The organism is Caulobacter sp. KR2-114 (assembly GCF_049446115.1).
GTDB lineage: Bacteria > Pseudomonadota > Alphaproteobacteria > Caulobacterales > Caulobacteraceae > Acaudatibacter.
In genome coordinates, this window is sequence record NZ_JBMSEC010000002.1 from 221019 (window position 1) to 274048 (window position 53030).

63 protein-coding genes and 4 tRNA genes (2 of these 67 cut by a window edge) are annotated in these 53030 nt (G+C 71.0%); 48 read left to right on the top strand and 19 right to left on the bottom strand.

Annotation, left to right across the window (positions count from 1 at the left end; genetic code table 11):
- Together ACO2Q3_RS07095 and ACO2Q3_RS07100 are read right to left on the bottom strand one after the other, a co-directional pair.
- On the bottom strand, positions 1–727 hold the 5' portion of the coding sequence (locus ACO2Q3_RS07095) for an arginyltransferase (RefSeq protein WP_423305860.1). 44 nt of this gene lie to the left of the window's left edge; the window shows 727 of its 771 coding nt (coding positions 1–727); the start codon lies at positions 725–727; its stop codon lies beyond the left edge, outside the window.
- A 101-nt stretch (positions 728–828) separates the two neighbouring features.
- Entirely contained in the window at positions 829–1722 is an 894-nt protein-coding gene (locus tag ACO2Q3_RS07100) for a flagellar motor protein MotB (protein WP_423305861.1), read from the bottom strand.
- Between the two features lie 97 nt (positions 1723–1819).
- Between ACO2Q3_RS07100 and ACO2Q3_RS07105 the strand changes: the two genes are divergently transcribed.
- Both ACO2Q3_RS07105 and ACO2Q3_RS07110 read left to right on the top strand, forming a co-directional pair.
- Complete coding sequence (locus tag ACO2Q3_RS07105; protein ID WP_423305862.1) at positions 1820–2677, top strand: NAD(P)-dependent oxidoreductase; 858 nt, start codon at positions 1820–1822, stop codon at positions 2675–2677.
- Entirely contained in the window at positions 2674–3234 is a 561-nt protein-coding gene (locus tag ACO2Q3_RS07110) for a hypothetical protein (RefSeq protein WP_423305863.1), read from the top strand. Before ACO2Q3_RS07105 ends, ACO2Q3_RS07110 begins: the two co-directional genes overlap by 4 nt.
- Before the next feature lie 14 nt (positions 3235–3248).
- Here ACO2Q3_RS07110 and ACO2Q3_RS07115 read toward each other — a convergent pair whose 3' ends face one another.
- The gene (locus ACO2Q3_RS07115; protein ID WP_423305864.1) at positions 3249–3767 is read right to left on the bottom strand and encodes an SRPBCC family protein; all 519 of its coding nucleotides are present in this window, start codon (positions 3765–3767) and stop codon (positions 3249–3251) included.
- Positions 3768–3877: 110 nt separating this feature from the next.
- Between ACO2Q3_RS07115 and ACO2Q3_RS07120 the strand changes: the two genes are divergently transcribed.
- Complete coding sequence (locus tag ACO2Q3_RS07120; protein ID WP_423305865.1) at positions 3878–4399, top strand: MarR family winged helix-turn-helix transcriptional regulator; 522 nt, start codon at positions 3878–3880, stop codon at positions 4397–4399.
- 13 nt (positions 4400–4412) lie between these two features.
- On the opposite strand, the gene hemB is transcribed toward ACO2Q3_RS07120, so the two are convergent.
- Both hemB and ACO2Q3_RS07130 read right to left on the bottom strand, forming a co-directional pair.
- Positions 4413–5429, bottom strand: coding sequence for a porphobilinogen synthase (gene hemB, locus ACO2Q3_RS07125; RefSeq protein WP_423305866.1), 1017 nt, complete (start codon positions 5427–5429; stop codon positions 4413–4415).
- Positions 5430–5461: 32 nt separating this feature from the next.
- Positions 5462–5971 carry a hypothetical protein gene (locus ACO2Q3_RS07130; RefSeq protein WP_423305867.1) on the bottom strand — a complete coding sequence of 170 codons (510 nt, stop codon included), beginning with the start codon at positions 5969–5971 and terminating at the stop codon, positions 5462–5464.
- A gap of 166 nt (positions 5972–6137) precedes the next feature.
- Between ACO2Q3_RS07130 and ACO2Q3_RS07135 the strand changes: the two genes are divergently transcribed.
- The gene (locus tag ACO2Q3_RS07135) at positions 6138–6914 is read left to right on the top strand and encodes a class I SAM-dependent methyltransferase (protein ID WP_423305868.1); all 777 of its coding nucleotides are present in this window, start codon (positions 6138–6140) and stop codon (positions 6912–6914) included.
- A 241-nt stretch (positions 6915–7155) separates the two neighbouring features.
- A complete protein-coding gene (gene hemA, locus ACO2Q3_RS07140) occupies positions 7156–8382 on the top strand; it encodes a 5-aminolevulinate synthase (protein ID WP_423306920.1) in 1227 nt (408 codons plus the stop codon).
- A gap of 236 nt (positions 8383–8618) precedes the next feature.
- Here the strand turns inward: hemA and ACO2Q3_RS07145 are convergent, their stop codons facing one another.
- Positions 8619–9062, bottom strand: coding sequence for a MucR family transcriptional regulator (locus tag ACO2Q3_RS07145; protein ID WP_423305869.1), 444 nt, complete (start codon positions 9060–9062; stop codon positions 8619–8621).
- Between the two features lie 156 nt (positions 9063–9218).
- On the opposite strand from ACO2Q3_RS07145, the gene glyA reads away from it, so the two are divergent.
- The 8 genes from glyA (at position 9219) to ACO2Q3_RS07185 (ending at position 16515) form a co-directional block, all read left to right on the top strand.
- Positions 9219–10535, top strand: coding sequence for a serine hydroxymethyltransferase (glyA, locus tag ACO2Q3_RS07150; protein WP_423305870.1), 1317 nt, complete (start codon positions 9219–9221; stop codon positions 10533–10535).
- Between the two features lie 32 nt (positions 10536–10567).
- Positions 10568–11044: a transcriptional regulator NrdR gene (gene nrdR / locus ACO2Q3_RS07155; protein ID WP_423305871.1), complete on the top strand. Its 477-nt coding sequence runs from the start codon at positions 10568–10570 to the stop codon at positions 11042–11044.
- Between the two features lie 99 nt (positions 11045–11143).
- Positions 11144–11608, top strand: coding sequence for a 6,7-dimethyl-8-ribityllumazine synthase (locus ACO2Q3_RS07160; RefSeq protein WP_423306921.1), 465 nt, complete (start codon positions 11144–11146; stop codon positions 11606–11608).
- Positions 11609–11621: 13 nt separating this feature from the next.
- Positions 11622–12071 carry a transcription antitermination factor NusB gene (gene nusB / locus ACO2Q3_RS07165; protein WP_423305872.1) on the top strand — a complete coding sequence of 150 codons (450 nt, stop codon included), beginning with the start codon at positions 11622–11624 and terminating at the stop codon, positions 12069–12071.
- Complete coding sequence (thiL, locus tag ACO2Q3_RS07170) at positions 11980–13032, top strand: thiamine-phosphate kinase (RefSeq protein ID WP_423305873.1); 1053 nt, start codon at positions 11980–11982, stop codon at positions 13030–13032. The genes nusB and thiL overlap by 92 nt, the downstream gene beginning before the upstream one ends.
- 12 nt (positions 13033–13044) lie before the next feature.
- A complete protein-coding gene (locus ACO2Q3_RS07175; RefSeq protein ID WP_423305874.1) occupies positions 13045–13716 on the top strand; it encodes an O-methyltransferase in 672 nt (223 codons plus the stop codon).
- 55 nt (positions 13717–13771) lie between these two features.
- Positions 13772–14215, top strand: coding sequence for a hypothetical protein (locus tag ACO2Q3_RS07180; RefSeq protein WP_423305875.1), 444 nt, complete (start codon positions 13772–13774; stop codon positions 14213–14215).
- Positions 14216–14388: 173 nt separating this feature from the next.
- On the top strand, positions 14389–16515 hold the full coding sequence (locus ACO2Q3_RS07185; RefSeq protein WP_423305876.1) for a sodium-translocating pyrophosphatase: 2127 nt from the start codon (positions 14389–14391) through the stop codon (positions 16513–16515).
- A 128-nt stretch (positions 16516–16643) separates the two neighbouring features.
- Here ACO2Q3_RS07185 and ACO2Q3_RS07190 read toward each other — a convergent pair whose 3' ends face one another.
- Positions 16644–17129, bottom strand: a complete 486-nt coding sequence (locus ACO2Q3_RS07190; protein ID WP_423305877.1) for an outer membrane protein assembly factor BamE — start codon at positions 17127–17129, stop codon at positions 16644–16646.
- A gap of 100 nt (positions 17130–17229) precedes the next feature.
- Here ACO2Q3_RS07190 and ACO2Q3_RS07195 point away from each other — a divergent pair, with 100 nt between their 5' ends.
- The 14 genes from ACO2Q3_RS07195 to ACO2Q3_RS07260 all read left to right on the top strand — a co-directional run bounded on the left by ACO2Q3_RS07195 (position 17230) and on the right by ACO2Q3_RS07260 (position 26511).
- Entirely contained in the window at positions 17230–17754 is a 525-nt protein-coding gene (locus ACO2Q3_RS07195; RefSeq protein ID WP_423305878.1) for a ubiquinol-cytochrome C chaperone family protein, read from the top strand.
- Positions 17751–18284: a YceD family protein gene (locus ACO2Q3_RS07200; protein ID WP_423305879.1), complete on the top strand. Its 534-nt coding sequence runs from the start codon at positions 17751–17753 to the stop codon at positions 18282–18284. Before ACO2Q3_RS07195 ends, ACO2Q3_RS07200 begins: the two co-directional genes overlap by 4 nt.
- Before the next feature lie 98 nt (positions 18285–18382).
- The gene (gene plsX / locus ACO2Q3_RS07205; RefSeq protein ID WP_423305880.1) at positions 18383–19486 is read left to right on the top strand and encodes a phosphate acyltransferase PlsX; all 1104 of its coding nucleotides are present in this window, start codon (positions 18383–18385) and stop codon (positions 19484–19486) included.
- 5 nt (positions 19487–19491) lie between these two features.
- On the top strand, positions 19492–20463 hold the full coding sequence (locus ACO2Q3_RS07210; protein WP_423305881.1) for a beta-ketoacyl-ACP synthase III: 972 nt from the start codon (positions 19492–19494) through the stop codon (positions 20461–20463).
- Between the two features lie 90 nt (positions 20464–20553).
- Positions 20554–20856, top strand: coding sequence for an integration host factor subunit alpha (locus tag ACO2Q3_RS07215; protein WP_423305882.1), 303 nt, complete (start codon positions 20554–20556; stop codon positions 20854–20856).
- A 12-nt stretch (positions 20857–20868) separates the two neighbouring features.
- Positions 20869–21303 (top strand): MerR family transcriptional regulator, encoded by a 435-nt coding sequence (locus ACO2Q3_RS07220; RefSeq protein WP_423305883.1) that lies wholly within the window; start codon positions 20869–20871, stop codon positions 21301–21303.
- A 94-nt stretch (positions 21304–21397) separates the two neighbouring features.
- Positions 21398–21474: transfer RNA gene (locus ACO2Q3_RS07225), tRNA-Pro, on the top strand.
- A gap of 93 nt (positions 21475–21567) precedes the next feature.
- Entirely contained in the window at positions 21568–22605 is a 1038-nt protein-coding gene (locus ACO2Q3_RS07230) for a COX15/CtaA family protein (RefSeq protein WP_423305884.1), read from the top strand.
- A 164-nt stretch (positions 22606–22769) separates the two neighbouring features.
- A complete protein-coding gene (rplM, locus tag ACO2Q3_RS07235; RefSeq protein WP_423305885.1) occupies positions 22770–23246 on the top strand; it encodes a 50S ribosomal protein L13 in 477 nt (158 codons plus the stop codon).
- Positions 23247–23249: 3 nt separating this feature from the next.
- Complete coding sequence (gene rpsI, locus ACO2Q3_RS07240; RefSeq protein ID WP_423305886.1) at positions 23250–23726, top strand: 30S ribosomal protein S9; 477 nt, start codon at positions 23250–23252, stop codon at positions 23724–23726.
- Between the two features lie 217 nt (positions 23727–23943).
- Positions 23944–24927 (top strand): N-acetyl-gamma-glutamyl-phosphate reductase, encoded by a 984-nt coding sequence (gene argC, locus ACO2Q3_RS07245; protein ID WP_423305887.1) that lies wholly within the window; start codon positions 23944–23946, stop codon positions 24925–24927.
- Positions 24924–25388, top strand: a complete 465-nt coding sequence (locus ACO2Q3_RS07250) for a GNAT family N-acetyltransferase (RefSeq protein ID WP_423305888.1) — start codon at positions 24924–24926, stop codon at positions 25386–25388. Before argC ends, ACO2Q3_RS07250 begins: the two co-directional genes overlap by 4 nt.
- Positions 25389–25427: 39 nt before the next feature.
- Positions 25428–25949 carry a peptide-methionine (R)-S-oxide reductase MsrB gene (gene msrB / locus ACO2Q3_RS07255; RefSeq protein WP_423305889.1) on the top strand — a complete coding sequence of 174 codons (522 nt, stop codon included), beginning with the start codon at positions 25428–25430 and terminating at the stop codon, positions 25947–25949.
- Between the two features lie 28 nt (positions 25950–25977).
- Positions 25978–26511: a hypothetical protein gene (locus ACO2Q3_RS07260; RefSeq protein WP_423305890.1), complete on the top strand. Its 534-nt coding sequence runs from the start codon at positions 25978–25980 to the stop codon at positions 26509–26511.
- Positions 26512–26527: 16 nt separating this feature from the next.
- Here the strand turns inward: ACO2Q3_RS07260 and phaC are convergent, their stop codons facing one another.
- Complete coding sequence (phaC, locus tag ACO2Q3_RS07265) at positions 26528–28282, bottom strand: class I poly(R)-hydroxyalkanoic acid synthase (protein WP_423306922.1); 1755 nt, start codon at positions 28280–28282, stop codon at positions 26528–26530.
- 595 nt (positions 28283–28877) lie between these two features.
- Here phaC and ACO2Q3_RS07270 point away from each other — a divergent pair.
- From ACO2Q3_RS07270 to ACO2Q3_RS07330, 13 genes are all read left to right on the top strand, one after another.
- A complete protein-coding gene (locus ACO2Q3_RS07270) occupies positions 28878–29309 on the top strand; it encodes a hypothetical protein (RefSeq protein ID WP_423305891.1) in 432 nt (143 codons plus the stop codon).
- A gap of 110 nt (positions 29310–29419) precedes the next feature.
- Positions 29420–30640: an LL-diaminopimelate aminotransferase gene (locus tag ACO2Q3_RS07275; protein WP_423305892.1), complete on the top strand. Its 1221-nt coding sequence runs from the start codon at positions 29420–29422 to the stop codon at positions 30638–30640.
- Positions 30641–30703: 63 nt separating this feature from the next.
- Positions 30704–32002, top strand: a complete 1299-nt coding sequence (locus tag ACO2Q3_RS07280) for a homoserine dehydrogenase (RefSeq protein ID WP_423305893.1) — start codon at positions 30704–30706, stop codon at positions 32000–32002.
- Between the two features lie 42 nt (positions 32003–32044).
- Complete coding sequence (gene glpX / locus ACO2Q3_RS07285) at positions 32045–32998, top strand: class II fructose-bisphosphatase (protein WP_423305894.1); 954 nt, start codon at positions 32045–32047, stop codon at positions 32996–32998.
- A gap of 121 nt (positions 32999–33119) precedes the next feature.
- The gene (recJ, locus tag ACO2Q3_RS07290) at positions 33120–34919 is read left to right on the top strand and encodes a single-stranded-DNA-specific exonuclease RecJ (RefSeq protein WP_423305895.1); all 1800 of its coding nucleotides are present in this window, start codon (positions 33120–33122) and stop codon (positions 34917–34919) included.
- A 63-nt stretch (positions 34920–34982) separates the two neighbouring features.
- Positions 34983–35057: transfer RNA gene (locus ACO2Q3_RS07295), tRNA-Glu, on the top strand.
- Between the two features lie 158 nt (positions 35058–35215).
- Entirely contained in the window at positions 35216–35830 is a 615-nt protein-coding gene (locus tag ACO2Q3_RS07300; RefSeq protein ID WP_423305896.1) for a cold-shock protein, read from the top strand.
- Between the two features lie 36 nt (positions 35831–35866).
- Positions 35867–36430 carry a DUF192 domain-containing protein gene (locus ACO2Q3_RS07305; protein WP_423305897.1) on the top strand — a complete coding sequence of 188 codons (564 nt, stop codon included), beginning with the start codon at positions 35867–35869 and terminating at the stop codon, positions 36428–36430.
- Complete coding sequence (locus ACO2Q3_RS07310; RefSeq protein WP_423305898.1) at positions 36427–36876, top strand: PaaI family thioesterase; 450 nt, start codon at positions 36427–36429, stop codon at positions 36874–36876. Before ACO2Q3_RS07305 ends, ACO2Q3_RS07310 begins: the two co-directional genes overlap by 4 nt.
- Positions 36877–36948: 72 nt before the next feature.
- Positions 36949–37025, top strand: a tRNA-Pro gene (locus ACO2Q3_RS07315).
- 30 nt (positions 37026–37055) lie between these two features.
- The gene (locus tag ACO2Q3_RS07320) at positions 37056–37361 is read left to right on the top strand and encodes an ETC complex I subunit (RefSeq protein ID WP_423305899.1); all 306 of its coding nucleotides are present in this window, start codon (positions 37056–37058) and stop codon (positions 37359–37361) included.
- 61 nt (positions 37362–37422) lie between these two features.
- A tRNA-Arg gene (locus ACO2Q3_RS07325) sits at positions 37423–37499 on the top strand.
- A gap of 130 nt (positions 37500–37629) precedes the next feature.
- A complete protein-coding gene (locus ACO2Q3_RS07330; RefSeq protein WP_423305900.1) occupies positions 37630–37911 on the top strand; it encodes a hypothetical protein in 282 nt (93 codons plus the stop codon).
- Positions 37912–37923: 12 nt separating this feature from the next.
- Here ACO2Q3_RS07330 and ligD read toward each other — a convergent pair whose 3' ends face one another.
- Positions 37924–40629 (bottom strand): DNA ligase D, encoded by a 2706-nt coding sequence (gene ligD / locus ACO2Q3_RS07335; RefSeq protein WP_423305901.1) that lies wholly within the window; start codon positions 40627–40629, stop codon positions 37924–37926.
- 87 nt (positions 40630–40716) lie between these two features.
- Between ligD and ACO2Q3_RS07340 the strand changes: the two genes are divergently transcribed.
- On the top strand, positions 40717–41247 hold the full coding sequence (locus ACO2Q3_RS07340; RefSeq protein WP_423305902.1) for a DUF6886 family protein: 531 nt from the start codon (positions 40717–40719) through the stop codon (positions 41245–41247).
- A complete protein-coding gene (locus tag ACO2Q3_RS07345) occupies positions 41244–41771 on the top strand; it encodes a 2'-5' RNA ligase family protein (protein ID WP_423305903.1) in 528 nt (175 codons plus the stop codon). The genes ACO2Q3_RS07340 and ACO2Q3_RS07345 overlap by 4 nt, the downstream gene beginning before the upstream one ends.
- Here ACO2Q3_RS07345 and ACO2Q3_RS07350 read toward each other — a convergent pair.
- Both ACO2Q3_RS07350 and ACO2Q3_RS07355 read right to left on the bottom strand, forming a co-directional pair.
- Positions 41746–42720, bottom strand: coding sequence for a D-2-hydroxyacid dehydrogenase family protein (locus ACO2Q3_RS07350; RefSeq protein ID WP_423305904.1), 975 nt, complete (start codon positions 42718–42720; stop codon positions 41746–41748). The two genes, ACO2Q3_RS07345 and ACO2Q3_RS07350, sit on opposite strands and share 26 nt — an antisense overlap.
- 3 nt (positions 42721–42723) lie before the next feature.
- The gene (locus ACO2Q3_RS07355; RefSeq protein ID WP_423305905.1) at positions 42724–42969 is read right to left on the bottom strand and encodes a hypothetical protein; all 246 of its coding nucleotides are present in this window, start codon (positions 42967–42969) and stop codon (positions 42724–42726) included.
- Positions 42970–43056: 87 nt separating this feature from the next.
- Between ACO2Q3_RS07355 and ACO2Q3_RS07360 the strand changes: the two genes are divergently transcribed.
- The 5 genes from ACO2Q3_RS07360 (at position 43057) to ACO2Q3_RS07380 (ending at position 46109) form a co-directional block, all read left to right on the top strand.
- Positions 43057–43968 carry a LysR family transcriptional regulator gene (locus tag ACO2Q3_RS07360; RefSeq protein ID WP_423305906.1) on the top strand — a complete coding sequence of 304 codons (912 nt, stop codon included), beginning with the start codon at positions 43057–43059 and terminating at the stop codon, positions 43966–43968.
- 85 nt (positions 43969–44053) lie between these two features.
- On the top strand, positions 44054–44716 hold the full coding sequence (locus tag ACO2Q3_RS07365; RefSeq protein WP_423305907.1) for a leucine-rich repeat domain-containing protein: 663 nt from the start codon (positions 44054–44056) through the stop codon (positions 44714–44716).
- A 38-nt stretch (positions 44717–44754) separates the two neighbouring features.
- Positions 44755–45240: a VOC family protein gene (locus ACO2Q3_RS07370; protein ID WP_423305908.1), complete on the top strand. Its 486-nt coding sequence runs from the start codon at positions 44755–44757 to the stop codon at positions 45238–45240.
- Positions 45241–45277: 37 nt separating this feature from the next.
- Positions 45278–45634, top strand: coding sequence for a VOC family protein (locus ACO2Q3_RS07375; protein ID WP_423305909.1), 357 nt, complete (start codon positions 45278–45280; stop codon positions 45632–45634).
- A gap of 4 nt (positions 45635–45638) precedes the next feature.
- A complete protein-coding gene (locus ACO2Q3_RS07380) occupies positions 45639–46109 on the top strand; it encodes a hypothetical protein (RefSeq protein ID WP_423305910.1) in 471 nt (156 codons plus the stop codon).
- Positions 46110–46242: 133 nt separating this feature from the next.
- Here the strand turns inward: ACO2Q3_RS07380 and ACO2Q3_RS07385 are convergent, their stop codons facing one another.
- The 8 genes from ACO2Q3_RS07385 to ACO2Q3_RS07420 form a co-directional block, all read right to left on the bottom strand.
- Positions 46243–46740, bottom strand: coding sequence for a GNAT family N-acetyltransferase (locus ACO2Q3_RS07385; protein WP_423305911.1), 498 nt, complete (start codon positions 46738–46740; stop codon positions 46243–46245).
- Between the two features lie 49 nt (positions 46741–46789).
- Entirely contained in the window at positions 46790–47512 is a 723-nt protein-coding gene (locus tag ACO2Q3_RS07390) for a hypothetical protein (RefSeq protein WP_423305912.1), read from the bottom strand.
- A complete protein-coding gene (gene purN / locus ACO2Q3_RS07395) occupies positions 47509–48120 on the bottom strand; it encodes a phosphoribosylglycinamide formyltransferase (RefSeq protein WP_423305913.1) in 612 nt (203 codons plus the stop codon). Before purN ends, ACO2Q3_RS07390 begins: the two co-directional genes overlap by 4 nt.
- Positions 48117–48974 (bottom strand): MBL fold metallo-hydrolase, encoded by an 858-nt coding sequence (locus ACO2Q3_RS07400; protein WP_423305914.1) that lies wholly within the window; start codon positions 48972–48974, stop codon positions 48117–48119. The genes purN and ACO2Q3_RS07400 overlap by 4 nt, the downstream gene beginning before the upstream one ends.
- Complete coding sequence (locus ACO2Q3_RS07405; RefSeq protein ID WP_423305915.1) at positions 48971–49765, bottom strand: TatD family hydrolase; 795 nt, start codon at positions 49763–49765, stop codon at positions 48971–48973. The genes ACO2Q3_RS07400 and ACO2Q3_RS07405 overlap by 4 nt, the downstream gene beginning before the upstream one ends.
- Positions 49766–49790: 25 nt before the next feature.
- Positions 49791–50783: a DNA polymerase III subunit delta' gene (locus ACO2Q3_RS07410; RefSeq protein ID WP_423305916.1), complete on the bottom strand. Its 993-nt coding sequence runs from the start codon at positions 50781–50783 to the stop codon at positions 49791–49793.
- Positions 50780–51424, bottom strand: coding sequence for a dTMP kinase (tmk, locus tag ACO2Q3_RS07415; RefSeq protein ID WP_423305917.1), 645 nt, complete (start codon positions 51422–51424; stop codon positions 50780–50782). The genes ACO2Q3_RS07410 and tmk overlap by 4 nt, the downstream gene beginning before the upstream one ends.
- An 84-nt stretch (positions 51425–51508) precedes the next feature.
- Positions 51509–52582 (bottom strand): septal ring lytic transglycosylase RlpA family protein, encoded by a 1074-nt coding sequence (locus tag ACO2Q3_RS07420; protein ID WP_423305918.1) that lies wholly within the window; start codon positions 52580–52582, stop codon positions 51509–51511.
- A 148-nt stretch (positions 52583–52730) separates the two neighbouring features.
- Between ACO2Q3_RS07420 and ACO2Q3_RS07425 the strand changes: the two genes are divergently transcribed.
- On the top strand, positions 52731–53030 hold the 5' end (the start) of the coding sequence (locus ACO2Q3_RS07425; protein ID WP_423305919.1) for a di-heme-cytochrome C peroxidase. 1461 nt of this gene lie beyond the right edge of the window; only the first 300 of its 1761 coding nucleotides appear in the window; it begins with the start codon at positions 52731–52733; the stop codon falls past the right edge of the window.

A 53030-nucleotide genomic window follows, 5' to 3' on the forward strand; every position in this document is an offset into this window, starting at 1 on the left:
GCGGGCGCAGCACTTCCAGGGGCGAGAAGCGGGCCTTGTAGTCCATCTTCTGGCTGCCCTGCACCCAGTAGCCCAGGTAGACGTACGGCAGGTCCATCAGGCCGGCCTGGACGATGTGGTCGAGGATGATGAACGAGCCCAGGCTGTTGCGGGCCAGGGACGGGTCGAAGAAGCTGTAGACCAGCGACAGGCCGTCGGCGAGCTGGTCGACCAGGGCGCAGGCGATCAGGTCGCCGACGCCGACGCCCTTGGGACCGCCGTCGCGCGGCGCGGCGCGGTATTCCACCATGTGGGTGCGCACGGCGGTGTCCTCGACCATGGCCACGTAGTCCGGCCAGGTCATGTCGGCCATCCCGCCGCCGGCGTGGCGCGAGGTGAGGTAGCGCCGCAGCAGGTCGAACTGTTCGATGGTGGCCTCGGCCTCCACCACGTGCCGCGCCAGGTCGCCGTTGCGGTTGAGAATCTTGCGCTCGGACCGCGAGAACACATAGTCCGCCACCGGCAGCCGCGCCGAGACGCAGGCCGCGCAGGACTCGCAGGCCGGGCGATAGGCGATGTTCTGTGAGCGGCGGAAACCGCCCTGGGTCAGGCTGTCGTTGACCTGGGCGCCGTCCAGCAGCGGCAGGTGGGCGAACACCTTCCGCTCCTCGCGTCCGGGCAGGTACGGACAGGGGGAGGGCGCCGTCAGGAAGAACCGAAGCTGGCGCGTCGGAAAGTGCTGGGTCACCTGAGCCTAGGGTCCTCCAAACCGCGCCGGCAAATCGGCCGGAACAGCCTCAATGTGGGGATTAGGGGGCATGGTCGCCCGCAGCGCAAGGCGCCCGCGATCTAAAGACCGTGATTGGGCGGCAGCACCGGCGCTTCGCGCAGCAGCACGATGGCGATGCGCCGGTTTCCGGGCAGCATCGGGTCGTCGGCGTAGAGGGGATCGGAGCTGGCCTTGCCGGCCACCTGGTAGACCCGGTCGGGCAGCACGCCGGCGCCCTGCAGCAGGGTGCGGGCGGCATCGGCGCGGGCCGACGACAGGGCCCAGTCCGAGGCCGGCTTGGCCCCGTCGGGGCTGGCGCTGGTGTGGCCCGAGACGCTGATCCGGTTGGGCAGCTGGTTGATCACCTTGGCCACCGCGCGCAGCAGCACCCTGGCCCGGTCGTTGGGCTGGGCCGAGCCCTCCTTGAACATCGAGCGGCCCTCCTGATCGACCAGCTGGATGCGCAGGCCCTCGGGGGTGTTGTCGATGATCAGCTGCTTCGACAGTTCGGCCAGCTCCGGCATGTCCTGCATGGCCTGGCGCAGCGACTGGGCGGCGCTCTGGAAGGCGGCGTCCTCGGCCTTTTGCTGCGCCTGCTGCTCGGCGGTCGGCCCACCGTTCTGGCTGGCGTTGCTCTGGCCCACGTCCTTGACGTCGGGCGGGGCCGGCGGCGCCATGGCCTCGATCACCGCCTTGGAGCCGGAGGACTTGGCGCCGTCGTCGGCCAGGGCCGTGCCGGCCAGGATGCCGCCCGAGCCGCTGGTGGTCTCCGCCACGCTGGCGGGGGCGAAATAGTCGGCGATGCCGCGCTTCTGTTGCGGGCTGGTGGTGTTGATGAGCCACATCAGCAGGAAGAAGGCCATCATCGCCGTCACGAAGTCGGCGTAGGCCACCTTCCAGGCGCCCCCATGGTGGCCGTCATGTCCGCCCTTCTTCACCTTCTTGATGATGATGGGCGCTTCGCCGACGGCCATGACGCTTCCTAAGGGGGATTAACCTTGAATCGTCGGCTAAGGTCGCCCGGCATCGTTAAGATGGTGTTGCACGAAGCGTAGTGGGAAAGGGTGTCGCATGCGGGTTGGCTTTGTCGGGCTTGGGGTGATGGGCGGGCCGATGGCGGGGCATCTGGCCCGGGCCGGCCACGAGATGCGGGTGTTCAACCGCTCGCCGGACAAGGCGCGGGCGTGGGCCGAGGCGCACGGCGGCCACGCCGCCGCCACGGTGGCCGAGGCGGCCGAGGGGTGCGCGCTGCTGGCGCTGTGCGTGGGCAATGACGACGACGTGCGCGCCGTGGTGGGCGAGGCGCTGCCGGCGCTGGCGTCGGGCGCGGTGATCGTCGACCACACCACCACCTCGGCGAAGCTGGCGCGGGCGATGGCCGAGTCGGCCGCGGCGCAGGGCCGCAGCTTCCTGGATGCGCCGGTGTCCGGCGGCCAGGCCGGGGCGGAGAACGGCCAGCTGTCGATCATGATCGGCGGCGAGGCGGCGGCGGTGGCGCGGGCCGAACCGGTGATCGGAGCCTACGCCAAGGCCATCAAGCACATGGGCGGCCCGGGGGCCGGCCAGCTGACCAAGATGGTCAACCAGATCTGCATCGCCGGCGTGGTGCAGGGGCTGGCCGAGGCGGTGGCCTTCGCCGGCAAGGCCGGGCTCGACCCGACGCTGGTCTACGAGGCCGTGTCCAAGGGCGCCGCCCAGTCCTGGCAGATGGACAACCGCTGGAAGACGATGTCGGAGCAGAAGTTCGACTTCGGCTTTGCCGTCGACTGGATGCGCAAGGACCTTGGTCTGGTGCTGGACGAGGCGAGGTCCAACGGCGCGCGGGTGGAGGTCACCGCCCTGGTCGACCAGTTCTACGCCGAGGTGCAGGCGATGGGTGGGCGGCGCTGGGACACGTCCAGCCTTGCCGCGCGGCTGCAGACGCGATGACCGGCCGGCGATCGGGCGCGGCGCTATCGGGCGCGGCGCTTCTGGCCGCGGTGGCGGCGGTGGCGATCCCCAACGGCCGGCCGGCGTCGGCGATGCAGCTGGCGGCCAGGACCTGTGACGTGCGGCTCAACGTCATCGACCAGGATCCCGCCGGGCTGAACGTGCGCGCCGCGCCGGGGGGCGGGGTGATCGGCGTGCTCAAGGCCCGCAACGCCTGGGTCGAGACGCACGTCGTCGGGCAGATGGGCGAGTGGCTGCGTATCGACGAGGCGGTGCTGATCGACGACGACCAGCCGGACGGCGAGAAGCGCCTGTTCAAGGGCGATGGCTATGTGCACGTCAGCAAGCTCGGCTTCGAGACGCTGAACCCCAACGGCGTGGTGCGCGCGCTGCCGGGCGGCCGCGGCGCGGTGGTGTACCGCGCGCCGACCGACGAGGCGAAAATCGCCAGGGCGCAGGTGCTCGGCTGCGACGGCGCCGAGGTGCAGGTGCGGGTGGGCGCGGTCACGGGCTGGACCCGCGACTTCTGCTCGAACCAGCGCACCACCTGCGCCTGAGGCGCGCCGAACGCTCAGGCGATCTCGCCGACCAGGGCGCCGACCTGTTCGCGATAGGTGTCGCGCGCCGCCTTGAACACCTCGAAGGGGAAGCGGATCGGCGCCCCCGCCAGCGCGGCGGCGAGCATCTCCAGGTGCGCGGCCCAGCCGGCGGCGGCGCGCCCGGGGTCCTCGCCCGCCGGCGTGGTCAGCGTCAGGGTCAACACCGACATGGCGCCGATCGGCTCCACTTCCCAGCGCAGCGGCCGCACGGGTTCGCCGGGTCCGCTCCAGGAATACTCCAGCAGTCGCGGCGGCTCGTAGGCGGTGACGGCGCTGCGGATGACGATGCCGCTCTCGCCGAAATCCAGGTGCGCCTCGCCGCCGGCCTGCGGCGCGATCTCCCCGGGGGCCAGCCACTGGGGCAGCTGCTCCGGCTGGGTCAGGGCGGCCCAGACCTCTTCGACATGGTTGTCGAGGGTCAGGCGGAAGCGCGCGACGATGTGGTCGTCGTGGCGGGTGAATTCGGCCTGTTCGAATCCGACGTCGGTCATGCTGACGGTCCTCCTTCGCCTGCGACAATGCGCCCGCGCGGCCGCGCGGCCTTGACGTGCGTCAATGCTTTCGGCGACCTGCGCCGCCGCAGGCGTTGGGGGAAGTTGCGTTGGTCGATCGTCTATCCCGGCTGATCGGGCCGGATCCGAAGGGCGAGTTCCCCTTTGAAGTCTCCGAGTATCTGATCCAGGCGCTGCACCGGGCCGGCCGGTTCCGCGACCTGGCGTTCGAGGCCGCGCTGCAGCCGCTGCGCCTCAACATGACCCGCTATCGCATCCTGGTGGCCGTGGTGCGGGCGGGGGCCTGCACCATGTCGGACCTGTCGGTGCTGATCGGCCACGACCGGACGACGCTGGCGCGGGCGGTCGACCAGCTGGTCGCGGCGAACCTCGTCGTGCGGCAGACGGTGGCCAACGACCGCCGCTTCGTGGAGCTGACGGCGACGCCGGAGGGCGTGGCCCTGTTCGAGCGCACCGTGCCCCTGGCCGAGACCCTGAACGCGGAAATCTTCGCCGGCCTGGACGACGACCGCAAGCGCGAGATGCTGCGCGGCCTTCAGGTCATTCTCGAAAACCTGGACGCCGGGGCCGAGGCTGTGGCCCGCGAGCTCGGCTCGCGCTGGACCGGCTGACGGAAGGTCGGGTTCAGGCCCCGAGCAGCCTGGCCGCCCGCGGTGCGAAATAGGTGATCACCCCCGCGCAGCCGGCCCGCTTGAAGGCGCCCAGGCTCTCCAGGATGGCGCGCTCCTCGTCCAGCCAGCCATTGCCGGCGGCGGCCATGATCATCGCGTACTCCCCCGAGACCTGGAAGGCGAAGGTCGGCATGGCGAAGGCCTCGACCACCCGCCGCACGATGTCGAGATAGGGCATGCCCGGCTTGACCATCACCATGTCGGCGCCCTCGGTGATGTCGAGCGCCACCTCGCGCAGCGCCTCCTCGGTGTTGGCGGAATCCATCTGGTAGGTCTTCTTGTCGGCCGGGTTGTCCACCGAGCCGGTCCCCAGCTTTCCCGAGCCGATCGCCTCGCGGTAGGGGCCATAGAAGGCCGAGGCGTACTTGGCGGCATAGGACATGATCATCACGTCCTGGTGGCCGGCGCCCTCCAGCGCGCCGCGCAGGGCGGCGACGCGGCCGTCCATCATGTCGGACGGGGCGAGGATGTCGCAGCCGGCCTCGGCCTGAACCAGGCCCTGGGCCACCAGCCGCTCGATGGTGGCGTCGTTGAGGATGCGGCCGCCCTCGATCACCCCGTCGTGGCCGTGGTCGGTGAAGGGGTCCAGCGCCACGTCGCACATGATGCCGACCTCGGGCGCGGCGTCCTTCATCGCCTTGACCGCGCGGCAGACCACGCCGTCCGGATCGGCCGCCTGTTCGCCCAGGGCGTCCTTCTTCTCCGCGTCGATGTGCGGGAACACGGCGATGGCGGGGATGCCCAGGGCCCGGGCCTCCTTCGCCGCCTTGGCGCACTCGGCGACCGACAGGCGCTCGACGCCGGGCATGGAGGGCACCGGGATGCGGCCTTCGCCCTCGTGCACCACCATCGACCAGATGAAGTCCGACGGCGTCAGCACGCTCTCGCGCACCAGCCGGCGGGTCCAGTCGGCCTGGCGCAGGCGGCGCAGGCGCAGGGCGGGGTAGGGGGCCAGCGGGGCCTTGCTCATGGCGACATCCGTACGCTTCGGCGCCGAAGGGGTCAGGCGCGCAGCGCCCCATCGCCGATGGCGCGGTCCGTGGCAAGCCGGATGAAGCCGATGGCCGAGGCGGCGACCAGCCACAGCAGCGCCAGGAACGACAGGATGATGGTCGCCACCACCAGTCCTACCACCGGCGTCGCCACCCGCAGGTGCTGCAGGTCGCTCATCACCAGCAACCGGGCCAGATCGACGGAAAAGCTGGTCCAGGTCTTGTCGACCCCCACCTGCACGAAGTCGACGGCGGCCAGCAGGGCGGCGGTCAGCGCGGCGGCCGAGGCGGCCACGGACAGGCCGAAGGCCACCCAGAAGATGCGGATCTGAAAGCGCAGGTGGCTGCGGATGCGCAGCGGCGCCTCGTTCTGCTGGGCGTAGGCGATGATCACCGCCACCAGTCCGGGAATGCCGGCGAAGAAGATCGAGGCGAACAGCAGGCCGTAGTTCACGAGGGCCAGAGTCCGGTCCAGCGAGTCCTGGCGCCAGGGCGACGCGGTGGTCGTCGCTTGTGTCATGCCGGCTTCCAGCTCCCCGCCCCCGGGCGACTCGGCAGGAGGTTGCGCCAATAAACCTGCGGGCTCAACTCCCTGACGGCGCAATGCGTCCCGGCGCCTTTCCGGAAATTAATGTGCGGGGCCCGCTGGCTGGCGTAAGCATTGCCTAAAGCAACGGAGGACAGCGATGCAGCGACGCGGCGTGACCGCCCTGATGGGCGCGGCGATGGTTTCGGCGGCGGCGTTCGCCGGCTGGCAGGCGGGGGCGGCCGAACACGCCGCGCCGGCCTATGTCGCCAAGGCGGTGGCCAATCCCGCGCGGCCCAAGGAAGACACCGATCGCGACGCGGCCCGCAAGCCGGCGCAGATGCTGGAATTCGCCGGGATCAAGCCGGGCGAGACGGTGGTCGATCTGATGCCGGGCAAGGGCTATTTCTCCAAGCTGTTCGCGGGCGCCGTCGGTCCCACGGGCAAGGTCTATGCCTTCCAGCCGGCGGAATTCGCGTCGTTCAGCAAGACCCCGTTCCCGGCCAGCGGCTCCGTGCCGGACGCCGCCTGGCCGAACGTGGTGTTCGTCAGCGCGCCGATCAGCGACTTCGCCGTGCCGACCAAGGCGGACGTGGTCTGGACCGCGCAGAACTATCACGACATGCACGACAGCTTCATGGGGCCGGCCGACCTGGCCAAGGTCAACGCGGCGGTGTTCAAGGCGCTCAAGCCCGGCGGCTACTACGTGATCCTCGACCACGCGGCGGCGGCCGGATCGGGCCTCTCGGCCACCGACACCCTGCACCGCATCGATCCGGCCTCGGTGAAGGCCGAGGTCACCGCGGCGGGCTTCAAGTTCGTCGGCGAAAGCCGCGTGCTGGCCAATCCTGCGGACAACCACAGCCTCAAGGTGTTCGACCCGTCGCTGCGCGGTCACACCGACCAGTTCATCTACAAGTTCCGCAAGCCGGCCTGAGGTCGCGAAGCCGGCCAAGGCGGCGCGGGGAATCGCCAAGCGTGGGACGTTTCGTCCCTGGCGCTGAACAGTGTTAAGTTGATATATTCCCGGTCGTGGCGCATCCGGACGCCATGCCTGGGGCGTATCGACCGCATAGGGGATAGCCCCTAGGTGACATGGGTGGAGGGTTCATGCCATGAACCCCGCCACCTTCCGCAGGCGGTCCAGCCGCCGCGCACTGACACAGGTTGGGGTCATGGTGGACTACAAGGCTGCTTTCCGTAACGCCGTCGAGCAGGTCCGCGCCGAAGGGCGCTATCGGGTATTCGCCGATCTGAAGCGCCATCGCGGCGACTTCCCGCTGGCCACCTGGACGACGCCGGAGGGCGACGAGCGCGACGTGGTGGTCTGGTGCTCCAACGACTACCTCGGCCAGGGCCAGAACCCTGTGGTGATCGAGGCCATGCACAGGGCCATCGACGAGGCCGGCACCGGCTCGGGCGGCACGCGCAACATCTCCGGCACCACCCACTACCACGTCGAGCTGGAGCAGGAGCTGGCCGACCTGCACGGCAAGGAAGCGGCGCTGCTGTTCACCTCGGGCTACGTCTCCAACGAGGCGACCCTGGCGACGCTGCAGAAGATTCTGCCCGGGCTGCTGGTGTTCTCCGACGAGCTGAACCACGCCTCGATGATTGCCGGCATCCGCAACGGGCGCGGCGCCTACCAGGTGTTCCGCCACAACGACCTGGCGCACCTGGAACAGCTGCTGAAGGCCGCGCCGGCCGACGCCCCCAAGCTGGTGGCGTTCGAAAGCGTCTATTCCATGGACGGCGACATCGCCGACCTGGCGGGGACCGCGGCCCTGGCCAAGAAGTACGGCGCCCTGACCTACCTCGACGAGGTGCACGCCGTGGGCCTCTACGGCGTGCGCGGCGGCGGCGTCTCCGAGCGCGATGGGGTGGCCGACCAGATCGACATCATCGAAGGCACCCTGGGCAAGGCGTTCGGGGTGATGGGCGGCTATATCACCGGCGAGACCGACCTGGTCGACGCCATCCGCAGCCACGCCTCGGGCTTCATCTTCACCACCTCCCTGCCACCGGCGCTGTCCGCGGGGGCGGTGGCCTCGATCCGCTACCTGAAGGCCCACAACGAGGTGCGCGTGCGCCACCAGGAACGGGCGGCGTCGCTGAAGGCGCGGCTGACGGCCGCCGGCCTGCCGGTGATGCCGTCGGTCAGCCACATCGTGCCGGTGCTGGTGGGCGATCCCACGCACTGCAAGCTGGTCTCGGACATGCTGCTGAGCGATCACGGCATCTATGTGCAGCCGATCAACTATCCCACGGTGCCGCGGGGCACCGAGCGCCTGCGCTTCACGCCGACGCCGTTCCACACCGACGCCATGATGGACGACCTGACCCGGGCGCTCGAGCGGCTCTGGGCCCAGTGCAACATCGCACGGCTGGGCGGCCAGGCGGCCTAGCCTGGCGTCTCTGCGGATGACCGGTTCCTGCCGGTTGCTTCCAGGCCCAAGCTCGTGGGCCCGCCCGCGGCTGTCTGCAGGCGGCAGGCTGCGCCTGCAGACCCAGCCGGTGGGTCAGGCGGCCTTTCGCGCCGCCGGACGGCCCTTGAAGACGTCCTGAAGGGGCCGCAATGGCAAGGCGCCGGGCGGGGAGGGGTCCCCGTCCGGCGTCGCCATTCAGCGGAAATGTGCTGGCCTCAGCGCCCGCGGCGGACGCCGCGGCCCAGGCCGATCTGCTTGGCGAAGTCGGAACGCCGCGCGGCGTAGGCGGGCGCCACCATCGGATAGTCCGGCGGCAGGCCCCATTTGCGCCGGTAGTCCTCCGGGCTCATGTCGTACTGCGCGCGCAGGTAGCGCTTGAGCATCTTCAGCTTCTTGCCGTCTTCCAGGCAGATGATGAAGTCATGCTGCACGGAGCGGGCGATCGGCACTGCCGGGCGCTGTCGCTCCTTCGGCGCCGCCGGTGGCGCCGAGCCCAGCCCGGTCAGCGCGCCGTGCACCTTGCCGATAAGCTCCGGCACCGCGGCGGCGGAAATGGGATTTTGACCGACATAGGCGGCCACGATGTCTGCGCTCAGTCGAAGCAGCTCGTTGGTCGCCCCTTCGTCCGTCTTGCGGTCGTCACCGCTGGCGGAAGTCATGCACTACGCCCTCTCTTGATCGATGCGTCGCCCCAGAAGCCCAAACAGCTTCAGAAGGCGGAGGTTCCATGGCGATTGTCGGGCGGCGCCGGTTGATCGTGGCGGCAAAGGGATTAGAGAAGGCGCCATCCCCGCAGCTGCTCCAGGAGGCGAGTCTTGACCGCCACCGCGCCCGTTTCCGCCAAGCCCTCCAACGACACCGACGCCGGCTTCTTCACGGCCGATCTGGCGGCGTCCGACCCGGCGATCGCCGCCGTGGTCGGCAAGGAGCTGCGCCGCCAGCAGGGGCAGATCGAGCTGATCGCCTCGGAGAACATCGTCTCGCGCGCGGTGCTCGAGGCGCAGGGTTCGATACTGACCAACAAGTACGCCGAGGGCTATCCGGGCAAGCGGTACTACGGCGGCTGCGAGGAGGTGGACGTCGCCGAGCTGCTGGCCATCGAGCGCGCCAAGCAGCTGTTCGACGCCAAGTGGGCCAACGTCCAGCCGCACTCCGGCTCGCAGGCCAATCAGGGCGTGTTCATGGCGCTGCTGCAGCCGGGCGACACCTTCATGGGCATGGACCTGAACGCCGGCGGTCACCTGACCCACGGCAAGTCGGTGAACCAGTCGGGGATGTGGTTCAAGCCGGTGGCCTATACCGTGCGCACCCAGGACCAGATCATCGACTATGACGGCATGGCCGAGCTGGCCGCCGAGCACCGGCCGAAGCTGATCATCGCCGGGGGATCGGCCTACAGCCGGGTGATCGACTTCGCCCGCTTCCGCGAGGTGGCCGACAGCGTCGGCGCGTACCTGATGGTGGACATGGCCCACTTCGCCGGCCTGGTGGCCGCGGGCGAGTTCCCCAATCCGCTGCCGCACGCCCACGTGGTGACCACCACCACGCACAAGACCCTGCGCGGCCCGCGCGGCGGCATGATCCTGTCCAACTCCACCAAGCTGGGCAAGAAGATCGACGCGGCGGTGTTCCCCGGCATCCAGGGTGGCCCGCTGATGCATGTGATCGCCGCCAAGGCGGTGGCTTTCGGCGAGGCCCTGCGGCCGGAGTTCAAGGCGTATGCCCGCCAGGTGATCGCCAACGCCCGCGCCCTGGCCGACGAGCTCGGCAAGGCCGGCATGAACATCGTCGCCGGCGGCACCGACAGTCACCTGATGGTGGTGGACCTGACGCCCAAGAACGTCACCGGCAAGGCCGCCGAGGACAGCCTGGAGCGGGCCGGCATCACCTGCAGCCGCTCGACCATCCCGTTCGATCCGCGCCCGCCGATGTATTCGTCGGGCGTGCGGCTGGGCACCCCGGCCGGCACCACCCGCGGCTTCGGCGAGGCGGAGTTCCGCAAGGTCGCCGGCTTCATCGCCGAGGTGGTCGACGGCCTGGCCGCCAACGGCGAGGACGGCAACGGCGCGGTCGAGGCCAAGGTGCGCCAGGACGTGCTGGACTTGACCTCGCGGTTCCCGATCTACAATTGATAGTATGACTGCCGCTTGAGGAGGGGCACATCATGCGGTGCCCATTCTGCGGCCACGCCGAAAGCCAGGTGAAGGACAGCCGTCCGTCGGAAGACGGGGCGGCGATCCGTCGTCGCCGGCTGTGCCCCGAGTGCGGCGGGCGCTTCACCACCTTCGAGCGGGTGCAGCTGCGCGAGCTGACCATCTTGAAGCGCTCCGGCCGGCGCACGCCGTTCGAGCGCGAGAAGCTGGTGCGCTCGATCGCCGTGGCCACCCGCAAGCGCCCCATCGAACCCGACCGCGTCGAGCGGATGATCAACGGCATCGTCCGTCAGCTGGAAAGCCAGGGCGAGACGGAGCTGCCGTCTTCGGTGGTGGGCGAGATGGTGATGAAGGCCCTCAAGTCGCTCGATGAGGTGGCCTATGTGCGCTACGCCTCGGTGTACCGCGACTTCCGCCAGACCGAGGACTTCGCCAAGTTCCTCAGCGACGAGGGGCTTTCCGAAGACGGGGTCGTCGAGGTCGAATAGGCGCCGCGCCGGCCCTTTCATCACGGTGTTGGACGCGCGCCCCCGCGGCGGCGTAGGTTTGCCGCCCCATCGCCTGTCGCCAGCGGAATCTCCATGTCCATGCTCGAAGAGCCCCCGCGCATCCTGATCGTCGAGGCCCGGTCCCTGGACCGGCTCTCCGATGAGCTGCTGCGCGGCGCCCAGAGCGCCCTCGACGCCTTCGGCGCCGAACACAGCCTGCTGGCCGCGCCCAGCGCCTTCGAGATCCCGGCGGTGATCGCCATGGCCGAGGAGCATGGCCACCGGCCGGCCGGCGTGCGCTACGACGGCTATGTGGCCCTGGGCGCGATCATCCGCGGCGAGACCTTTCAGTTCGAGGTGCACGCCCAGGAGACGGCGCGCGGGCTGATGGATCTGGCCATCGGCCGGCGCCTGGCGATCGGCAACGGCGTGCTGATCACCGACGACGAGGCCCAGGCCCTGGCCCGGGCGCATACCTCCGAAGGCGATCGCGGCGGCTGGGCGGCCAAGGCGTGCCTGGACATGGTCGTCATTCGCCGCCAATTGCTGGGCCAGGTTCGATGATGAGTGTTTTCCGATGAGCAAGTCCGGCCGCCAGGCCCGTTCCGTGGCCCGCCTCGCCGCCGTGCAGGCGCTGTATCAGATGGAGGTGTCCGGGGTGGGCGCCGACGCGGTGGTGCGCGAATTCACCGATCACCGCTTCGACCGCGACATCGATGACGTGCGCCTGGCCGAGGCCGACGAGGCGTTCTTCGGCGACCTGGTGCGCGGCGTGGTCGCCGACCAGGCGGCGGTGGACCGCGCCATCATCAAGCGGCTGGCCGAGGGCTGGAAGCTGGAACGCATCGACGCCACGGTGCGCGCCATCCTGCGCGCCGGCGCCTACGAGCTGATGCGTCTGGCCGAGGTGCCCACCGAGGTCGCCATCGACGAGTATGTCGAGATCGCCAAGTCGTTCTTCGACGGCTCCGAACCGGGCTTCGTCAACGGCGCGCTGGACGCCATCGCCCGCGATGTCCGGGGGTGACGCCGGCGGCGCGGGGCCGGGCGGCGGCGAGTTCGCCGAGATCGCCAGGCTCTACCGCCCGCTGACGCGCGGGGCGCCCGAGGCCCTGGCGCTGCTGGACGACGCCGCGGTGCTGCCGTCGCGGCCGGGTTTCGACCTGGTGCTGACGGCCGACGCCCTGGTGGAAGGCGTGCACTTCCTGCCCGACGATCCGCTGGACAGCGTGGCGCGCAAGCTGCTGCGGGTGAACCTGTCCGACCTCGCCGCCAAGGGCGCCGAGCCCTACGGCTACCTGCTGACCACCGCCTGGTCGCCGCGCTGCGGGCCGGCCGAGCGCGCGGTCTTCGCCCGCGGCCTGGAGATGGACGGGGCGGCGTTCGACCTCGTCCTGCTGGGCGGCGACACCGTCTCGACGCCCGGACCGCTGACCCTGGCCGCGACCCTGCTGGGATGGGTTCCGGCGGGCGCCTTGGTGCGGCGCGGCGGGGCCAGGGCCGGGGACCGGCTGCTGGTCAGCGGCCAGATCGGCAAGGGCTGGCTGGGCCTGGCGGCGCGGCAGGGCCGTCTGGCCGATCCTGACGGCGCCTTCAGCGACTTCTACCGCCTGCCGCAGCCGCGACTGGCGCTCGCCCCGGCCCTGCGCGCGCACGCCAGCGCCGCGGCCGATGTTTCCGACGGCCTGGTGGCCGATGCGGGCCATCTGGCCAAGGCCAGCGGCCTGTCCCTGACCCTGGCCCTGGACGCCATCCCGCTGCACCCGGCGATCGTCCGGGCCGACCGGCTGGCGGCGGCCACCGGCGGCGACGACTACGAGGTGGTCTGCGCGGCGCCGCCCGAGGCGGTCGCCGCCCTGATCGATGCGGCGCGGGCCGCGGGGGTGCCCCTGAGCGAGATCGGCGCCTTCGCCGAGGGCGAGGGGGTGATCGTCACCGATGGCGGCCAGACGGTCGACGTGCAGGCCGCCGGCTGGCGGCACTTCTAGAGGAGCCGCGACATGCCCCGCACCGACCAGCCGCTCTGGACCGCCGTCGACGACTACCTGGTCGAAGCGCTCGTGCCGGCCGACGCGGCGCTGCAGGCGGCGCTCGAGGCCAGCGACGCCGCGGGCCTGCCGGCGATCGCCGTGGCCCCCAACCAGGGGCGCATGCTGGAGCTGATGGCGCGCTCGATCGGCGCGCGGCGGATCCTGGAGATCGGCACCCTGGGGGGCTATTCCACCCTCTGGCTGGCGCGCGCCCTGCCGGCGGACGGCCGGCTGATCAGCCTGGAGTTCGATCCGCGCCACGCCGAGGTCGCCCGCGGCAACATCGCCCGCGCCGGCTTCGCCGACCGGGTCGAGGTGCGCGTGGGCCGGGCGATCGACAGCCTGCCGGGCGTGGAGGGGCAGGGGCCCTTCGACATGGTGTTCATCGACGCCGACAAGCCCAGCAACCCGGACTATTTCGCCTGGGCGATGCGCCTGACCCGGCCGGGCGGGCTGATCATCGTCGACAACGTGGTGCGCGGCGGCGCGGTCGCCGACGCGGACAGCCGCGATCCGAACGTGATCGGCGTGCGCCGGATGAACGCGATGATCGCCGCCGAGCCGCGCGTGCTGGCGACCGCGGTGCAGACCGTCGGCGCCAAGGGCCACGACGGCTTCGCCATGCTGCTGGTCACCCGCTGACCGGGTTCCGACGCTCGGAAACCTTTGCGCAACCGGCGCGGCTCAGGGTGAAGGCATGCGCCGACTCGTCCCCGCTCTCGCCGCCGTCGCCCTGACCCTGGTCGCCGCGCCCTCGCAGGCCGCGGAGGAAGCCAAGAAGCCGGGGACAGGCCAGTACGTCGACTTGGCGCCGGTGGCCCTGCCGGTGGTGCTGGACGGGCGGATCATCAACTATGTGTTCGTCTCGGTGCGGGTGAACCTGACGTCCGGGGCCAACGCGCCGAAGCTGCAGTCCAAGGAGCCTTATTTCCGCGACGCCCTCGTGCGCGCGGCGCATCGCGCGCCTTTCACCCGCTACGACGACTACACCCAGCTCGACGACGGCAAGTTGAAGGCGTCGCTCTACGCCGACGCGACGGCCATCGCCGGGCCCGGGCAGATCGCCTCGGTGTCGATCCTGTCCGAGCAGGCCAAGCAGCACGCCGGTCTACCCAAGCCGCGTTCGCCCCACGCGCGCTGACCCTTAAGCGAACCTTGCCGCGGCTTGCGCGGCGCAAGAGCTTGTGGAAGCTTGCGCCGTCTTTGAGGCGCCGACCGGGCGTCTCACCTACCCAAGGCAGGGAAAACACGCCCGGACACGGCGCCAAGGCGCTGGATGATCCGGAGCGCAATAAAGAGTGAGGGGCGCTTAGAATGAATGTCTTAATGCTGGTGATACTCGCCGGCTTGCTCGCCGTGGCTTACGGCGCCGTCCAGTCCGCATCGCTGATGCGCGCCTCGGCCGGCAACGACCGTATGAAGGAAATCGCCGCGGCCATTCAGGAAGGGGCTCAGGCCTACCTGAACCGTCAATACACCACCATCGGCATCGTCGGCCTGGTCATCCTGGTCGCGGTGTTCTTCCTGATCGGCCCGCTGGCCGCGGCGGGCTTCGCCATCGGCGCGGTGCTGTCGGGCCTGGCCGGGTTCGCCGGCATGCTGATCTCGGTCCGCGCCAACGTGCGCACCGCCCAGGCGGCGTCGGAAAGCCTCGCCAAGGGCCTGTCGATGGCCTTCCGCTCCGGCGCGGTGACCGGGATGCTGGTGGCCGGCTTCGCCCTGCTGGGCGTGTCGGTCTACTATTTCATCCTCACCGGTCCGCTGGGCAAGGCGCCCACCGACCGCGAAGTGGTCGACAGCCTGGTGGCCCTGGGCTTCGGCGCCTCGCTGATCTCCATCTTCGCCCGTCTGGGCGGCGGCATCTTCACCAAGGGCGCCGACGTGGGCGGTGACATGGTGGGCAAGGTCGAGGCCGGCATCCCGGAGGATGACCCGCGCAACGCCGCCACCATCGCCGACAACGTGGGCGACAACGTCGGCGACTGCGCCGGCATGGCCGCCGACCTGTTCGAGACCTATGCGGTGACCACCGTGGCGACCATGGTGCTGGCGTCGATCTACTTCGCCGGCAGCGGGGCCGCGACCATGATGCTGCTGCCGCTGGCCATCTGCGGCGCCTGCATCATCACCTCGATCATCGGCGCCTTCTTCGTGCGCCTCGGCAAGTCGCAGAACATCATGGGCGCCCTGTACCAGGGCCTGATCGTCACCGGCGTGCTGTCGGCGATCGCGCTCTATTTCGTGTTCACCAAGATGGTGCCCGACACCGTCACCACCAGCGGGGGCGTGTCGTTCAACGGCCTGACCCTGTTCTGGTGCGGCCTGGTCGGCCTCGGCGTCACCGCGGCCATCGTGGTGATCACCGAGTACTACACCGGCACGGGCTTCCGTCCGGTGAAGTCGGTGGCCAAGGCCTCGGTGGCCGGTCACGGCACCAACGTGATCCAGGGCCTGGCCATGAGCCTGGAATCCACCGCCGCCCCGGCGCTGGTGATCATCGCCGGCATCCTGATCGCCTTCAACCTGGCGGGCCTCTACGGCATCGCCATCGCCACCACCACCATGCTGTCCCTGGCCGGCGTGATCGTGGCCCTCGACGCCTTCGGCCCGGTGACGGACAACGCCGGCGGCATCGCGGAAATGGCCGGCCTGCCGCCGGAAGTGCGGGTGTCCACCGACGCCCTCGACGCCGTCGGCAACACCACCAAGGCGGTGACCAAGGGCTATGCGATCGGCTCGGCCGGCCTTGGCGCCCTGGTGCTGTTCGCCGCCTACACCGCCGACCTGAAGTACTTCGCGGCCAACGCCACGCCCGGCAGCTTCTTCGACCAGCTGGGTCCGGTGGCCTTCGACCTGTCCAACCCCTACGTGGTGGTCGGCCTGCTGTTCGGCGGCCTGCTGCCGTTCCTGTTCGGCGGGCTGTCGATGACCGCCGTGGGCCGGGCGGCGGAAGCCGTGGTCGCCGAGGTGCGCCGCCAGTTCAAGGAGAACCCGGGCATCATGACCTATGAGGTCAAGCCCGAGTACGGCAAGGCGGTGGACATCCTGACCCGCGCGGCCATCCGCGAGATGATCGTGCCGTCGCTGCTGCCGGTGGTCTCGCCGGTGGTGCTGTTCTTCGTCATCCGCCTGATCTCCGGCTCCAAGGTCGAGGCGTTCGCCTCGCTGGGCGCCATGCTGATGGGCGTGATCGTCACCGGCCTGTTCGTCGCCATCTCGATGACCTCGGGCGGCGGCGCGTGGGACAACGCCAAGAAGCTGATCGAGGAAGGTCACTACGGCGGCAAGGGCTCGGACGCGCACAAGGCGGCCGTGACCGGCGACACCGTCGGCGACCCCTACAAGGACACGGCGGGTCCCGCCGTGAACCCGATGATCAAGATCACCAACATCGTGGCCCTGCTGCTGCTGGCGGTGCTGGCCCACGGGGTGATCCACTAGCCTTTCGAGACCCGCGGAAACGCGAACGCCCCGGAGCTGCGGCTCCGGGGCGTTTTCTTTTCGGGGTCGGGTGACGGGGGAGGGGGCCGGGCCGGCCGCGCGCCCTCCAGGCCGTCAGTCGCAGTCCGTCAGGGACGATCGCCGGGGTGGCTGCCGGGGGTCTGGTTCTGGTCGGGCGGCAGCACGCCGGAGGCGCCGATCGAGCCCAGCAGCTGTTCCAGCACAGTCATCTCGCGCCCGCGGGTCGGGGTCTCGCGCCTGTTGTAGGCGAACACCTTGCCGTCCTCGAGGCCGTACTTGCGCACGTCGACGACCTGTTCGCTGTTCTTGTCGAAGCTGATGGCCACCACGTCGCGGCGCGACATGCGCGGATTGTAGAACGAGGTGCGGTTCACGACCTGGTCCATGTAGTACCAGGTGTCCTTGTCGAAGGTGGACGTCGCGGTGGGCGTGCCCAGCTTGGCCAGCACGGTGGAGCGGGTGTCGTCGCCCACCTTCACGTCGGCCGGGTTGCTGTCGATGGCCTGAAAGCCCTGATAGGTGGTGGTCGGCGCACAGGCGGCGACGCCCAGCACCGAGAGGGCGGCGACGGCAAAGGCGACTTTTCGAAACATGGCGATCCGGACTCTTTGAGAAGGCGACCTTTGACCTATCGCCGCCGGCCGCCTAGTGCAATGCGCGTCAATGGCGCGCCCCTGGGGCGGAATAGAGGCAATGGTGACACTGTTCGACCGGCTCCTGGCGAAAGGCCCCGTCAAGACGGCGGCCAGGCGGCTGCATGAATCGGCCGTGGCGCAGGGTCGGCTGCCTGAGCTGTACCTCGATCTCGGCGCCCCCGACACCGTCGAGGGCCGTTTCGAGATGCTGACCCTGCACGTGATTTTGCTGATCGACCGGCTGAAGGACGAACCCGACGCCGCCGGCGTGCGCCAGGCGCTGTTCGACACCTATGTCCGCGACCTCGACGGCGCCCTGCGTGAGATGGGGGTGGGCGACCTGTCGGTGGGCAAGAAGATGCGCAAGCTCGGCGAGGCCTTCTACGGCCGGGCCAAGGCCTACGACGCCGCCTTCCGCGCCCTGCCGGACACCGCGCCGCTGGCCGACGTCGCCTCGCGCACGGCCCTGGGCGGCGCGGATGGCGCGCCGCTGGCGGGCTACATCCGGGCGGTCCGCGAGACCCTGGCCGCGCAGCCGACCGCCGCCCTCGCGGACGGCGACGTGATCTGGCCGGGCGCATGAGACCGCCGCCCCCCCGCTGGTCGCGGCTGGTCAGCTGGCGCGACATCCCGCTGGAGCTTCGGCTCGAGGCCGACGAGGCCACCCGCAAGGCGCTGGCCCGCGACCTCGGCCTGGAGGCGCTGGGATCCCTGACGGCCGACCTCGCCCTGAAGCCCTGGCTGGACGGGGCGGAGATGACCGGCCGCCTTCGGGCCACCGTCACCCAGATCAGCGGCGTCTCGCTGGAGCCGTTCGACTCGATGATCGACGAGCCGCTGCTGATCCGCTTCGTGCCCGCCGGCAGCCCGCACGCGCCGCCGCCGCCGGAGGACGAGGTCGAGGTGGACCTCGACGCCGACGATCCGCCCGACGTGGTCGACGGCGACGCCATCGACGTGGCGCACTATGTGGTCGAGCAGCTGTCGCTCGCCATCGATCCCTTTGCCCGCAAGCCCGGCGAGGTGTTCGAGCCGCCGCCGGACGAGAGCCCGTCCTCGCCGTTCGCCGCCCTCGCCGCCCTCAGGGCGGCCAAGGACGAGGACAAGGCCTAGAAGCCCGCCGGCAGGCGCGACTTGCATCGCGCGGTCCCGGCTGTATCGTCCGGCCGACTTGTCTCGGCGGGACGCCGCAAGGAGTTCGCATCGCCGCCGTGCCTGATCCTCTTGTGATCTCCATCGACGCCATGGGCGGTGACCACGGTCCTCCCGTGGTGGTGCCGGGCGTGGCGCGCGCGATCAGCCAGCTGGGCGTCGACGCCCGGTTCCTGCTGCACGGCGACGAAGCCGCCCTGACCGCCGCCATCGCCCGCCTGCCCGCCCTGCAGGGCCGGGTGGAGGTCCGCCATTCCGAGCGGGTGGTGGCCAATGACGACAAGCCCGCCCAGGCGATGCGCCGCGGCAAGGGCACGTCGATGTGGAACGCCGTCGAATCGGTGAAGGCGGGCGAGGCGCACGCGGCCGTCTCGTCCGGCAACACCGGCGCCCTGATGGCCATATCCCTGCTGCAGCTGCGGATGATCGGCGAGATGGAGCGGCCGGCGCTGGTGGCCAGCTGGCCCACCTCGCGCGGCATCACCGCGGTGCTGGACGTGGGCGCCAACATCGACTGCGACGCCGAGCGGCTGGTGGAGTTCGCCATCCTCGGCGCCGCCTATCACCGCGCGGTGCACGGCTCGGCCCACCCCACCGTCGGCGTGCTGAACGTCGGCTCGGAGGAGGGCAAGGGCCACGAGGAGGTCAAGGGCGCCAACCGCCTGCTGCGCGCCACCCAGTTCGACATGGACTATCGCGGCTTCGTCGAGGGCGACGACATCGCCAAGGGGACCGTCGACGTGATCGTCACCGACGGCTTCACCGGCAACGTGGCCCTGAAGACCGCGGAAGGTCTGGCGCGGTTCTTCTCCACCGAGCTGCGTGCGGCGATCGGCGGCAGCCTGATGGGCAAGATCGGCGCCTTCATCGCCCAGGGCGCCCTGCGCCGTCTGCGCGATCGGCTCGATCCCGGCGGCGGCGGGCCTTTCCTGGGGCTCAACGGGATTGTAGTCAAAAGCCACGGGGGCGCGGACGCCCGCGGATTCGCCGCCGCCATCCGGCTGGCGGCCGACCTGGCCAAGAGCGATTTCGCCGCCGAGATCGATCGCAACCTCAAGCGGCTGACGGCCGCCGCCGGGGCGACTGAAGAACCTGGGGCCGGCGCGGCGGCCGCCCCGACGGACACGGCTCAAGGCGAGCCTGGGGAAAGATCGAACGCGTGAGTGGCATGCTGCGTAGTGTCGTGACCGGCGTCGGGGGCTATCTGCCGACGGAGGTGGTCACCAACGATGATCTGGCGAAGGTCGTCGACACCAGCGACGAGTGGATCAGGGAACGCACCGGCATCCGCCGGCGCTATCGCGCGCCTGAGGGCGTCAGCACCTCCGACCTGGCGGTCGAGGCGGCGAAGCAGGCGCTGCAGCGCGCCGGGCGTTCGCCCTCGGAGATCGACCTGATCGTGGTCGCGACCACCACCGCCGACCTGACGTTTCCGGCTGTCGCGACCATGGTGCAGCGCAAGCTGGGGTGCCCGGTGGGCATCGCCTTCGACGTGCAGGCGGTGTGTTCGGGCTTCGTCTACGCCCTGGCGGTCGTGGACGGCTTCGTCGCCCGCGGGCAGGCGAAGTGCGCCCTGGTGATCGGCGCCGAGACCATGACCCGGCTGATGGACTGGACCGATCGCGGCACCTGCGTGCTGTTCGGCGACGGCGCCGGGGCGGTGGTCGTCGAGCCCGGCGAAGGGCAGGGGACGCCGGCCGACCGCGGCCTGCTGGGCTTTTCCCTGCGCGCCGACGGCGCCAAGCAGGATCTGCTGTATGTCGACGGCGGCCCGTCCAGCACCGGCACCGTCGGCAAGCTGCGCATGCAGGGCAATCAGGTGTTCCGCCACGCGGTGGTGAACATCTCCGAGGCGATCCTGCTGGCCGCCAAGGCCGCCGGGGTCGAGGTGGCCGACATCGACTGGTTCATCCCGCACCAGGCCAACCAGCGCATCCTGGAAGGTGTGGCGCGCCGCGTGGGAATCGATGAGAAGCGGGTGATCTCGACGGTGGCCGATCACGCCAACACCTCCGCCGCCTCCATTCCCCTGGCCTGGGCCGAGGGGGTGGCGGACGGCCGGATCAAGCCGGGCGACCTGCTGCTGATCGAGGCGATGGGCGGCGGCCTGACCTGGGGCGCCGCGGTCATCCGTCTTTAGGCTGCATTTCATAGGGCGGCCTGAAGTCTTTGACTTGACGTGGAAATTGCGCCGTCTACGGTGACGGCGTTGGGGAATATGGGGGCTCCCATGAAGGGGCAGACATTGACGCGGGCGGACCTTACCGAGGCTGTCCACGATGAAGTGGGCCTGACGCGGCAGGACTGCGCCGCCCTGGTGGAGCGCACGCTCGGGCTGATGACCGAGGCCCTCGAACGCGGGGCGACGGTCAAGCTTTCGGGCTTCGGCGTGTTCCAGGTGCGGGCCAAGCGCGAGCGCGTCGGGCGCAATCCCAAGACGGGCGAGGCGGCCGCCATCGATCCGCGCCGGGTGATCGGCTTCCGGGCCAGCCAGGTGATGAAGGCGCGTATCGACCGGGCCTTGGCGGGATAGAAGGAGCCGCCGGTGGCCAAGGGCCCGGAGGCGTTCCGCACTATTTCCGAGGCCTCAGACGAACTGGGCGTTCCCCAACACGTCCTTCGCTTCTGGGAGACCAAATTCTCGTTCATCCGGCCCATGAAGCGGGCCGGCGGCCGGCGGTTCTACCGGCCCCAGGACCTGCAGGTGCTCGCGGCGGTGCGCCGGCTGCTGCACGTCGAAGGCTACACCATCAAGGGCGTGCAGAAGCTGCACAAGGAGCACGGGCTGCGCCGCCTGATCGACGCGCCGGAGGGCGCGGTCGCGCCGCCGCCGTTGCTGCCGGCCATCGACGAGGATCTGTTCGCGCCGCTCTCACGCCCGGACCTGACCCCCGAGGCCCGCCAGCGCCTGCAGGTCGCCCTGCAGGATCTGGAAGCCGCCCGCGCAAGGATCGATCACCTGTTGAAGGGCGGAGCGTAGCGGGCGGTTTCGCCGCATCCGTCACCGGCGAACATCGCCCCGCAATTGCCATTGCTCCCCCGGGGCGCCGTCACTATAAGGGCGCTCCCTGCATCGGAGCGTAGCGCAGCCTGGTAGCGCACTTGACTGGGGGTCAAGGGGTCGTGGGTTCGAATCCCGCCGCTCCGACCATTTCCGCCTCGCGGCGGCGGGTCGCAGGTTCTGAAGGATCGGCCTTTCCCCACGGGCCGCATGAGTGAAGACGGCGAGCAAGATCCGGCCGCAATGACCTCCTTCCTGAAAGACGGCCGCTCGCGGCCGGTTGCGCTCTGGCTGTTCGCCACCGCCTTCCTGGTGTTCGCCATGGTGGTGGTCGGCGGCGCGACGCGGCTGACCGGCTCTGGCCTGTCGATCACCCAGTGGAAGCCGGTGACCGGCGCCCTGCCGCCACTCAGCGAGCATGCCTGGCAGGAGAACTTCCGCCTCTACCAGGCCACCCCGCAGTATCGGCTGATCAACCGGGGCATGAGCCTCGGCGACTTCAAGTTCATCTACTGGTGGGAGTGGAGCCACCGGCTGCTCGGGCGCCTGCTCGGCGCCGTGTTCGCGGTTCCCTTCGTCGTGTTCCTGGCGTTGCGGCGGCTGCCGGCCCGGCTGGTCTGGCGGTGCGTGGTGCTGTTCGCCCTCGGCGGACTGCAGGGCCTGGTTGGCTGGTGGATGGTCAAGAGCGGGCTGGAGGCGCGGGTGACCGTCGCGCCCGAGCGCCTGGCGACCCATCTGGGCCTGGCGCTGATCCTGTTCTGCGCCCTAGTCTGGACCGGGCTGGAGGCCTGGAGCGGGCAGGCGCGGGTGGGCGGCCGGCGTCAGGACGGCTGGTCGATCGCCGGCGCCGCGCTGATGGCCGCCGTCTATGTCCAGTGCCTGCTGGGCGCGCTGGTCGCCGGCAACCAGGCCGGGCTGGTGGACAACGACTGGCCGCTGATGAACGGCCGGGTGTTTCCTGACGACTACGCCGGCGCCGGCGCGTGGCAGACCTTCGCCCACAGCCAGGCCGCCGTGCAGTTCAACCATCGCCTGATGGCCTATGCGGTGCTGGTCGCCGCCGGGCTGCTGGCGGTGCGGGCGATCCGCGCCCGCTACCTCTCCGGCACGCTGCGCTCTCTTTTCGCCGGCCTGCTGCTGGCGGTGCTGTTCCAGGCCAGCCTGGGGATCGCCACCCTGATGACCGGCGTGCCCCTGTGGCTGGCCATCCTGCACCAGGCGGGGGCCGTGCTGGTGCTGACGGTGTCGGTGATCCTGGCCTGGCGGGCGCGCAGGGCGTGATGCGGTACCATTTTACCGTTACCCGCTAACCCTTGATTCCCAAGGGGTTGTGACGAATTGTACGCGCGGGATGCTTGACAGGCGCCGGCGGTCCCTGTACCTGCCGCGCCTCACGCCGGTGACGTTCCGCAAGGGGCGATAGCCCGCTGTCCAACGGATTGAACATGAACACCAAGACCACGGCTTCCCTGAAGCCCGCGGATGTCGAGAAGAAGTGGATCGTCGTCGACGCGCAGGACGCCGTCGTCGGCCGTCTGGCCAGCTTCATCGCCATGCGCCTGCGCGGCAAGCACCGCCCGGACTACACCCCGAACGTCGACTGCGGCGACACCGTCGTCGTGATCAACGCCGACAAGGTGAAGTTCACCGGCCGCAAGCTGGACCAGAAGACCTACTACTGGCACACCGGCTATCCGGGCGGCATCAAGGAACGCAAGGCGGGCGCCATCCTCAGCGGCCGCTTCCCCGAGCGGATCCTGGAGAAGGCCGTCGAGCGCATGCTGCCCAAGGAAAGCCCCCTGGCGCGCAAGCAGCTGACCCACCTGAAGATCTACAACAGCGGCGAACATCCGCACGAAGCGCAGAACCCGGAAGTCATCGACTTCAAGGGCCTGAACGCCAAGAACATCCGGAGCCAGTAAGCCATGAGCGACACTCACGGTCTCGAGGCTCTGCAGAGCCTGTCGTCCAACCCCGTCCAGGCCGCGGTCGTCCGCGAGCCGCAGATCGACAAGCAAGGCCGCGCCTATGCCACCGGCAAGCGCAAGAACGCCGTCGCGCGCGTCTGGATCAAGCCGGGCAAGGGCAAGATCACCATCAATGGCCGCGACCAGGAGATCTACTTCGCCCGTCCGGTGCTGCGCATGATGATCGCCCAGCCGCTGCAGGTGGCTGACCGTCTCGGCCAGTTCGACGTCGACGTGACGGTCGTGGGCTCGGGCCTGTCCGGCCAGGCCGGCGCCGTGCGCCACGGTATCTCCAAGGCCCTGACCTACTACGAGCCGGGCCTGCGCCCGCTGCTCAAGCCGCACGGCTTCCTGACCCGCGACAGCCGCGTGGTCGAGCGCAAGAAGTACGGCAAGGCCAAGGCCCGACGCAGCTTCCAGTTCTCGAAGCGCTAATCGCGCACGAAAACTCGTGCTTGCGGAAAGGCGCTTCGGGCAACCGAGGCGCCTTTCTTCTTTTTTCTCCTCCCCTCTTTGGGGGAGGGGGACCACGAAGTGGTGGAGGGGGCTCCAGCTTGACGCCGGCGCCGGCGCTCCGCCGGAGCCCCCTTCGGCCCTCCGGGCCACTTCCCCCAAGGGGGGAAGAGACGCATTCTCGACACGCTCTGGAGCTGTGACCATGGCCCCCAAGGTTTTCATCGACGGCGAAGCCGGCACCACCGGCCTGCAGATCCGCCAGCGGCTGGAGGGCCGGCGCGACCTGCAGCTGCTGTCGATCGATCCGGCGCTGCGCAAGGACGCCTCGGCCCGGCGCGACATGCTGAACGGCGCCGACGCGGTGATCCTGTGCCTGCCGGACGACGCCGCCCGCGAGGCGGTGTCGCTGATCGAGAGCAACACCGTGCGGGTGATCGACGCCTCCACCGCCCACCGGGTCGCTCCAGGCTGGACCTACGGCTTTCCGGAGATGAGCCGGACCCAGCGCCAGGCGGTGGCCACATCGACCCGGGTCTCCAATCCGGGCTGCTATCCCACCGGCTTCATCGCCCTGGTGCGGCCGCTGGTGCAGGACGAGCTGCTGCCGAAGACCTGGCCGGTGACGGTGAACGCCATCTCCGGCTATTCCGGCGGCGGCAAGGGGATGATCGCGGAGTTCGAGGACAAGGCGTCGGAGGCCTACACCGAGGTCCCGTACCGCATCTATGCGATGGGCATGGAGCACAAGCACGTGCCGGAGATGCAGGCCTATGGCCTGCTGCAGCACAAGCCGCTGTTCGCGCCGGCGGTGGGCCGCTACGCCCAGGGCATGATCGTCGAGGTGCCGCTGCAGCTGAAGGCGCTGCCGGTGGCGCCGCGGATCAAGGAGATCCACGCCGCGCTCTGCCAGGCCTATCGCGACGAGCCGTTCATCGAGGTCGCCTCGCTGGCGGAATCGGCCAGTCTGAAGACCCTGGCGCCGGAAGGCCTGAACGGCACCAACCGCATGAAGCTGTTCGTGTTCGGCTCCGACGACGCCGGCCAGGCGCGCCTGGTGGCCCTGCTCGACAACCTTGGCAAGGGGGCGTCCGGCGCGGCGGTGCAGAACATGAACCTGATGCTGGGCCTGCCGGAGGCCGCCGGGCTTCAGGGCGCCAGTCTTGAGGCCGCCGGGCGTTGATCCTGCGCCGCGCCGGGCTCTACGACATGGACGCCCTGGCGCGGCTCTACCGCGACACCGTCCGCCGCGCCCTGCCGTTCCTGCCGGAACTGCACACGCCGGACGAGGACCGCGCCTTCTTCCGCGGCACTCTGTTTGACGATTTCGACGTCTGGGTGGCCGAGCACGACCAGCGGTTCCTGGGCTACATCGCCTTCCGCGCCGGCTTCATCAACCACCTGTTCGTGGCGGCCGACCAGCTGGGCCGCGGCCTCGGCGTCCAGCTGCTGGACCTGGCCAAGGCGGAGTATGCCGAACTGGCCCTGTGGACCTTCCAGGAGAACGCGCGCGCCCGCGCCTTCTACGAGAAGCACGGCTTCACCGCCGAGCGCCTGACCGACGGCCAGGACAACGAAGAGCGCATGCCGGACGTCTACTATGTGTGGCGTCGGCCGGTCTCCGGCGCGGGGCGTGTAACCTGAGGACGGTCTCGCCCGTATAAGGGCTGGAGGTCCCCGCCCATGTCCCACCGTTCCCCCGCCGTCCCGGCCCCAACCCGCTTCAGCCCCGACCGTCGGTTCGTGCTGCTGGCGGCCAGTGCGCTCGCCGCCTGCGCGCCGGCCGCCGTCGCCGGCCCGGATCGCTATGCCGCCTCGCCGTTCCGCAGGTTCAGCGCCGCCGACTGGAAAGGCCGCCTGCCGCCGGCCTCGTTCGACGTGCTGCGCCAGGAAGGCACCGAGCGTCCGTTCTCCAGCCCGCTCAACGACGAGCACCGCAAGGGGACCTTCGCCTGCCTCGCCTGCGGCCTGCCGCTGTTCCGCTCGCAGTGGAAGTTCGACAGCGGCACCGGCTGGCCCAGCTTCTACACCGCCCTGCCGGGCGCCCTGGCCAAGAAGACCGACCTGAAGCTCGGCGTGCCGCGCACGGAATACCACTGCGCCCAGTGCCTGGGGCACCAGGGCCACGTGTTCGACGACGGCCCGGCCCCCACCGGCCTGCGCTACTGCAACAACGGCGTCGCCCTGAAATTCATCCCGGCCTAAACTCGCCCACGCCATGGGAGGGCGGGGAATGAGGATCGTGCTGGGCCTGATGCTGGCCATGCTGGCGACGACGCCCGCGCTGGCGGCCAGGGGGCGTCCGGCACACGCGGCCGGAGTCACCAAGGGAGTCGCCAACGCCGCCCTGGCGGCGGCGGCCCGCACGACGCCGGTGGCCGCCATCGACTACGATCTGAAGCGCTGCGACCCGCGCACCGTCGAGCAGTGGCTCAAGGCCCTGGTGGGCGCCAACGCCCGCTCGATCGCCTGGAGCGGCGGACCCTGCACCGTGGTGGGGCCGGGCATCGATTCCGGCAGCGACTGGTGCGCCGACGCGGTCATCACCCTGGCGCACCCGAAGAACCGCAGCGACCGGCCGATGATCGAGGTGTTCTTCGAGGCGCCGAAAGCCGGCCGCCCCGGCGCCGCCTACGCCTTTCGCGGCGTGATGCAGGCGGCGGACGGCGAGGACGTCAGCCGCTTCCGCGACGGCTTCGAGGCCGACTGGACTTCGCGCTTCCCGGCGCCCGAGGGCGCGATCGTGGATTGCGCGGAGGGGCAATAGCGGCCGGCGGCGCCCCTCAGCCGGCGTCCGAGCGCACCTTCACGAAGCTGCCCGGCGCATCCTCGATCGGCTTCAGCGGGCCCTTCGCCGGGTCGCGGGCGGGGACCTGCTTGCCGGAGCGGGCCTTCAGCCACTCCGCCCAGTGCGGCCACCAGGAGCCCGGGTGCTCCACCGCGCCGGCGATCCATTCGTCGACGGTGGCGGGCAGGGCGCTGTTGGTCCAGTGCTGGTATTTCTTGGCCGCGGGCGCGTTGATCACCCCGGCGATGTGGCCGGAGCCGGCCATGGTGAAGGTCACCGGCCCGCCGAACAGCTTGGCGCCCTTGTAGACCGAACGCAGCGGCGCGATGTGGTCCTCCTTGGAGGACTGCACGTAGATCGGCGTCTTCACGTCCTTCAGGTTCAGCTTCACGCCGTCCAGCACCAGCTCGCCCTTGGCCAGGGCGTTCTCGCCGTAGAACTTGCGCAGGTAGAACAGGTGCAGGGTCTTGGGCATGCGCGTCTGGTCGGCGTTCCAGAACAGCAGGTCGAAGGGCTTGGGCTCCTTGCCCATCAGGTAGTTGGAGACGAAGAACGACCAGATCAGGTCGTTCGAGCGCAAGGCGTTGAAGGTGTCGGCCATGGTCTGGCCGGGCAGCACGCCGCCGCCGGCGTCCATCTTGGTCTCCAGGTCCTTCAGCCAGTCTTCGTTGGTGAAGATCAGCAGGTCGCCGGCCTCGGTGAAGTCCTGCTGGGCGGCGAAGAAGGTGGCCGAGGCCACCCGCGTGTCGCCCTTGGCGGCCATGTGGGCGAGGGCGCAGGACAGCAAGGTGCCGCCGATGCAGTAGCCGACGGTGTTCACCGTCTTGACCCCGGCCTGCTTCGTCACCGCATCGATGGCCGCGTAGATGCCGTCGTGCAGGTAGTCTTCCATGGTCTTGGTGGCCAGCCGCTGGTCCGGGTTCACCCAGGAGGTGACGAACACCGTGACGCCCTGGCTGGACAGCCAGCGGATCATCGAGTTCTCGGGCCGCAGGTCCATGATGTAGAACTTGTTGATCCACGGCGGGAAGATCAGCAGCGGGATCTCGCACACCGTCTCGGTGGTCGGATCGAACTGCAGGATCTGGATGATCTCGTTCTGGAAGATCACCTTGCCCGGCGCCGTGGCGACGTTCTCGCCCACCTTGAACTGGGCGAAGTCGGTCTGGCTGATCGACAGCTGGCCGCCGCCGCGCTCCAGGTCGGCGGCGAAGTTGGCCATCCCGCGGGCGATGCTCTCGCCGCGGGTCTCCATCGCCTCGCGCAGCGCCGCCGGATTGGACAGCAGGAAGTTCGACGGCGACATGGCGTCGGTCAGCATCCGGGTGAAGAACTCCACCCGTCGCTTGGTCATCGGCTCGACGCCGTCCACGCCGCCGACCAGGTTGTTCAGCCAGTCGGAGGTGATCAGGTAGGACTGCTTGATGACGTCGAACAGGGGATTGTTCGACCAGTCCGGATCGAGGAAGCGCTTGTCGCCCTTGGGCGGCGCCGCCACCGGCTCGGCCGAATCCCCGGCGGCGCGCTGGGCCGTGGCGCGCCACAGTTCCATGTAGCGGTTGAAGAGGTCGGCCTGGGCCCGCATCATCCGGTCGGGCTCGGCCGCCAGCCGCCCCATCACCTCGTTGAGCGCCGGCGCCACGTGGAACGGGTCGGGGCTGAGCGCCGCCGGCCGGTCGGCCTGGCGCAGGGCCGCCTCGGCGATCGCGCCCTGGGCGGTCAGCGCCGCGCGCGCCAGGTTCAGGCTCATCCGCTCCAGCGCCTCGCGCTGCTCGGGGGTGACGAAACGGTTCAAGGCCTCGGCGGGGGAGGGCGGCGGCGCAGCCTGCGGTCCGGCGCTGGGGGGCGGCTCGGCGGCGCGGGGCGCGGGTTGGGGCCGGGGCTCCGGCGCTGGCTTGGCGGCCGCCGCCGCCTTCGCGGCCGGCTTGGCGGGCGCCTTGGCCGGACGCGTGGTCAGGGCCTCGGCGGCGCGCGTCGCCTTAGAGGCGACCTTCACCGCTGCAGGCCTGGCGGGCGCAGGCTTGGCGGCGACCTTCGCCGGCCCAGCATTGCCGGCCCTGACCTTGGCCGCCTTCACCTTGGCCGCGTTCGCCTTGGGCGGCGCAGCTTCGGCGACGGCCTTGGTCCTGGCCTTCGGCTCGGCCGCAGGCTTCGGCTTGGGCGCGGCTTTCTCGGCAGCGGCCTTGGCCTTCGTCGTCGCGGCTTTCGCCATCCTGGTTCTCCCTGTGGGGCGAACCCTTGCGCCCCTTCGTTCGTCCAAGGCGCAAACCCTTGCGCCCTTTCGTTATGGCGCATCATGGCCTATGACCTTGCGTCTAATGAAAGCCCTCGCGCGCGAATTTTCAATGACGCGAAGCCTCTGCCTCGGGGCGGTGGCCACGCTGCTCGCCTTGCCGGCGGTGGCGGCGACGGCGTGCGGACCGGCCCAGGCCGCCAGCGCGACGCCCGCGCCCGGGCTGGCCCCGGACATCGTCGCGGCCGCGCAGCGCCCACAGGGCTTTCCAAGCTTCTGCTCCATCCCGAAGATGCCGACCGACGTCCGCGGCGTGGCCGAATGGAAGGCCGCGGTGCTGGATATCCGCCAGTCCGGGGCGGCGCTGCAGCGCCAGACGGCGCCCGGGACCTGGAGCCTGGACGGCTCGACCTCCGGCTTCGCCGCCGAATCACGCGGCGAGGCCGAGGCGCCGCCGCCGATGACTCCGGCCACGCCGGACGACACCGCCGCCTTCGCCCGGCAGCTGAAGGACCGAGCTACGCCGCCTCCGCGGCCGCGCTAAGCGGCTCCGGGGGCGAAATCTGCCTTAAGCTGGCTTGGAAGAGGTCCCGTCGGGGTCTATCCATGCCCCAATTCCAGCTCCCAACAGCCGCATCTGGCGGCCGAGCCATCATGACTCCCGAATTCCACCGTATCCGCCGCCTGCCGCCCTACGTGTTCGAGCAGGTGAACCGCATCAAGGCCCGCCTGCGCAGCGAGGGCGTCGACATCATCGACTTCGGCATGGGCAATCCCGACATGCCGACGCCGAAGCATATCGTCGACAAGCTGATCGAGACGGCGCGCGACCCGAAGTCCGGCCGCTATTCGGCCTCCAAGGGCATCCCTGGCCTGCGCCGGGCCATGGCCGCCTACTACGACCGCCGCTTCGGCGTGAAGCTGAACCCGGACACCGAGGTGATCGCCACCATGGGGTCCAAGGAAGGCTTCGCCAACCTGGCCCAGGCGCTCACCGCCCCCGGCGACGTGATCATCTGCCCCAACCCGGCCTATCCGATCCACGCCTACGGCTTCATCATGGCCGGCGGGGTGATCCGCCACGTGCCGGCGCTCTCGCCGGAGGAATACCTGGCCGGCGTCTCCCGCGCGGTGCGCAATTCCGCGCCGCCGCCCAGCGTGCTGATCGTCAGCTATCCGTCCAACCCGCAGGCGCAGTGGGTGGACCTGGAGTTCTACAAGGACGCCGTGGCGCTGGCGAAGAAGCACGACATGCTGGTGCTGTCCGACATCGCCTATTCGGAGATCTATTTCGACGACAACCCGCCGCCGTCGATCCTGCAGGTGGAGGGGGCCAAGGACATCGCCGTCGAGGTCAACTCCCTGTCCAAGACCTACGCCATGGCCGGCTGGCGCGTGGGGATGGTGGTGGGCAACGAGCGGATGTGCTCGGCCCTGGCGCGGGTGAAGTCCTACCTCGACTACGGGGCCTTCACCCCGATCCAGGTGGCGGCCACCGCGGCCCTGAACGGGCCGCAGGACTGCATCGACGAGATCCGCGCCACCTACAAGTCGCGCCGCGACACCCTGGTCAGCGCCATGGCGCGGGCCGGCTGGGACATCCCCTCGCCGCCGGCGTCGATGTTCGCCTGGGCGCCGCTGCCCGAGCAGTACCGCGAGGCCGGCTCCATGCTGTTCTCCAAGCTGCTGATCGAAGAGGCGGGCGTCGCCGTCTCCCCGGGGGTCGCCTTCGGCGAGCACGGCGAGGGCTATGTGCGCATCGGCCTGGTGGAGAACGAGCATCGCATCCGTCAGGCGGCCCGCAGCGTGAAGAAGTTCCTCGATCAGTCGGGGCAGATTCTCTCGAAGGTCCGCGACCAGATACCGGTGGAATAGGGGGTCAGGCAGCCACTTGGGGGCTCCCCGTGGCGGGCAATGCCGGGTAAGGCTGCGCCCGTCATGACTTCACCGAAATCAGAATGGCGCGTCGGCGTCGCAGGACTGGGCACCGTCGGGGCGGGACTGCTGAACTTCCTCTCCGAGCGGCCGGGCTTCGCCCCGGCCGGCGGATCGGCCCGGGTGAGCGGCGTCTCGGCGCGCTCACGCTCGCGGCCCCGCCCGTTCGACATCTCCAGCCTGCCGTGGTTCGACGATCCGGTGGCGCTGGCCGCCTCGGACGAGACCGACATCTTCGTCGAGCTGATCGGCGGTTCCGACGGCCCGGCCAAGGCCGCGGTCGAGACGGCGCTGAAGGCCGGCAAGCCGGTGGTCACCGCCAACAAGGCGCTGATCGCCGAGCACGGCGCTGAACTGGCCGCCCTCGCCGAATCGAAGGGCGTGCCGCTGCTGTTCGAAGCCGCCGTGATGGGCGGCACGCCGGCCGTGAAGATGCTGCGCGAGGCCATGGTCGGCGACGAGGTCGTGGCCGTGGCCGGCATTCTCAACGGCACCTGCAACTACATCCTCACCGAGATGGAGGCCGGCGGCCGCTCGTTCGCCGACGTGCTGGCCGAGGCCCAGCGCCTGGGCTACGCCGAGGCCGATCCGACCATGGACGTCGGCGGCTTCGACGCGGCGCACAAGATCACCATCCTGGCCGCCCTGGCGTTCGGCTGCGCGCCGACCTTCGGCGCCGCGGAGATCGAGGGCGTCGACAAGATCGAGCTGCTCGACATCCGCCTGGCCAAGGACCTCGGCTATCGCATCAAGCTGGTGGCCTCGACCGCCCGCTCGGACGACGGCGGCGTGTCGGTGCGCGTGCACCCGGCGCTGGCGCCGCTGGATCATCCGCTGGCGCGCGCCGGCGGGGCGCTGAACGCCCTGTTCATCGAGGGCCGGCGCATCGGCCGCATCTTCATCCAGGGACCGGGCGCGGGCGCGGGCCCCACGGCCGCCGCCGTGGCCGCCGACATCGCCGACGTGATGACCGGCGCGCAGCGACCGGTGTTCCAGAAGCCGGCCGGCGCGCTGAAGCCGTTCACCCCGGTGGACGCCGCCCACACCCTCGGCCGGGCCTATCTGCGTCTGCTGGTGCAGGACGTGCCCGGGGTGATCGCCTCGGTGTCCGAGACCCTGGCCGAGGCGGGCGTCTCCATCGACAGCTTCCTGCAGAAGCCGGTGGAGGGCGAGGCGGGCGTGCCGATTGTGCTGACCACCCACGCCGTCGCCGAATCGGTGATGGCCGAGGCGGTGCGCCGCATCGCGGCCCTGCCGACCCTGCTGCAGCCGCCGCGATTGATCCGCATCGCGCGCATCTGAGAATCCCCCGACACTAACGCCTACGCGGCCGGAGACCGTTCAATGAGTTCTGGAAATTTGGATCGCAGCCTGGTGATGGAAGCGGTCCGGGTGACCGAGGCCGCCGCCATCGCCGCCTGGCGCCTGGCTGGCCGCGGCGATGAGAAGGCTGCCGACCAGGCCGCGGTCGACGCCATGCGCACCGCGCTCAACGAGCTGGCCATCGAGGGCGTGATCGTCATCGGCGAGGGCGAACGCGACGAGGCGCCCATGCTCTACATCGGTGAAAAGGTGGGGCAGGGCGGCGGCCCGCGCATCGACATCGCGCTGGACCCGCTGGAAGGCACCACGCTGACGGCCAAGGCCATGGCCAACGCCCTGGCGGTGATGGCCTGGGCGCCCGCGGGCACGCTGCTGAACGCCCCCGACACCTATATGGACAAGATCGCCTGCGGACCGGGCCTGCCGGCCGGGGTGATCGACCTCAACAAGAGCCCGGCGGACAACGTCGCCGCCATCGCCAAGGCCAAGGGCGTCGATGCGAGCGAGGTCACGGTCTGCGTGCTGGACCGGCCGCGCCATGCCGACATCATCGCCAGCCTGCGCCAGGTGGGCGCGCGCGTGCACCTGATCACCGACGGCGACGTGGCCGGGGTGATCAACACCGCCGATCCGGACACCGGCGTCGACCTCTATCTCGGCCAGGGCGGGGCGCCGGAGGGCGTGCTGGCCTGCGCGGCGCTGAAGTGCGTCGGCGGGCAGTTCCAGGGCCGGCTGGTGTTCCGCAACGCCGACGAGCGCGCCCGCGCCGAGCGCTGGGGCATCACCGACCTCGACAAGATCTATGACCTGTCCGAGATCGTCCGCGCCGACGCCATCTTCGTCGCCACCGGCGTGACCAACGGCGCCCTGCTGCAGGGCGTGAAGTTCGAGAAGGGCTTCGTGCACACCGACAGCCTGGTGATGAACTCCTCGACCCACACCGTGCGCCAGGTGCGCATGAAGCGCGCGCTGTAGGCCATGCAACCGCCGGGACGTCCGCATCTGACGTACGGCGGGGTTAGCCTTCTCCCGCATGGGACGAAGGCTCAGGGGAACAAGGCTCAGGGGATCAAGGCTCAGGGGGGCGCTGGGGGCCATGGCTGACGGTTCCCTGGCGAGCGCCGGCTATCTGGGCGTCACCCGCTCGCTGAGCGGACGGCGCTGGCGCGAGCGCCCGTCGGATCCGGGGGTGGTGCGCGCCCACCAGCAGCGGCTGGGCCTCTCCGAACCGCTGGCGCGGGCGCTGGCGTCGCGCGGGGTGGCGGCCGACGACGGCGGCGACTTCCTGCGCCCGACGCTGAAGGCGCTGTTTCCCGACCCGTCCAGCTTCGCCGACATGGACCGCGCGGCGGCCCGGCTAGTGAACGCCCTGGTCGACGACGCGCCGACGGTGGTGTTCGCCGACTACGACGTGGACGGCGCCTCCAGCGCCGCGCAGCTGATCCGCTGGTTCCGCACCCTGGGCAAGGAACTGCCCGTCTATGTTCCCGACCGCATGACCGAGGGCTACGGCCCGAGCCCGGCCGCGTTCCGGCGGCTGCATGCCGAGGGCGCGCGGCTGGTGGTGACGGTGGACTGCGGGGCGGCGGCGCACGACGCCATCGAGACCGCCGCCGAGATCGGCCTGGAGCTGGTGGTCATCGACCATCACCTGATGCGCGACACCATCCCGGCCATCGCCGCCCTGGTGAACCCCAACCGGCCCGACTGCCGTTCGGGGCAGGGGGTGCTGGCGGCCGCCGGCGTCACCTTCGTGCTGCTGGCGGCGCTGAACCGCGAGGCGCGGGCCAGGGGCCTGTTCCAGGACCGTCCGGAGCCCGACCTGCGCCAGTGGCTGGACCTGGCGGCGCTGGGCGCCATCTGCGACGTCACCCAGCTGGTCGGCTTCAACCGCGCTCTGGCCACCCAGGGGCTCAAGGTGATGTCGGCCTTCGCCAATCCCGGCCTGGCGGCGCTGATGCAGGTGGCGGGCGCCAAGGGACCGGCGGAGGTGTTCACCGCGGGCTTCGTGCTGGGGCCGCGCATCAACGCCGGCGGACGCATCGGCCGCTCGGACCTCGGCGCGCGGCTGCTGTCCACCGACGACCCGGCCGAAGCCCTGGCCCTGGCCGAGGAGCTCAACGCCCTCAACGCCGAGCGCAAGGACGTGGAGAAGCGCATCCACGACGAGGCGATCGCCGCCATCGAGAGCGCCAGCAACTTTGATCCCGAGGCGCCGGCGATCGTCGTCGCCGGCGAGGACTGGCACCCGGGCGTGGTGGGCATCGTCGCCAGCCGCCTGCGCGAGCGCTATCGCCGGCCGGTGATCGTCATCGGCCTCGACCGCGCCGCCGACATCGGCAAGGGCTCCGGCCGCTCGCAGGCCGGGGTGAACCTCGGCCGCGCCGTGCAGGCCGCCTTCGACGAAGGCCTGATCCTGGCCGGCGGCGGCCACGCCATGGCGGCCGGCCTGACCCTCCGGCCCTCGGCCCTGCCCGAGTTCCGCGAATTCCTGTGCCGCCGCCTGGCCGCCGAGATGACTGTCGCCGCGGAAGCCGACGCGGTGGAGATCGACGCCCTGACCGCGCCGGGCGCCGCCAAGGGCATGCTGACCGAGTTCCAGACGCTGGCGCCGTTCGGCCCGGGCAATCCGGAACCGACCGTGGCGCTGGCCGATGTGCGGCCGGACCGGCCGATGGCGCTGCGCGGCGGTCACGTTCGCGTGGATTTGATCGACGCCGCCGGCCATCGCCTGAAGGCCGTGGCCTGGCGCTCGGCCGACACGGCGCTGGGCCAGCGCCTGCTGGGCGGCGGCGGATCGGTGCACGTGGCCGGCAAGCTGAAGCTGGATGACTGGAAGGGCCGCGACGGCGTGGAAATCGACATCGAAGATGTCGCGGACCCCAGACAAATATAAGGTTCAAAGCCCCCTTGCATCGTCGGACCTCGGCGGATATATCCGCCGCTCTCGCCTGACCAAGGTCCCTTCGTCTATCGGTTAGGACGCCAGATTTTCAATCTGGAGAGAGGGGTTCGACTCCCCTAGGGACTGCCAGGACAGCCTTTTCAGGCTTGTGGTTCGAAATGCGTCGGCACGCCACGCCTCGCCCCTATGGGCGAGGTGAGTATATTGACGTCTCCAATTCCTTGAGAACAATGTTATAGTAACCGTCTCGTCCAGGCTTGGACTTGGGACGGGGCTCGAGGGGTGGGATGTCTGATTTGAATACCGAGGGTCTCGGTCCGCACGATGAAAGTGTGCGGATCAGTGGCCGGGTGAAGTGGTTTGATGCGGGAAAGGGATACGGGTTCATCGTCCCGGATGATCCGGGCCAGACGGGCCTGCGTGATGTCCTTTTGCATGTCACTTCCCTGAGAAACACTGGGCGCGAGACGGCGCTCGAGGGTTCCATCATCGTCTGCGACGTGGTCAAGCGCACCAAGGGCTGGCAGGTGGCCGAGATCGTCGATCTCGACGAGACGGCCGCGCCGCCGCGCGAGGAGCGTCCGCGCCGCGTGGACGGGGAGGGGTTCCGGAGCGGCGGATTCGGCGCGCGGCCGCCGCGCAGCGGACTGGATTCCCGGCCGCCGCGCCGCGCCCTGGAGCCGCACGGCCCCCTGGAGCATGCCAAGGTCAAGTGGTTCAACCGCACCAAGGGCTACGGCTTCGTGGTGCGCGACGCCGCCCCGGGCGACATCTTCGTGCATATCGAAACCCTGCGCCGCAGCGGCGTGGAAGACCTGCAGCCGGGCGACGACGTGATGGTGCGCTTCGCCGAGGGGCCGAAGGGTCTGGTTGTCGCCGAGATCGAAGTGGGCCACCTTTAGCGCCGGGGGCAAGTCCCGGTTCGGAGATGGTCCAGCGTGCAGCAGTTTCCCACCGCCGGTTCCCGGCGGGCTTTTGGCGTCGTGACGGCGCGTATCGTCGCGGTGAGCGTGCTGGCCGGGCTGGCCCTCGCCGCGTCGGCCGTCTCGGCCACCACGGTCGCGCCCTACAAGGGCCCCCGTCTCGCTGACGGCGCGCCCTGCACGGCCGGGCAGAAGCCCCTGCGCACCGAGCCCCTGCAGATCGCCACCGCCCGCGGGCGCTATCGCTTCACGGTGGAGATGGCCGACACCGACGTCACCCGCGAGATCGGCCTGATGTGCCGCACGGCCGTGGCGCCCGAAGCGGGCATGCTGTTCGACTTCAAGACCCCGCAGGAGGTGTCCTTCTGGATGAGGAACACCATCACCCCGCTGGACATGCTGTTCATCGCCCAGGACGGGCGCATCATCTCCATCGCCCGCAACGCCATCCCCGAGAACGAGGCGCCGATCCCGTCCGGCGGGCCGATCCGGGGGGTGCTGGAGCTGCGCGGTGGCCGCGCCGCCGAGATCGGCGCCGCGCCGGGCGACCGGGTCTCCCAGCGGATCTTCCACAGGTGACCCCGCGCGCCACGGCCGAGGACGATATCCCGCCGCCGCCCGACGGCTTTGTGCTCTCCGGGGGCCGAGGCGCGTTCACTTCGCACAACGGTCCCTATTTCCACCGGCCGGTGGAGAGCGGCGCGGAGCAGGCCTTCTATGCGCTCAAGCGGCACTGCAACGGCGTCGGGCTGATCCACGGCGGCATGCTGTCGGCCTTCCTCGACGGGCTGCTGGCGGGGGCGGCGGCGCGAGGGACCGGCGCCGTGCCGATCACCATCCACCTGTCGGTGGACTACCTGGACATGGGCCGGGCCGGGGAATGGGTGCTGGGCGAGGCGAGGGTGACCCGCGCCACCCGTGACATCGCCTTCGTCGAGGGCCGCGCGCACGTCGGCGGCCGCGACCTGGCCCGCGCCCACGGGGTGTTCAAGCTGATGAAGCGGCGTCCCCTCGACCGCCCATGATCGCGCCGGCCGTCTCGCTGCGTTGCCCATCGGCGCGACGCGTGGCAAGAGGGGCCTTCCATCCGGTGGCGACGGGGCGTAGCGCAGCCTGGTAGCGCATCTGCTTTGGGAGCAGAGGGTCGCGTGTTCGAATCACGCCGCCCCGACCATCGGAACGATCGATCTGGAGTTTCGCCCGCATGCTCGCGCGCATCTACCGCCCGTCCAAGACCGCGATGCAGTCCGGCAAGGCCAAGACCCACTTCTGGGTGCTGGAGTTCGCCCCCGCGCAGGCGCGCGTGTCGGACCCGCTGATGGGCTGGACCGTGACCGGCGACATGAACGGCCAGGTGAAGCTGAACTTCGACAGCCGCGAGGAAGCCGTGCAGTACGCTCAGAAGCACGGCATCCCCTTCGAGATCCTGCCGGAACAGACGCACCGCAAGATCGTGCGCGCCTACGCCGACAACTTCGCGTTCAACCGCAAGCAGCCCTGGACCCACTAGGCCCCATTCCCTCGGGCCCAAGTCCCCAGGGACCAGTCCCCTTGGGCCCGCTCCCGGCTCAGACCCCGTAGCTCAACCGGATAGAGCATCCGCCTTCTAAGCGGACGGTTGCAGGTTCAAGTCCTGCCGGGGTCGCCAGGGCGCAGGCCTCATAGCAACCTTGCGCCCAGGCAACCTTGGCCATGGGATGCGCGTTTCTCCCTGCAGGCAAGGCGCTCGCCCGGGCGTGTCTGGGGCGCGCCTGGCTCAGCAGAGGAGCGCCAGACCCATGTCCATCGACACCCTGAAGACCGAGACCGTGCATCTCCTGGCCGACGCCGACGAGCGCGTGCGCCAGGCCGAGCACGACCTTGCCGACGGGGATGAAGCGGCCAAGACCAAGGCCGCCGGCGACCTGACCGTGCTCAAACAGCAGCGCGACGACCTGCGCCAGCGTCTCGGGGAGATCGAGAAGGCCCCGCACAACGCCCTGGGCGACCTGATGCAGCAAATCCGCGAGGAAGGGCTGTTGCTGAAGAAGAGCCTGCAGTCCCTGGTGGCCGGGCGCTAGCCGCGCTCCACCTCAGGCCTTCGCCAGCCGCGAGCCCTTGCGCAGCGCCTCGATCGCGTCGGTCAGGGGGCGGGCGCCGTCGTCGTAGCCGGCCCAGGCCGTGGACTTGCCGATCAGGGCCGGCGCGGTGCGCACGCTATAGCGTAGCGGGTCCAGCCCCTTGCGCACCTGGCTCCAGTCCAGCGGCATCGACACCGGCGCGCCGGGACGGGCCCGTGGCGACAGGGGGGCGACGGCGGTCGACATCCGGTCGTTGCGCAGATAGTCGAGGAAAATCCGTCCGTTGCGCTTGGCTTTTGTCATCTGGATCAGGTAGCGGTCCGGGCTGTCGGCCGCCGCGCGGGCGCAGACCTCGCGGGCGAACGCCTTGGCCGCGGGCCAGTCGGGTCCGCCGCGGGCGGGGACCTTGAGCGGCGTGACCACGTGCAGGCCCTTGCCGCCGGTGGTCTTGCAGAAGGTCACCAGGCCCAGCGCCTCCAGCCGTTCGCGGATGTCCTTGGCGGCCGCCACCACCTCGTCGAAGGCGACGTCCGGCGCGGGGTCGAGGTCGAACACCAGCCGTCCGGGCCGGTCCGGCTCGCCCGGCGCGCAGTTCCACGGGTGGAACTCGGCGGCGGCGATCTGCGCCGCGGCGATCAGCGCCTGCGGCCGGTCGATCTGCAGGTAGGGCTGGCGATCGCCGGACACCTCGACGAAGGTGAACAGGTTGGAGGCGCCCTTCATCGCGTGCCGCTGGAAGAAGCGCTCGCCGTCGATGCCGTCGGGAATGCGGATGATCGAGCACGGCCGCCCGGCGATGTGCGGCAGCATCCAGTCCGCGACGGCCTGCAGATAGGCCGCCAGGTCCGCCTTGGTCACCGGCCGGCCATCGCCGCCGTCCGGCCACAGCGTCTTGTCGGGGTGCGAGATGGCGACGCCCATGACCGCCACCTTACCGGCTGCGGCGCGTCTGGCCACCACCACGTGGTCCTTGCCCGAGGCCTTGCCCGCGGTTGGCGCAGGGGCGGCGAGCGTCGTGTCGTCAGCGGGCGCCGGAGCCTCGGCCTCGACCTCGCGCGCCGGCTTGTCCTCGCGCAGGCCCTTGAAGGCGGCCTGGCGGATGTTGCCGTCGCCGGTGAGGCCGGCGTACTCGATCTCGGCCACCAACTCGGGCCTGACCCAATGGGTCTCGACGCCGCCGGCCAGGCGCGTCGGCAGCCGCCGGCTGAACGGCGAGCGATCGGTCTGAAGCGGCTTCAGCCGGGCCAGCAGCCGCTCGACCTTGTCGGCCCCGAACCCGGTGCCGATGCGACCCACCGGAACCAGTTCTCCGTCGCGGAACACGCCGGCGATCAGCGAGCGGAACGCGCCGCCCGTGGTGGTCCAGCCGCCGATCACCACCTCGTGCCCGGCGCGGCACTTGGACTTCTGCCAGGCCTCGCTGCGGCCGGAGCGGTACGGGGCGTCGAGGCGCTTGGAGACGATGCCCTCCAGGTCCATGCGGCACGCCGAGTTCAGCACCGTCTCGCCGGCCTCGTCGAAGTGGTCGACGAAGCGGATCTGCGGCGCCTTGGCGGCGTCCAGGAACGCCTGCAGCCGCGCCTTGCGCGCCGACAGCGGCAGGCCGCGCAGGTCGCGCTCGCCCTCGGCCAGCAGGTCGAAGGCATAGAAGATCAGCTCGCCGTCGTCGCGATCCGACAGCGCCGCCTGCAGGCCGGCGAAGCTCGGCGCGCCGTGGGCGTCCAAGGCGACCACCTCGCCATCGACGATGCCGTCCGGCAGGGCCTGCGCCTGGCGGGCGAGGCTGGGAAACCGCTCGGTCCAGTCCAGGCCCTTGCGCGTGCGCAGCCGCGCCTTGCCGTCCTGGATGCGCAGCTGCATGCGGTAGCCGTCGAACTTCACCTCATGCGCCCAGCCGGCGGCGGCCGGCGGGCGATCGACCAGTTTGGCCAGCTGCGGCTCGATGAAATCCGGCAGGGATTTCAGGGGCTTGCCGGCGTCGGCTGAGGGGACGGCGGGAGCCTTGCGCCGGGACTTGGGCGCGGCCGCGGCGGTGGAGGCGGCGTTGGGCCGCGAGCGCCATACCGCATCGGCGGGGGCGCTGGCGTCGGTCGCCAGCATGAACGGCCGGGGGCCATCCCCGTCGCCCTCGGCGATCTGCGCCATGGTGCGGCCCGAGCCCACCGAGCGGTCCTCGGCCAGCAGGGCGTCATGATCCCCTTCGCGCGCCGCCTCGTCGCGGTGCTTGATCAGCAGCCAGTTGTCGCGCTTCTCACCGCCGCGCCGGCGCATCCGCGCCAGCACCCAGCCGCCGTGCAGGCGCTCGCCCTCGAGCACGAATTTCAGGTCGCCGTCCTCCAGCGCCTTGTGCGGATCCTCGCCGGGCTCGGGGGCCCAGTAGCCGCGGTCCCACAGCTGCACGACCCCGCCGCCGTACTCGCCCTTGGGGATGGTCCCCTCGAAGTCGCCATAGTCCAGCGGATGGTCCTCGACCTCCACCGCCAGGCGCTTGTCGTGCGGGTCGAGCGAAGGGCCGCGGGTCACCGCCCACGACTTGAACACCCCGTCCAGCTCCAGGCGCAGGTCGTAGTGCAGCCGCGTGGCCGCATGCTTCTGGATCACGTAGCGCAGGCGGTTGGAGGCGGCGACCTCGCGCTCGCCGCTGGGCTCGGCGGTGCGTTTGAAGTCGCGCTTGGCGCGGTAGGTCTTGAGCTGGGTGCGGGGGGAACGGCTGGCCATGCCGGGCTAACCACCTTGCCGGGAGGCGGTTCCGCGGTAGAAGCGCGGCAGGCGGTGCAGGAACAGGCGTTTCAGGGGCGGCGGGCGATGCGTCTCTTCCACTTCAGCGACGATCCGACCATCTCGCGGTTCGAGCCGCGGCCGGTGGTGGTCCCGAGCCAGCGCGCGCCCGGCTTCGACTGGCTGAACGGTCCGCTGGTGTGGGCGATCGATGACTGGCATCAGCCGATGTACCTGTTCCCGCGCGATTGCCCGCGCATCCTCATCTGGCGTCTGGAGACGTCAACGCCGGAGGATATCAGGCGCTTCTGGGACGGGCGCGATAGCCGGATGATCGCGCACATTGAATGGCGCTGGCTGGAACGCTGGCGCAGCGGCGTGCTGCACCGCTACGAGCTGCCCGCGGCGGCCTTCGAGGCCCTGGAGGCGGGAATGTGGGTGGCGCGCGAGCCGGTCGAGCCGATCGGCCTGGAAACCCTCACCGACCTGCCGGCGGCCCTGGCCGCCGCCGATTGCGAGCTGCGGGTGATGACCAGTCTCCGGCCGCTGAAGGGGGTCTGGGACACCAGCGTGCACGCCAGCGGCATCCGCCTGCGCAACGCGGCGGACTGGGCGTGAGCGCGCCGCTGTATGTGATCGCGCCGCTGCCCCTGGCGCCGGCCGACGCGCGCCGCATCGACGCGATCCGCCAGGCGCACGATCCGCAGGCCGGCCTCGTGCCGCCCCACTTCACCCTGGTGTTCGGCGCGCGGGGCGCGACCGCGGGGCAGGCGAGGGCGCACGTCGCCGCCGTCGCGGCCGCGACCGCCCCGATCGCCTGGCGACTGGAGCGGGTGCTGGCGGCCGACGACTACCTGTTCCTGATGCCCGGCGAGGGGGACGACGCCCTGCGGCGCCTGCACCGGGCGCTCTACGCCGGCCCGTTCGCCGCCGACCTGCGCGCCGACATCGCCTTCGCGCCGCACGTCACCGTCGGCGTCCTGCCCACGCCGGCCGAGGCCGCCGCGCTGGCGGAGATCCTCTCGCGCCAGCCCATCGGCATTGCCGGGCGCCTGGACCACCTGCAGCTGGCGGCCTTCGACGGCCACCGGCTCGACACGTTGGGAGTCTATCCGCTCAGCGGCCCAGCACCTGCGGATTGATCATGTTGATCGGCGCGCCGGCGGCGAAGGCGACGATCTGGTCGAAAATGTCGGCGAACTGCAGGTCGTATTCCTCGCGCGTGACATAGCCGATGTGCGGCGTGCAGATGGCGTTGGGCAGGGCCAGCAGCGGGTGCGCGCCGCCCAGCACCGGCTCCTGCTCGAAGACGTCCACCGCCGCCAGGCCCGGACGGCCGGCCTGGAGCGCCGCCTCCAGCGCCCCCGGCTGGATCAGTCCGGCGCGGCTGGTGTTGACCAGCAGCGCCCTTGGCCCCATCCGCGCCAGGTCCTGCGCGCCCACGATGCCGCGCGTGGCGTCCACCAGCCGCATGTGCAGGCTGAGCACGTCGCTGGCCTCGAACAGCGCCGCCTGGCTGGCCGCCACCGCATGGCCGTCCGCCAGCGCGCGCTCGCGGGACGCCTCGCGCGCCCAGACCAGCACCTTCATGCCGAACGCCCGGCCATAGCCGGCCACCACCGCGCCGATGCGGCCATAGCCGAAGACGCCCAGGGTCTTGCCGCGCGCCGACTGGCCGACGCCGGTCTGCCAGCGGCCCGCCTTGAGGGCCTCGACCTGCTGCGGCAGGGCGCGCAGGCCCGCCAGCACCAGCGCCCAGGTCAGCTCGGCGGCCGCGTAGGACGGGGTGTCGGCGTGCAGGTTGGAGCACAGCAGCACCCCGTGCCGCGTGCAGGCCGCCACGTCGACGTGCGGATAGACGCTGCGCTGGCTGATCAGCTTCAGCTTCGGCAGGCGCGCCAGCAGGTCGGCCTGGATGCGCGTGCGCTCGCGGATCAGCACCAGCGCCTCGGTGTCGGCCAGCCGCTCGGCCAGGGCGTCGGTGTCCTGCACATGGTCGGTCCACACCGTCACCGCGTGCCCCGCCAGCCGCGTGAAGCAGGGCAGGGTGCGCAGGGTGTCGAAATAGTCGTCGAGAATGGCGACCCGCACGGCTCAGCCCCGTGGCGCCAGGGCCGCGCCCGCGGCGGTCAGCTCCACGGCGGCCGCGGCCATGCCCCCCGGTCGCGGCCGGACCGCCACCAGGCCGGCGTCGCGGCAGTCTTCCCACACCGACAGGCGCGGGCACGACGTGCGCCGGGCCTCCATCGCCTCGGCGTAGGTCCGCGGTCGCTCGGCCACCCAGGCGAGGAATTGCAGGGTCAGCGCCGCGTGGGCGGGGAGGGGGGTGTCTGACAGCATGGGCAGGTCTCCGACGCCACAACAGGCTATCGCGCCGCCGCCCGTGCGTCCAATATATGGATCATCCATCATCCATACTGATGTGATATGGCTGAGATCGAGCTTCGCCACCTGAAGTACCTGCTGGCCATCGCCGAGACGGGGGGCTTCACCCGCGCCGCCGAGCGCCTGGGCATCCAGCAGCCGCCGCTGACCCGGCAGATCCGCGACCTCGAGGCGCGGGTGGGCGCCCAGCTGGTCGAGCGCCTGTCGCGCGGCGCGCGCCTGACCGAGGCGGGCGAGGCGGTGGCCGCCACCGCGCGGGCGATGCTCGACCAGGCGGCCGACCTGCCGGCGATCGCCGCGCGCGCCGCCGCCGGGCAGTCGGGCCGCCTGCGCGTCGGGTACACCTCCTCGGCGGCGTTTCATCCCTTCCTGCTGGGGGCGATCCGGGTCTTCCGCGGCGCCGCCCCCGGCGTGCGCCTCAGCCTGGAGGAGGAAAGCTCGGCCGAGCTGGTGCGCGACCTGCTGGCCGACCGGCTTGACGCCGCCGTGCTGCGGGCGCCGGCCGCGGAGACCGAGCTCGAGGTCGACTTCCTGCTGGAGGAGCCGATGGCCGCCGCCCTGCCGGCCGGGCACCGGCTGGCCGGGCAGGCGCAGGCGGGCGTCGCCCTGGCCGACCTGGCGGGCGAGACCTTCGTGCTCTACCGCCGGCCGGCGGGGGCGGGGCTCTACGACGCGGTGATCGCCGCCTGCCACGCGGCGGGGTTCAGTCCCGCCGTCGGCCAGGAGGCGCCGCGCATGCCCTCGACCCTCAGCCTGGTGGCCGCCGGCCTGGGCGTGTCCGTCGTGCCCGCCTCCATGCGGCGCATGGCGGTGGAGGGGGTGGTGCTGGCCCCGCTGATCGGACCGCACCGCCCGGCCGCGCCGCTGCTGCTGGCCACCCGCCACGACCGCTCCGCCGTGGCCGCGAGGTTCCGCGCCGACCTGCGCCGCGCGGCCGCGGCGTGGGAGGGCTGAGCGGTGTGAGGGCAGGGGTCGCGCCTTGCGGCAGCCCGATACGCTTTTCGCTTCACGCGGGCAGTGGCTCGGCTATCGTCGGCGCATGGAGCAGCCCACGCCCGCGCATCTCTCCCTCTGGAAACAGGGCCTCGGGGCCGTGCCGGAAGAGGTCTGGGCGCAGACGCAGCTGCAGACCCTGGTGCTGGCCGACAACGGCCTGACCGAGGTGTCCGATCGGGTCGGCGCGCTGCGCCAGCTGCGCATGCTGGACCTCGGCCACAACCGGCTGCAGCGCGTGCCGGAGACCCTCGGCGAGCTGGAGGGGCTGAGCGACTTTCTGTACCTGCATGACAATCGCCTGACCGACGTGCCGGCGTCGCTGCAGCGGCTGACCCGGCTGCGCTACCTGAACATCAGCGAGAACGCCTTCGAGACCCTGCCGGAGGCGGTGCTCGGCATGTCCGGCCTGATCGAGCTGCGCGCCGACGACAACCTGATCACGGTGCTGCCCGAAGCCATCGACCAGATGGTGCGCCTGCGCGAGCTGCATCTGCGCAACAACCGCCTGGCCACGCTGCCCGACACCCTCGGCGCGATGCGCGAGCTGCGCCAGATCGACTTGCGCGGCAATCCGCTGGCCAGCCTGCCGCCGAGCCTGGCCGGACTGCCGCGTCTGGAGAAGCTCGACCTGCGCTGGGTGACCACGCTGACGCCGCCGCCGTGGTTCGCCGAGCTCGAGGCGCGCGGCTGCGTGATCTATCGATAGGTCTGGCTGCGGCTTTGCGCGCCAGGAGAGGAGGGGGCATGCGATGGGGTGAGGGGGGCGTCGCCTGGGCTTTGGCGTTGGCGCTTGAGGCTTTGGCGATGGCCGGCCTGGCGTCCACGGCTGTGGCTCAGACGGCCCCGGCGCAGCCGGCGGGGCACATCACCGGGCTCGGCGGCGTGTTCGTGACCAGCAAGGATCCCAAGGCCCTGGCCACCTGGTATCGCGACGTGCTGGGCGTACCGCTGGAGCCCTGGGGCGGCGCGACGCTGCGCTACGATGCGCCCGGCCATCCGCCGGTCGTGGTCTGGAACGCGGTGCGGCAGGGGTCCAGCTACCTGGCCCCGTCGCAACGCGAATTCATGCTCGATTTCGCCGTCGACGACCTCGACGCCTTCGTGGCGCGCCTGCAGGCCAAGGGCGTGCCCATCCTCAAGCGCGACGATTCCGATCCCAGCGGCCGGTTCGCCTGGATCGTCGACCCGGACGGCACGAAGATCGAGCTGTGGCAGGCGAAGCGGCCTTGAGAGGCCTGCGCGACCATCAATCTTGTAGGAGGCCTTGATGACGGCGGTGGGCATTGGCGGCGTGTTCTTCCGGGCGCGCGATCCGAAAGCGCTTCAGGCCTGGTATCGGCAGCACCTGGGCATCGCCCGTGACAACCCGTTCCAGTGGATGCAGGCCGCCGGCCCGACGGTGTTCATGCCGTTCGCGCGCGACACCGACTATTTCCCGGCGGACCGGCAGTGGATGATCAACTTCCGGGTCGCGGCGCTTGACCCGCTGCTGGAGGCGCTGCGCGCCGCCGGCATCGCGGTGACGACCAACCCCGACTGGGACTCGCCCGAGACCGGCCGCTTCGCCCGTATCCACGACCCGGAGGGCAACCCCGTGGAACTGTGGGAGCCGCCGGGGGCATAGGGCCATGGGCGCATGTCGCGAAAGCTGGGAGAGCGAACCCATCGTCGACGCCAGGCCGCTGCCGTTCAGCGCCAGCTATTCAGCGGCTGAATTCGACCGGATCCGTCAGGGCCTCGTTCCGGAGGTCATGGAAGACAAGTGGTTCGTCTATTTCGAAGAGCCCAGCCTGTTCCTGCACCGGAGCTGGACCGGGCAAGGCGTCTACCGGGTTGACTTCGAGGCGCACGACTCGGGCTTTAGGGTCAGCGGCGCCGTCTGTGCGGCGAGCATCCTGGCGTCCGGCGGCGCGGCCTACCAGGCCCAGCTCCTGGATTTCCTGATCAGCAATCTGCTGCTCGGCAGGGGCGTCCCGTTTCCCAAGCCCGAAGGCCTGAAGGAGACGATGCCTGGGCTTTTCCAGCATGCGGTTTCCGGAACCGGCCAGCGCGAAGTCTCCGCCCGCCGGCGCCGGCCGTGGTGGCGATTCTGGCGATGACTGGGCGGGGTGGCTGGCGCGGGGGCGTTGGCCCTCGGTTGGCCCTCGATCGGCGCCTAGCTTCTTCGCCTAAGGAAGATTATCGGAAATAAGAGATGGGGTCGTCGCGGCGTGCGGCTGGGTCGCCGCGGCCTCAGGCCGGGCCCCTCAGGTCCAGGGCGTAGAATTTCGTGTCCACCGGCATGAACAGGAAGCCTGGAGGCAGCTCGGCCTTGGCGACCTCGCGAAAGCCGTGCTTCTCGTAGAACCGGTGCGCGGCCAGGAACTTGTCCGTCGTGCCGAGCCAGACGCCGATCAGGCCCTGGGCCCTGGCGTGGTCCAGCAGCGCCGCCAGCAGCCTGGCGGCCACGCCGTGTTCGCGCCCGCGGTGCGAGGCCAGTACGAACATCTTGCGCAGCGCGGCGTTACCGCCGCCGATGTCCTTCAGCCCGATGGTCCCGACCAACTGGTCGCCGTCACGCGCCACCCAGAACCCGCCGGCGCCGGTCTGGTAGAAGTCCGGGATCTGCGCCAGGTCGGGCTGGTCCTCGGCGGTGATGGCGATGCCGTACTCGTCGCGCTGGATCGGCACGATCACGTTAACCACGTTCAGGGCGTCGGCCGGCCGGAAGCGATCGATCACCAAGCTCATGCAAGGTCCCTCCACATGGCGGCGAACCGAATATGGGCGCTGACGCCGCTCAGGCCCAGCTTGCCCAGACCGTCAGCGGCCCCAGCGTCTGGAACCCCGCGGCCAGCGCCGCCTCCAGCGCCGCGCCGTGCTCGTAGCCGACCAGGCCCTTGTCCGGAAACATCGCCTGGGCGATGGCCGCGGCCTCGGCCTGGCCCTCGATCCCGGGCGCGGCGAACACATTGCTGAGGCCGATCAGGCTGTCGGTCGGCGCCAGCACGCAGCCGGCGACGATCGCCTCCCCGTCCCAGCCGGCCATCACGCCGATCCCCGGGTTGCCCAGCAGCGCCGGGGCGAACACGCCGGAGTCCTCGGGATTGCCGCCGCTCCAGGCCTCGCTCCACGCGGCCAGGTCGTCGGCGGTCTCCACCAGCCGCCAGTCGAGCGCCGGGCGCGGCGGGGCGTTCTGCGGCGGGCGATGCAGCCACTGCCCCGAGATCAGCCGGCCATAGCCGTGCGCCGACAGGTCCAGCCGCTCGAAGCTGTCCTTGATGGCGTGGCCGCCCGGCGGGCCCTCGACCAGCAGCCGCGCCGCCCATTCGGCCTGCGGCGCCGGGTCGGCGTTCGGATCGATGGTCACGGCGCTGGGATAGTATTTCGGCGGGGTCCCGCGGCACATGGCCATGCCCAGTCCGCGCTGCGCCTCCAGGCCGTGCGCCTGCCACATCGCCACGCACCAGGCGGCGTTGTTCACCGCCGCCAGCCGCCACAGCGGGGAAATCTCGCCGCTCATGCCCCGGCGCCCGTCGCCTGCGGCAGCGCCAGCTCGCCGCGGGCGATGCGGCCCAGGGTGTCGACGAACAGCTGCGGCTCGGCCGCCATCACCCGCGCCTCGATGGCCGCGGCGTCGTCGCCGGGCAGCACCGGCACGCGCGCCTGGGCCACCGGCGGGCCATGGTCGTATTCCTCGTCGACCAGGTGCACCGTGGCGCCGGTCTCGGCGACGCCCGCGGCCAGCACCGCCTCGTGCACCCGACGCCCATACATCCCCCGCCCGCCGAAGTCCGGCAGCAGCGCGGGATGCACGTTCAGGATCCGGTGGCGATACGCCGCCAGGGTGACCGGGCCGAGCTTGCGCAGGTAGCCCGACAGCACCACCAGGTCCGCCCCCGCGGCCTTGAGCGCCCCGGCCAGGGCGGCGTCCGCAGCATCGGGGTCGTTTATCGTGGGAATACAGCGGCTTTCGATGTTGTTCTCACGTGCGAAGGTCAGCGCTGCACTGTCCTTCTTGTTGCTGACCACCAGCACCGGCTCGCAGGCCAGCCGGCCGTCGCGGCAGGCGGCGACGATGGCGCGCATGCTGGAGCCGTTGTTCGAGGCCAGGAAGGCGAGCCTGGTCATCGCAGCGGCGTCCGCACCGTCATGCCGTCGTAGGCCGGCTCGACGCCGGGCGGCAGCCGTTCTGACAGTTCCTTGAAGTCGAGGTCGATGTGCATGTTGGTCAGGATCGCGCGCCTCGGCTTCACCCGCTCGATCCAGGCCAGGGCCTTGTCGACGTGGGCGTGGGTGGGATGCGGCGTATAGCGCAGGGCGTCGACGATCCACAGGTCCAGATCGCGCAGCGCCTCGAAGGCCTCGTCCGGCAGGTCGACCACGTCGCTGGAATAGGCCACGCCGGCGAAGCGGTAGCCCACCGAACGGATGCCGCCATGGTCCTGGTCGAAGGTGACGACCGGGATCGGCCCGGACGGTCCGTCCACCTGCCAGGGCTGGCCGTGCGGCGGGATGTCCTTCTGGTCGGCGATGGCGGGATAGAGCCCCTCCCCCTCGAACATGTAGCCGAACCGGCGCAGCAGCGTGCCGCGGGTGGCCTCGTCCATCCAGCAGGGAATGCGGGCGCGCTGGTTCAGGGCGAAGGCGCGGATGTCGTCCAGGCCGTGGCTCTGGTCGGCGTGGTCGTGGGTCAGCAGCAGGGCGTCCAGCCGGCGCGCGCCGGCGGCGGCGGTTTGCTGGCGGAACTCCGGCGAGGCGTCCACGACCACCGTGGTCTCACCCCCCTCCCCGATTCCGGCCTCCCCGATCCCGACCGGCCCGCCCTCCGCCCGTGGCCGGCGCACCAGCATCGAGCAGCGGGTGCGCCAGTTGCGGCGGTCGGCCGGGTCGCAGACGCCGAAGTTGCCATCGGCCCGGGGCACGCCGCCGGACGAGCCGCAGCCCAGGATGACGACTTCCAGCTCGCCGGGGGTCTCGCTCATGACCGGGCCACGGCGGGGCGCGGGATGCGGTCGAACAGGGCGAAGAAGGCGTCCTCGGTGCGCGCCTCTGTTTCGGCCAGGCTCCAGCCGCGGATCTGCGCCAGCGCGGCCAGGATGTGCGGCAGGAAGGCCGGCTCGTTGCGCCGCCCGCGCATCGGCACGGGGGCCAGGTACGGGCAGTCGGTCTCCAGGATGATGCGCTCGGCCGGCATGTCGGCGATGATCGCGCGCACGTCCCCGGCGGCCTTGAAGGTGGCGATGCCGGACACCGAGAACCACGCGCCCAGGGCCGCGGCGCGGCGCGCGAGGTCCGCCCCCGAGGTGTAGCAGTGCATCAGCAGCCTGAACGGCCCGCGGGCGTATTCCTCCTCCAGGATCTGGCCCATCACGTCGTCGGCCTCGCGGGTGTGCACCACCAGCGGCAGGCCGGTGCGGCGGGCGGCCTCGGCATGGGCGCGGAACACCTGGGCCTGCACGTCGCGCGGCGACAGGTCGTAGTGGAAGTCGAGACCGCATTCGCCGATGCCGACCACCTTGGGCCGGGCGGCCAGGTCACATAAGGTGTCGGCGCTAAGCGACGGATTTTCCTTCGCTTCATGTGGATGCGTTCCGACAGTCGCAAAGATGTCGTCGTGCGCCATGGCGATCGCGTGCACCGCCTCGAACGACGAGACCTTGTCGCAGATGGTGACCATCAGCTCGATGCCCGCCGCCCGCGCCCGCGCGATCACCTCCGCCTGGTCGTCGGCGAACTGGGGCGCGTGCAGGTTCACGTGGCTGTCGATCAACATCGGGAGGCTCTGGCGGGGTCTGGCGTCAGGCGATGGCGCGCAGGCGCGCGAGGGCGGTGAAGAAGCTGTCCGCGCGGTCCAGGTTCAGGGCCTCGGCCGCGCGCGGCGTCTCCACCAGCATCTCGTGGGCTTCGGCCCAGCGGTCAAGGGCGCCGGCGCCCTGCAGGGCCTGTTCGGCGGCCATGCTGCGCACCTGGTCGGCGAGGCGGTCGAACAGCATCTCGAAGCGCTCGGCCCCCTCGGCGCCGCGGAACTTCTCGGCGATCAGCAGGGCGGCGGAATCGTTGACCCGCGGCAGGGCCTGCAGCAGCTCGCGCGCCTGGTCGTCCACCGCCAGGGCGCCGGCCTCCGCCAGCCTCCAGGCGCGGCCCGGCGCGCCGCGGGCCATGGCTAGCAGCCGCTCGGCCTCGCCGTGCGAGACCCCCGCCGTGCGCTGCACCGTGGCGATCGCCGCCTCGTGCGGCGGCGCCTCGAAGCGCAGCCGCCGGCAGCGCGAGCGGATGGTGGCCAGCAGGCCGCCCGGGGCATGGGTGACCAGCAGCAGCACGCCGCGCGGCGGCGGCTCCTCCAGGGTCTTCAGCACCGCGTTGGCGGCGTTGACGTTCAGGTCGTCGGCGGCGTCGATGATCGCCACGCGATAGGGGGCGGCAGCCGGCGACTTGGCGAAGAACTCCGGCAGGGCGCGGGCCTCGTCCACCGGGATCGACTTGCGCGGCTTGCCGTCCTCGGTCTGGCGCTGCAGCACCAGCAGGTCCGGGTGGCTGCGGGCCGAGACCTGGCGCGACACCGGGTCCTCCGGCGACGAGCCCAGCGGCCCCCAGCCGGCGTCCGGCCGCGCGCCCAGCAGCCGGCGGGCGGCGCGATAGGCGAAGGTGGCCTTGCCGACCCCCTCCGGCCCCGCCAGCAGCCAGGCGTGGTGCAGCCGGCCGCGGTCGAGGGCGTGGGCGAAGGCCTCCTCCGCCGCGCCCTGGCCCTCCAGGTCGAACACGTCGCGCGGATGCGGGATCGCCTCGCTCACCGGGCGGGCTCCGCGGCGAGACGCTCGGCGACCGCGGTCCAGATCGCCGCGCTCACGCCCTCCAGCGGCTGGGCGGCGTCGATCACCACGCAGCGGTCCGGCTCGGCCGCGGCGATGGCCAGGAAGCCCTCGCGCAGGCGCTGGTGGAAGGCCGCGCCCTTGGACTCAAAGCGGGTCTCGGCGCTGGCGCCGCGGCCTTCCGCGCGGGCCAGGCCCACCTCCGCCGGCAGGTCGAGGATCAGCGTCAGGTCCGGGCGCGTGTCGCCCAGCATCTCGTGCTCCAGGGCGGCGATCAGGCTGGCGGGCGCGCCGCCGCCGGCGCCCTGGTAGGCGCGGGTGGAATCGGCGAAGCGGTCGCACACCACCCAGTCGCCCCGCGCCAGGGCGGGCGCGATCACCCGTTCGATGTGGTCGCGCCGGGCGGCGTACATCAGCAGGGTCTCGGTCAGCGGCGACCAGCGGTCGGTCTCGCCGGTGACCAGCAGGTCGCGGATCGCCTCGGCGCCCGGCGATCCCCCGGGCTCGCGGGTGGCGACGACCGTGCGGCCGGCGGCCTGCAGCCGCTCGGTCAGGCGGCGGACCTGGGTGGACTTTCCGCCCCCCTCCCCGCCTTCGAATGTGATGAAACGCCCACGCGACATGGGCGGCACATTGGCGGCTTGGCCCGCTTTGTCCAGTGCCCCCAGGGCGCGCTGGCGTCGTCCTGGCGGCGCCGGGATGCGGGTCTAGAAGGCGTCGAGCAGCCGCGCGCCCGGGAAGCCGGCGGCGGCCACGCGGTCGACCGCCTCGTCCCCGCCGGTGCAGCGCACCGTCACCCGGTAGAGCACGCTGTCGCCGCGCTGGATCACGTCGACGCTGGTCTGGCCCTGGACGGCCAGCCGGGCGGCGGCGCGCTCGGCGTTGCCGCGGTCGCTGAACGCCGCCGCCTGGATCCGCACCACGCGTCCGGCCCCCGGATCGAGGACCGGCTGCGGGGGCTGCGCCGGCGGCCCGGCCATGGCCACGCGGGGCGGCGGATGGTCCGCCGGTCCGGCGCTCAGCCGCGCGTCGTCGTGGATGTCGTCGAGGAAGCCGTTGCGGGCATAGCGGTCGGCGCCGGTGGCCTGGGCGTCCTGCGGGGCCCGGCTATACGGCGAGGATTGAGTGTCGGGCGCCGCGACCGGCGGCGCGGTCGGCTGTCGCCGCTCCGGCGGGGCCTCGGCCCGGGCGTAGCGCAGGCCGTTCTCCGGCCGGGCGAGATCGGCGGGGCCGACATAGCGCACCCGCACCCGGGCGGTGCCCTTGGCGTAGAAGCCGAGCTGTCTGGCGGCCTCGCGCGACAGGTCGATGATCCGGCCCTGCACGAACGGGCCACGGTCGTTGACCCGCACCCGCAGCTTGCGGCCGTTCTCCAGGTTGGTGACCTCGACGATGCACGGCAGCGGCAGGGTCTTGTGCGCCGCCGAGGGGCTGTCCATGTCGAACACCTCGCCGTCGGCGGTGCGGCGGTTGTGGAACTGCGCGCCGTACCAGGAGGCCGTGCCGACGTCGTCGTAGTCGGGCTGGTCGTGCGGCGCATACCAGACCCCGTTGACCTGATAGGGCCGCATGGTCCCGCGGCCGGCGCCCTCGGCATGATCGCCGCTTCGGGGCGCCGGGCCGCCGCGGGCGAGCGGGGTCGGCGCCGGGCCGGTGGTGGCGCAGGCCGCCAGGCTCGCGCCGGCCAGGGCGACCAGCGCCAGGGTGCGCACGCGCGGGCCCATCCCTCGCGGCGCGGGGCCGGTGAAGGGGATGTCGATGCAGGGTTGAAGGCCAGCCAAGGCGACGCTCCCGGAAAAGGTCGAGCGGGCATGGTCAACGAAAGGTTTTTAAGCCCGGTTAAGGACTTACGCCGGCCAAGCTTGCCATGGACGGTTCGCGCGATGCGTGAGAGCATGGCGGCAATTCACCAATACGGGAGGGCGCGGCATGCGATCGCTGGGCTGGAGGCGCCCGACGGGCGTGGTGGCCGCCGGGCTTCTGGCGGTGCTGGCGCTGGCGGCTGTGGGCGCGGGGTGCGCCCGGCTTAAGGCGGTTGCGGCCGGGGAGCCCGACCTGCAGCAGGGCTGGAGCGCCGCCGACCGGCAGACCTTCTACCGCACCGGCCAGGGCTCGCACATGATCCCGCTGGCCTGGTTCAAGGCGCTGCAGCAGCCGGGAACCACCACGGCCTTCGACGCCGACCAGCTGACCCGCTACGGCTACCTGCGCGACGACGGGCCGCAGAAC

Excerpts from the sequence above, each read along its gene's own strand:
- ACO2Q3_RS07100 (WP_423305861.1), bottom strand. The coding sequence starts at position 1,722 with ATGGCCGTCGGCGAAGCGCCCATCATCATCAAGAAGGTGAAGAAGGGC.
- ACO2Q3_RS07105 (WP_423305862.1), top strand. The coding sequence starts at position 1,820 with ATGCGGGTTGGCTTTGTCGGGCTTGGGGTGATGGGCGGGCCGATGGCG.
- ACO2Q3_RS07110 (WP_423305863.1), top strand. The coding sequence starts at position 2,674 with ATGACCGGCCGGCGATCGGGCGCGGCGCTATCGGGCGCGGCGCTTCTG.
- ACO2Q3_RS07115 (WP_423305864.1), bottom strand. The coding sequence starts at position 3,767 with ATGACCGACGTCGGATTCGAACAGGCCGAATTCACCCGCCACGACGAC.
- hemB (WP_423305866.1), bottom strand. The coding sequence starts at position 5,429 with ATGAGCAAGGCCCCGCTGGCCCCCTACCCCGCCCTGCGCCTGCGCCGC.
- ACO2Q3_RS07130 (WP_423305867.1), bottom strand. The coding sequence starts at position 5,971 with ATGACACAAGCGACGACCACCGCGTCGCCCTGGCGCCAGGACTCGCTG.
- ACO2Q3_RS07135 (WP_423305868.1), top strand. The coding sequence starts at position 6,138 with ATGCAGCGACGCGGCGTGACCGCCCTGATGGGCGCGGCGATGGTTTCG.
- ACO2Q3_RS07145 (WP_423305869.1), bottom strand. The coding sequence starts at position 9,062 with ATGACTTCCGCCAGCGGTGACGACCGCAAGACGGACGAAGGGGCGACC.
- nrdR (WP_423305871.1), top strand. The coding sequence starts at position 10,568 with ATGCGGTGCCCATTCTGCGGCCACGCCGAAAGCCAGGTGAAGGACAGC.
- ACO2Q3_RS07160 (WP_423306921.1), top strand. The coding sequence starts at position 11,144 with ATGCTCGAAGAGCCCCCGCGCATCCTGATCGTCGAGGCCCGGTCCCTG.
- nusB (WP_423305872.1), top strand. The coding sequence starts at position 11,622 with ATGAGCAAGTCCGGCCGCCAGGCCCGTTCCGTGGCCCGCCTCGCCGCC.
- thiL (WP_423305873.1), top strand. The coding sequence starts at position 11,980 with ATGTCGAGATCGCCAAGTCGTTCTTCGACGGCTCCGAACCGGGCTTCG.
- ACO2Q3_RS07175 (WP_423305874.1), top strand. The coding sequence starts at position 13,045 with ATGCCCCGCACCGACCAGCCGCTCTGGACCGCCGTCGACGACTACCTG.
- ACO2Q3_RS07180 (WP_423305875.1), top strand. The coding sequence starts at position 13,772 with ATGCGCCGACTCGTCCCCGCTCTCGCCGCCGTCGCCCTGACCCTGGTC.
- ACO2Q3_RS07185 (WP_423305876.1), top strand. The coding sequence starts at position 14,389 with ATGAATGTCTTAATGCTGGTGATACTCGCCGGCTTGCTCGCCGTGGCT.
- ACO2Q3_RS07190 (WP_423305877.1), bottom strand. The coding sequence starts at position 17,129 with ATGTTTCGAAAAGTCGCCTTTGCCGTCGCCGCCCTCTCGGTGCTGGGC.
- ACO2Q3_RS07195 (WP_423305878.1), top strand. The coding sequence starts at position 17,230 with ATGGTGACACTGTTCGACCGGCTCCTGGCGAAAGGCCCCGTCAAGACG.
- ACO2Q3_RS07200 (WP_423305879.1), top strand. The coding sequence starts at position 17,751 with ATGAGACCGCCGCCCCCCCGCTGGTCGCGGCTGGTCAGCTGGCGCGAC.
- ACO2Q3_RS07210 (WP_423305881.1), top strand. The coding sequence starts at position 19,492 with ATGCTGCGTAGTGTCGTGACCGGCGTCGGGGGCTATCTGCCGACGGAG.
- ACO2Q3_RS07215 (WP_423305882.1), top strand. The coding sequence starts at position 20,554 with ATGAAGGGGCAGACATTGACGCGGGCGGACCTTACCGAGGCTGTCCAC.
- ACO2Q3_RS07230 (WP_423305884.1), top strand. The coding sequence starts at position 21,568 with ATGACCTCCTTCCTGAAAGACGGCCGCTCGCGGCCGGTTGCGCTCTGG.
- rplM (WP_423305885.1), top strand. The coding sequence starts at position 22,770 with ATGAACACCAAGACCACGGCTTCCCTGAAGCCCGCGGATGTCGAGAAG.
- rpsI (WP_423305886.1), top strand. The coding sequence starts at position 23,250 with ATGAGCGACACTCACGGTCTCGAGGCTCTGCAGAGCCTGTCGTCCAAC.
- msrB (WP_423305889.1), top strand. The coding sequence starts at position 25,428 with ATGTCCCACCGTTCCCCCGCCGTCCCGGCCCCAACCCGCTTCAGCCCC.
- ACO2Q3_RS07260 (WP_423305890.1), top strand. The coding sequence starts at position 25,978 with ATGAGGATCGTGCTGGGCCTGATGCTGGCCATGCTGGCGACGACGCCC.
- phaC (WP_423306922.1), bottom strand. The coding sequence starts at position 28,282 with ATGAGCCTGAACCTGGCGCGCGCGGCGCTGACCGCCCAGGGCGCGATC.
- ACO2Q3_RS07270 (WP_423305891.1), top strand. The coding sequence starts at position 28,878 with ATGACGCGAAGCCTCTGCCTCGGGGCGGTGGCCACGCTGCTCGCCTTG.
- ACO2Q3_RS07275 (WP_423305892.1), top strand. The coding sequence starts at position 29,420 with ATGACTCCCGAATTCCACCGTATCCGCCGCCTGCCGCCCTACGTGTTC.
- ACO2Q3_RS07280 (WP_423305893.1), top strand. The coding sequence starts at position 30,704 with ATGACTTCACCGAAATCAGAATGGCGCGTCGGCGTCGCAGGACTGGGC.
- glpX (WP_423305894.1), top strand. The coding sequence starts at position 32,045 with ATGAGTTCTGGAAATTTGGATCGCAGCCTGGTGATGGAAGCGGTCCGG.
- recJ (WP_423305895.1), top strand. The coding sequence starts at position 33,120 with ATGGCTGACGGTTCCCTGGCGAGCGCCGGCTATCTGGGCGTCACCCGC.
- ACO2Q3_RS07300 (WP_423305896.1), top strand. The coding sequence starts at position 35,216 with ATGTCTGATTTGAATACCGAGGGTCTCGGTCCGCACGATGAAAGTGTG.
- ACO2Q3_RS07320 (WP_423305899.1), top strand. The coding sequence starts at position 37,056 with ATGCTCGCGCGCATCTACCGCCCGTCCAAGACCGCGATGCAGTCCGGC.
- ACO2Q3_RS07330 (WP_423305900.1), top strand. The coding sequence starts at position 37,630 with ATGTCCATCGACACCCTGAAGACCGAGACCGTGCATCTCCTGGCCGAC.
- ligD (WP_423305901.1), bottom strand. The coding sequence starts at position 40,629 with ATGGCCAGCCGTTCCCCCCGCACCCAGCTCAAGACCTACCGCGCCAAG.
- ACO2Q3_RS07340 (WP_423305902.1), top strand. The coding sequence starts at position 40,717 with ATGCGTCTCTTCCACTTCAGCGACGATCCGACCATCTCGCGGTTCGAG.
- ACO2Q3_RS07355 (WP_423305905.1), bottom strand. The coding sequence starts at position 42,969 with ATGCTGTCAGACACCCCCCTCCCCGCCCACGCGGCGCTGACCCTGCAA.
- ACO2Q3_RS07360 (WP_423305906.1), top strand. The coding sequence starts at position 43,057 with ATGGCTGAGATCGAGCTTCGCCACCTGAAGTACCTGCTGGCCATCGCC.
- ACO2Q3_RS07365 (WP_423305907.1), top strand. The coding sequence starts at position 44,054 with ATGGAGCAGCCCACGCCCGCGCATCTCTCCCTCTGGAAACAGGGCCTC.
- ACO2Q3_RS07370 (WP_423305908.1), top strand. The coding sequence starts at position 44,755 with ATGCGATGGGGTGAGGGGGGCGTCGCCTGGGCTTTGGCGTTGGCGCTT.
- ACO2Q3_RS07375 (WP_423305909.1), top strand. The coding sequence starts at position 45,278 with ATGACGGCGGTGGGCATTGGCGGCGTGTTCTTCCGGGCGCGCGATCCG.
- ACO2Q3_RS07380 (WP_423305910.1), top strand. The coding sequence starts at position 45,639 with ATGGGCGCATGTCGCGAAAGCTGGGAGAGCGAACCCATCGTCGACGCC.
- ACO2Q3_RS07385 (WP_423305911.1), bottom strand. The coding sequence starts at position 46,740 with ATGAGCTTGGTGATCGATCGCTTCCGGCCGGCCGACGCCCTGAACGTG.
- ACO2Q3_RS07390 (WP_423305912.1), bottom strand. The coding sequence starts at position 47,512 with ATGAGCGGCGAGATTTCCCCGCTGTGGCGGCTGGCGGCGGTGAACAAC.
- purN (WP_423305913.1), bottom strand. The coding sequence starts at position 48,120 with ATGACCAGGCTCGCCTTCCTGGCCTCGAACAACGGCTCCAGCATGCGC.
- ACO2Q3_RS07400 (WP_423305914.1), bottom strand. The coding sequence starts at position 48,974 with ATGAGCGAGACCCCCGGCGAGCTGGAAGTCGTCATCCTGGGCTGCGGC.
- ACO2Q3_RS07405 (WP_423305915.1), bottom strand. The coding sequence starts at position 49,765 with ATGTTGATCGACAGCCACGTGAACCTGCACGCGCCCCAGTTCGCCGAC.
- tmk (WP_423305917.1), bottom strand. The coding sequence starts at position 51,424 with ATGTCGCGTGGGCGTTTCATCACATTCGAAGGCGGGGAGGGGGGCGGA.